The organism is Variovorax sp. 10N412 (assembly GCF_056394985.1).
On the sequence record NZ_JBFTIO010000025.1, the window covers coordinates 1 to 48,252 of the forward strand.

A 48,252-nucleotide genomic window follows, 5' to 3' on the forward strand; every position below is an offset into this window, starting at 1 on the left:
TCGCCCCAGCCCTCGAAGCCGCCGGCGGAGAACCACTGCAGCTGCACCGAGAACACGAGGATCAGAAGAATCGCGAACCAGAAATTGGGAATGGCGATGCCGACCTGGGCCATGCCCATGAGGCCGACGTCGCCCAGCTTGTTGTGGCGCGCGGCGGCGGTCACACCGACCAGCAGCGCGATCACGACCGTGAGCACCATCGCCATCATGGCGAGCGGCACGGTGAGCGCCAGGCGTTCGAGGATCAGGTCGAGCACGGGCGAGCTGTAGGCATAGCTGTCGCCGAGGTTGCCGGTGAGCAGGCCGGCGATCCAGTGCCAGTAGCGCGTCCACGCGGGCAGGTCGAGGCCGAGCTTGGTGGCCAGGGCCGCCACGGCCTCTGGCGAGGCATCGGGGCCCATGAGCATCTGCGCGGCGTTGCCGGGCAGGATCTCGAGGACGAGGAAAACGATGACCGAGGCGCCGATCAAGGTGCCGATCAGCGTGGCAAGGCGCTTTATTAAAAACAGACTCATGGGGCGGGGCGCAGCATAACTGACTCCTGCAACAAATGTGCCGTGAATGTGGCCTTTGTCATTCACCGTCAATTGCCGGCATCGACGCGCCGATAATCGGGGGATGGCCCTCATGATCACCGACGAATGCATCAACTGCGATGTCTGCGAGCCCGAGTGCCCGAATGACGCGATCTACATGGGCGAGGCGTTCTACGAAATCGACCCGCACAAGTGCACCGAATGCGTCGGCCACTTCGATGAGCCGCAGTGTGTGCAGATCTGCCCGGTGGCCTGCATTCCCCTGAACCCCGAGCATGTGGAAAGCCGCGAGACGCTGATGCAGAAGTACCAGCGCCTCACGGCGATCAAGGTGACGGCGGCTTCGGCCGGTGTCTAGCCCGCCTTCGTTCAGTCGGCGGACTTGCGCTTCTGCTTCTTTTTCTTCGGGGCGTCGCCGGCCTGCTTCTCGCCAGGCGGTCCCTTGAAGCTCATGCTTGACTTGTTCGGCTCGCTGAGCGCCTTGCGGGCACGGTCCCGCTCCCTTTGCTCGGACATGGCAAGCCGTCTTTCTGCCATGGACGCGCTTCTTGCTTCACGAGCGGCCCGCTGGTCGCGGTCATGGGCCGCCTTTTCCTGCGACAGCCGGGTGCGCTCCAGGTGGTCGGCCTGCATCTGTGCGTTGCGTGCGCCGGCGTCGGCCGCCCGGCGGTCCTGGTCGCTGCGGGGGTCTTCCACCTTGACCTGCCTGCCGCCTTCGCAGGGGCGGTCGGAATAGGTGTTGCCGCATCGCCAGGTTTGCGCGGCATCCTGGGCATTTACGCCCGTGGCTCCTGCGCATGCTGCTATCAGAAACAGAGCGACTGCTGCATGCCGCCCTGTCGTTCTTCTTTTTCTCTTCTGGCTCATTTTTATTTCTCTCCCTCCCTGCACTCCGGTGGCCGGCTAGGTGGCGGCAGGCGTGCCCCCGTCGCCGGGCTCCCGCCGCGGCGGTTTGGGCCGGGGCGGTTTGCTCGTGTGAATGAGCAAGGTCGCCTTCTCCATCTCGCCTGCCACCAGCGCGGGAACCGCGTGCAGGGTGCGGACGATGGCGTCCTCGATCGCTTCGCGTTGTTCCTTGAGCGGCTTTTTCAGCACCCAGTTGACGACCTCCGACTTCACGCCGGGGTGTCCGATGCCCAGGCGCAGCCGCCAGTAGTCGCCGGTGCCGAGCTGCGCGTGGATGTCGCGCAGGCCGTTGTGGCCGGCATGGCTTCCGCCGAACTTCAGCTTGGCCTGGCCCGGGACCACGTCGAGCTCGTCGTGCACCACGAGGATTTCCTCGGGCGCGATCTTGAAGAAGCGCGCCAGGGCGCCGACCGACTTGCCCGACAGGTTCATGAAGGTCTGGGGCTCCAGCAGCCAGATGCTCTGGCCTGCGATGGTGGTGCGCGCGGCGAAGCCGTGGTAGCTGCGCTCGGGCACGAGGTTGAGTTTCCAGTCGCGCGCGAGGGCGTCGATCCACCAGAAGCCCGCGTTGTGGCGCGTGGCTTCGTACTCAGGGCCCGGGTTTCCGAGGCCGACGAACAGCTTGATCATGGTTGTGGATTATCCCGTCCGCGGAAAAGCGAAAAGGCCCGCACAAGGCGGGCCTTCTGATGCAGCGGACGGCTGGAAGTGAATTACTTCTTGGCAGGCGTCTTGGCCGCGGGGGTCTTGGCAGCCGGAGCAGCCTTGCCGCCCTTGCCGGCCGGTGCGGGAGCTGCGTCGGCAGCCACGGCGCCTTCGACGGGAGCATCGACTTCTTCAGCGGCAGGCGCCACAGCCGAAGCCAGCACCGGGTTGACCTTGCCGTGGCTGACCCACTTCACGCCGCGGGGCAGCTTGATGTCCTTCAGCGTGACGGTGCCGTTCTTCTTCAGACCCGACAGGTCGACTTCGATGAACTCAGGCAGTTCGGACGGCAGGCAGTTCACTTCCAGTTCGGTCGTGACGTGGTTGACCAGGTTTTGCTCGAGCTTGACGGCATCGGACTCTTCCTCACCCTTGAAGTGCAGGGGCACCTTCAGGGTCATGCGGGTCTTGGCATCGACGCGCTGGAAGTCGATGTGTTGCACCAGCTGGCGGAAGGGGTGGTATTGCACGTCGCGCAGCAGAACCTTGCTGACGTTGCCGCCCATTTCCATTTCCAGCACGGTCGCATGGAAGGCTTCCTTCTTCAGGGCGTGCCACAGCGCGTTGTGATCGATTTCGATCAGTTGCGGCTCGGTGTCGCCACCGTAGACGATGCCGGGGGTCTTGCCCGATGTGCGGAGACGGCGGCTCGCACCCGTGCCCTGCTTGGCGCGCTCAAAAGCGACGAATTTCATAGTTAGCTCCTGTAGGAGTCCACCGCGACCAGTGCGACTCCGGTTCAACAAGGGCGCCTGTCCGAAAGTGGAGGGGCGCCCGCTTTTTGCTCAGATCAGAACAGGTTGTCCTGGTCCGAGAACAAACTCATCACCGACTCGCCCTTGGCAATGCGCTGGATCGTTTCGGCGATCAGCGGTGCCACGGAGAGCTGGCGAACCTTTCCGCAGGCCAGGGCCGCGTCGGAAAGGGGAATGGTGTTGGTCACGACCACTTCGTCGAGGGCCGATCCCTGCGTGATGCGCTCGATGGCCGGGCCCGAGAAGATCGGGTGCGTGCAGTAGGCGTAAACGCTCTTGGCGCCGCGCTCCTTCAGCACTTCGGCCGCTTTGACCAGCGTGCCCGCGGTGTCGATCATGTCGTCCATGATCACGCAGTTGCGCCCGTCGATCTCGCCGATCACGTTCATGACTTCGCTGACGTTGGCCTTCGGGCGGCGCTTGTCGATGATGGCGAGGTCGCAGTTCAGTTGCTTGGCCAGCGCGCGGGCGCGAACCACGCCGCCGACGTCGGGCGACACCACGATGAGGTCTTCGTAGTTCTTCGCGCGCAGGTCGCCCAGCAGCACCGGGGAGGCGTAGATGTTGTCGACGGGAATGTCGAAGAAGCCCTGGATCTGGTCGGCGTGCAGGTCCATCGTGAGCACGCGTTCCACACCGACGGTTTCCAGCAGGTTGGCCACGACCTTGGCCGAGATCGGCACGCGGCTCGAGCGCGGGCGGCGGTCCTGGCGGGCATAGCCGAAGTAGGGGATCACGGCGCTGATGCGTTCGGCCGAAGCGCGCTTGAGCGCGTCGACCATGATCAGCAGTTCCATCAGGTTTTCGTTGGTGGGTGCGCAGGTCGACTGCACCACGAACACGTCGCGTGCCCGCACGTTCTGGTTGATCTCGACGGTGACTTCACCGTCCGAGAAGCGACCGACGCGAGCGGCACCCAGCGTGGTGCCGAGGTTGTGCGCGATTTCTGCAGCAAGGCCTGGATTGGCGTTGCCGGTGAAAACCATGAAGTCAGGGTGATTAGCCTGCATGAGCGCGTCCCGGCTGAGCGAATTGGCTGAGGAAGCCGCCAAAAGGTTGGTGATGCGTGGCGGCCGGTGAGCCGCCGATTATTGCAGCGGGTGGGCTGCAAACGAAGACTGCGGCCGTTGGGCCGCAGTCTTTGAAGATTTGGCAGGGGAGAAAGGATTCGAACCTTTGCATGCTGGAATCAAAATCCAGTGCCTTAACCAGCTTGGCGACTCCCCTACACGGGTCGATGGTTTTCACCATCAACCGATATATGTCGCGTCGAACCGAATGAACGGATCGACTATCTTCAGGTTGCCCACCCGCACAGCGGATGAACCTCCAGGTTGCTGCATTGACGAACCTGCCAGCCCTTGGGGGCTTCCAGCAGTTCCGCTTTCTGCGGCGGTTGCGGCATTTTCGCGAACACCGAACTTCCGGAGCCGGTCATCCGTGCCTTCAGTCCCTGGGTTCCGAGCCATTCGATGGCGTCGGTGACCGCGGGGCAAAGTCGCTGGGCAACCGGCTGCAGGTCGTTGTGGCCGAAGTCGAAAACCGAGTCGCTCAAAACCGAGCTTTCCGGGTTCGTCGCTTCGAGCGATTCGCTCTCTGCAGCAAAGCCTGTGATTATAGCAACAGGAGAAGCACGTTCAAGATCTGTTGCTGAAAAAATTAATCGGGTATCGAGTCCTTCAGGAGGCTTGACCACCGCGAAACAGGCGGGAGGGAGTGTAACCGGTGTCAGTTGCTCGCCCACGCCTTCGACCCACGCGTTGCGTCCACCCAGAAAGAACGGCACGTCGGCGCCGAGCGTCAACCCGATCTGCGAGAGCCGCGACAGCGGCAGGTTCAGGCCCCACAGGCGATTGAGCGCGAGCAGGCAGGTCGCGGCATCCGAAGATCCTCCGCCCATGCCCGCCTGCGCCGGAACGCGCTTCGCCACGCCGATGTGTGCGCCTTGTCCTGGTGCGGCATGGGCTTGCAGCGCGCGCGCCGCGCGCAGGACCAGGTCGTCCGCGGGCAGCGCCGTCGTCAGGTCTTCGCGGCTCAGCTGTCCGTCGCGCCGCAGCTCGACGTGCAGCGTGTCGCACCAGTCGATCAGCATGAAGACCGATTGCAGCAGGTGGTAGCCGTCGTCGCGACGGCCGGTGATGTGCAGGAAGAGATTGAGCTTGGCCGGTGCGGGAAGGTCGTAGATCGCCTTCATGACCGTTCGAAAACGATGCGCAGGTCCGCGCGTGGACCTGGCGATTCGCGCAAGGCCTGCAGGCGGCCGTTGCCGAGCTGCGCCAGGTCGGGCTTCCAGCCGGGCACGGTGTCGTTGCGCCCCGCGAGCCATCCGAACAACGCGCCGACGGGAATGGCGGCGCCGGTGGCGGCCTCGATCAGTGCATCGACCGAGTCGAAGCGCCGCGTGTTGCTGCCGTCCTTCAACAGGGCTTCGCCGGGCGTCCAGTGCAGTTGAGCGAGCGTGCTGCCGATGGGGGTGGTCAGCGTGAGGTCGCCGGCTTCAGCCGAACCGCGCAGCTCGAACAGCGCGGCGAAGGTCTGCACCGGCTCGCTCTCGATGCGCAGCGACATGCGCCCGCTCCAGCTGTCCGAGGTCTTCGGTGTCGACGGGCCGCCCGACAGCTGGGCGCAGCCCGCCATCACGAGAAGCGCCGCGCCGCCTGCTGCCAGAAGAGCGCGGCGGCCGTGGTCGACTTGTGCGCTCGACAGTGCCGCTGTGCGCACCATGCTACGGCTTGACCCGCAGGCGCTTCAGCGTTTCCTGCAGGGTCTCGTTCTCGGCGTCGCTCAGCAACGCTTCCTTCCAGATCGTGACCGCGCGGTCTTTCTGGCCAATGGTCCACAGCACCTCGCCGAAGTGCGCGCCGATTTCCGGGTCGGGCCGCGTCTTGTAAGCGGCCTCCAAGACGCGGATCGCCTCGTCGGTGTTGCCGAGCCGGAACTCGACCCAGCCCAGGCTGTCGGCAATGAACGGATCGTTCGGCGCCAGCTGCACCGCCTTCTTGATCAGCGTGCGCGCCTCGTCGAGACGGATCTTGCGATCGGCGAACGAATAGCCCAGCGCGTTGTACGCGTTCTGGCTCTCGGGCTTCAGCTCGATCAGTCGGCGCAGCAGGCGCTCCATGTCGTCCAGGCGGTTGAGCTTCTCGGCCACCATGGCCTGGTCATAGACGAGGTCGCTGTCGTCCGGTGCAGCCGCGGAGGCCTGGGCCAGCATGTCGTAGGCGGCCTGGTATTGCTTCGCGTCGCGCAGCAGTTGCACTTCGGCAAGAAATTTCTGCTTCTTGTCTTCCGCGGTGCGCTCGGGCAGGGCGCGGATGACTTCGCGCGCCTGCGGCAGCTTGCCCTGGCGTGCCAGCAGCGAAGCACGGCGGGTTTGCGCGGCCACCACTTCCTCGGTGCCATCCACGCGCGAGAGCCAGCGCTCCGCGGCCGCATAGTCCTTGCGCCGCTCCGCCAGCTGCGAGAGTGCGAAATACGCCTGCGCCACGCCGCGCTTGCGGTCGGCATCGTCCGTATCCTTGGCGGCCTGGCTGCCCGACAGCTCGATGAAGCGCTTGATCGAGGCTTCGGCCGCTGCGTCCTGCTTGGACTGCATCTGCAGGCTGCCGAGCAGCAGCCAAGGCTCCGCGAGGTCGGGCCGCGAGGACGTGACGGCCTGCAGTTGCGTGGCGGCGTCGTTGAAGCGGCGGTTCTCGACCAGCACCCGCGCGTACGCCACGCGCAGGTCGGGCGAGGCCTTGGGGTTGTTGCTCAGGAAGCGCGTGACGATCGGCTCGGCCAGCGGTTGGCCGGGGTCGATCAGTTCGAGCGCCAGCGCGGCCGGTGCGTCGGAGGCGGGGTCGATGTCCTGGCCTTTGCGCGCGGCGTCCAGGGCGCCCGACACGTCGCCCGCATTGAGGCGCAGCCGCCCGACGGTGGCCCAAGCCAGTCCACCGGTGGCGGGGCTCTTGAGTTCGTCGACCAGCGCCTGTTCGACCACCGAGGCCGCCAGCTTCTTGTCCGATGCGCGCGAGTAGTTGCGCGCGATCACCGCCATCAGCAGCGGGCGTTCGATCTGCGAGGTGGCGGCCACCTCGGCGCGCAGCGGTTCGACCGTTTCGCCGATGCGGTTCAGCGCAATCAAAATCTGCAGCTCGATGCGCCGTGCGTCGCGAGAGGTCGGCAGCGTCTCCTGCCAGGCGCGCGCCGCGGCAAGGGCGGCGTCGCCGGAGCGCGATTGCAGGGCGATCTCGACGGCGCGCTGGAACAGCTTGCCGTCGCGCAGCCGGCGGGCGGCATCGAGCACCAGCGCGTAGCCCGACCCAGGGTCGCCGGACCGCGTCGTCATTTCGCCCATAAGGATTTCGTAGAACAGGTCGGCGGTAAGCGCCGAGGGCTGTGCTTCGGCCTCGCTCACCGGCTTGGCAGTGGCCACCCGCGGCTTGGCGGCCGGCTTCGGCGGTGCGGACCGCTCGATGACCGGCGCGGGGCTGGTGGGGGCTGCGGGATCTGATGTCTGTGCGTGAGCGGCACAAGCCAGCAAGGCGAGAGACGCGGCCGCCGCAAGGCGGTGTCGGCGGGGCGAAAGATTCATCTGACCATAATAATCCAGGCTTTTGAACGAGCGCCGCGCGGGGGCTTCGCCGCCGCGCGTTTGCCGGAGATTTACTTTTCATGCCCGAATTACCCGAAGTCGAAGTCACCCGGCGCGGTTTTGCCGACCGCATCGCCGGCGCGCGCATCGACGCGGTGCGCATCGGCAAGCCGCTGCGGTGGGCCCTCATGGTGTTGCCCGAGGCGCTGGTCGGGCGCCATGTGCTGCAGGTGCGCCGCCGCGGCAAGTACCTGCTGATCGACCTCGATCGCGGCATCCTGCTGCTGCACCTGGGCATGTCGGGCAGCCTGCGTTTCGACGTGGCATTGCCCCCGCCCGGCACGCACGACCACTTCGACCTGGTGACCGACCGCGGCACCCTGCGGCTGAACGATCCGCGCCGCTTCGGCGCCGTGGTCTATGTCGACCACGAAGACGCCCCCTGGGCCATCAAGCTGCTCGGCGGCCTGGGCATGGAGCCGCTGGGCGATGCCTTCGACCTCGATGCCTTTCATGCCGGGCTCAAGAAGCGCAAGAGCGCCGTCAAGCAGGTGCTGCTGGCGGGCGACGTGGTGGTGGGGGTGGGCAACATCTATGCGTCGGAGGCGCTGTTCCAGGCGGGTATCCGGCCGACGCTCTCGGCGGCGCGCATCAGCCGTCCGCGCGCCGCCAAGCTGCATGCGGCCGTGCGCGAGATCCTGGCGCGGGCGGTGGAGAAGGGCGGCAGCACGCTGCGCGACTTCTCGAACGTGGACGGCAAGAACGGCTATTTCCAGCTCGAAGCAACGGTCTACGGCCGTGCGGGCGAGCCCTGTCGGGTCTGCGCAACGCCGATCAAGCTGCTTCGCCAGGGGCAGCGCTCTACCTTCTATTGCCCCGTTTGCCAGAAGTAAGCGTGGGACGCCGCCAACACCGCCAACGGAATATCCGGGAAACGGTTGTTGAACGCCTGCCGATGCTATATTTGTAAGCTCTTTCTTACACATTTCCCTTGAGCCGCTCTTTCAACCAACAACTCGATCAGCACGGCGCGTGGCGAAGCAATTTCGCCCGCCGGCTGCAGTGGCTGTCCCGCTGGCTGACCGAGAACGAGCTGCTCGACCAGTCGGTGGCCGAACGGTTGCGCGGGCTCGAAACACAGATCCGCACCAGCAAGGTCATGGTCGCCTTCGTCGCCGAGTTTTCGCGCGGCAAGTCGGAACTGATCAACGCCATCTTCTTTGCGGGCTACGGGCGCCGCATCATGCCGGCGAGCGCGGGCCGCACCACGATGTGCCCGACCGAACTGGGCTACGACCCCGCGCTGGCGCCCAAGCTGCGCTTGCTGCCGATCGAGACCCGCCTGGAACCTCACTCGCTCGCCCACTGGCGCGAGAAGCCCACGCGCTGGACCGAGATTGCCATCGACGTCGCCAACGCGGAGCAGCTTGCGCAGGCCATGGGCAAGGTGGCCGAGGTGCGCTGGGTCGGCAAGGAAGAAGCGCGCGCGCTGGGCTTCTGGAACGACGACACACCCGACGACAACCCGGTGCAGGACGCCGAAGGCCGAGTCGAAATCCCGCGCTGGCGCCATGCGGTGCTGAACATGCCGCACCCCCTGCTGGAACAGGGGTTGGTGATTCTCGACACGCCCGGCCTGAACGCGATCGGCGCCGAGCCCGAACTCACGGTGAGCCTGATTCCGCAGGCGCATGCGGTGGTCTTCATCCTGGGCGCCGAAACCGGCGTCACGCGCTCCGACCTCTCGATCTGGCGCGAACACCTGATCACCGAGGACGAAGGCAACGACACGCGCTTCGTGGTGCTCAACAAGATCGACACGATGTGGGACACGCTGAGCACGCCCGAGCACATCGAGCAGCAGATCGAGCGCCAGCGCGACGGCGCGGCCCGTCTGCTCGAAGTGCCGCTGGCGCAGGTGCTGCCGGTGTCGGCGCAAAAGGGGCTGCAGGCCAAGATCCAGCACGACGCGCAACTGTTGCAGGCCAGCCGTCTGCCGGCGCTCGAATCGCTGCTGGGCGAAGGCGTGCTCGGCAAGCGCGAGACCATGCTGCGGCTGGCGGTCGATGCCGGCATGACCGCGTTGCGCGCCGAGGCCGAACGCATCCTGAAGGTGCGCCAGCGCGACCTGTCGGAGCAGGCGCTCGAACTGCAGGGCCTGCGCGGCAAGAACGTCTCGGTGATCCGCCACATGCGTGCGCGCATCGACCAGGAACACGCCGAGTTCGAGGGCAGCAACACGCGCATCCTGGCGTTGCGCTCGGTGCAGGGCAAGCTGCTGCGCGAGGTGTACGCCGTGCTCGGGCGTACCGCGCTCAAGGCCGACATGGTGCGGCTGTCGGCCGCGCTCAAGCGCCCGGGCGTCAAGTTCAACGTGCGCAAGGTGTACGCCGAGACCTTCGACTCGCTGCGCAACAACCTGCGTGAAGTGCAGGCGACCACGGCCGAGATCCAGTCGATGCTGCACGCCACCTTCCGCCAGCTCAACGCCGAGCAGGGCTTCACGCTGCAGGCGCCGGCCGAGCCCGATCTCACCGGCTTCGAGCAGGAGCTCAGCCAGATCGAGCGCAGCCACATCCATTACCTGGGCGTGGGCAACCTGCTGAAGCTGGCGCAGGCCGATTTCTGCGACAAGCTGGTGCGCGCGCTGGCCAGCCGTCTGCGCCTCGTCAACGAAGCCGCCATGACCGAGGTCGAGCGCTGGAGCAAGGGCGCAAGCGCGCAGATCGATGCGCAGCTCAAGGAGCGCCGGCGCAATTTCAGCAAGCGCATCGAGGCCATCGAGCGCATCCAGAGCGCGGCGGGCAATCTGGACGAGCGCTTGATCGAGCTGGCCGCGCAGGAGCGCGACCTGGCCGAGCTGCACGTTCGTCTGCGCGAGTTCACGTCGCTGATCGCGCAGCCGGGAAAGCCGCCGCCCCTGGCCACGGCCGGCGAATTGCGTGCGGCCTGAACGTTCCGCCGCCGAGGCGGTTGTCTCTTCGCCATTGCCCCCTGGTTTCGCCGCACAGATCGTGAGCTGGCAGCGCACCCACGGGCGCAGCCAGCTGCCGTGGCAGAACACCCGCGACCCCTACCGCGTGTGGCTGTCGGAGGTGATGCTCCAGCAGACGCAGGTCACGACGGTGCTGGGCTATTTCGCGCGTTTTCTCGAACGCTTTCCCGACGTGAAGGCCTTGGCCGCCGGCACGGAAGACGAGGTGTTCGGCCTGTGGAGCGGCCTGGGCTACTACAGCCGTGCGCGCAACATGCACCGCTGCGCGCAGGACGTGGTCGCGCGCTTCGGCGGCGAGTTTCCGCGCACTGCCGCCGAACTCGTCACGCTGCCGGGCATCGGCCGGTCGACCTCCGCGGCGATTGCCGCCTTCTGCTTCGGCGAGCGCGTCGCCATCCTTGACGGCAACGTGAAGCGCGTGCTGACGCGCGTGCTCGGTTTCGCGGGCGACATGTCTTCATCGGCGCAGGAGCGTGCGCTGTGGGACCTGGCGACCGAGTTGCTGCCGCCCGCCGAACAGCGCGAGGCGATTGCGCACTACACACAAGGGCTGATGGACCTGGGCGCCACCGTGTGCCTGCCGCGCAAGCCCAGTTGCATGATCTGCCCGGTCAACAAGACCTGCGCAGCCTTGCGTGAAGGGACGCCCGAGCGCTATCCGGTGAAGACCCGCAAGCTCAAGCGCAGCGCCCAGTCGCTCTGGGTGCTGCTCGCGCGCGATGCGCAGGGCCGAGTCTGGTTGGAGAAGCGCCCCGCCAAGGGCATCTGGGCCGGGCTCTATTGCCTGCCCGTGTTCGACAGCCGGGACGAGTTGCTCGCCGCATTGCCCGCCACCGCGCAGCGCGATGCGCAGGACCTGCCGGCCTTCGTGCATGTGCTGACCCACAAGGACCTGCATCTGCACCCCGTGCAACTGCACGGCGGCCAGCCGCAAGGCGACGGCGCGCGCTGGGTCGCTGCAGAGGAATGGAGCCGGCTGGGGCTGCCGGCGCCGATGCGCAAGCTGCTGGAGGGCAGCGAGGCCTAGAGGCGGGCGGCCTCAGGTCGCGTCGAGTTCGCGGTGCCGCTTGAGCGCACCCCAACGCGCGCCGAAAGACCGCGCCAACTGCTCGACCAGGAACACCGAGCGGTGCTGACCGCCGGTGCAGCCGATCGCCACCGTGACGTAGCTGCGGTGGTCGCGCGCCAGCGCATCGAGCCAGTGCGACAGGAACTGCTCGATGTCGTCGTACATGCGCGCCACGTCGTCGTGCTCGCGCAGCCACTCGATCACCGGCTCGTCGCGGCCCGTGAGCGGCCGCAGCGCGGGCACGTAGTGCGGGTTGGGCAGCATGCGCACATCGAACACGTAGTCGGCATCCAGCGGCACGCCGCGCTTGAAGGCGAACGACTCGAAGACCAGCGTCAACGCGTTCTGCGGCGCGGAGATCAGCGACTTGATGTAGCTCTGCAGCTGCGCCGGGCGGATCAGGCTGGTGTCGATCACGTCGGCGCCGTCGCGCAGGTCGGCCAGCAGTTCGCGCTCCAGCTCGATGGCCTGCACCAGCACCCGATGCTGTTCGGGCACGTCGGTGCGGCCTTCCTGGCGCGAGAGGGGGTGGCGGCGGCGGGTTTCCGAATAGCGGCGCAGCAGGGCATCGGTCGTCGCATCGAGGAACAGCGAGCGCAGCGAAATGCCGCCGTCGCGCCGCAGCGCTTCGAGCTGCTGCGGAACGATCGGCAGCGACACCCCGCTGCGCACGTCCATGGCAATGGCCACGCGCGGGGTTTCCTGTTCGTGTTGCAGGGCAATGAAGGGCGTCAGCAGCTCGGGCGGCAGGTTGTCGACGCAGTAGTAGCCGGCGTCTTCCATGGCATGCAGGGCCACCGACTTGCCGGAACCCGACATGCCCGTGATGAGCACGAGATCGAGGTTCATGGCGCGGTCACGGAGGTCTTGTGGCCCAGCATTTCGCGGGCGTGGGCCAGGGAGGTCTGCGAGACCTTTTCGCCGCCCAGCATGCGGGCGATTTCCTTGGCGCGGTTGTCGTCGTCGAGGCGGGACACGCCGCTCTCGGTGCGCGGGCCCTCCTTGCCGGCGGCCGCCGTCTGGCGCTTGGCGACCACGAGGTGGTGGTCGGCGCAGGCGGCCACCTGCGGCAGGTGGGTCACGGCGAGCACCTGGCGGTCGCGGCCGAGCTGCTTCATGAGCCGGCCGACCGTCTCGGCGACAGCGCCGCCGACGCCCGCGTCGACCTCGTCGAAGATCAGCGTCTGTGCTGCGCCAAGCTGGCTGGTCGTCACTGCGATGGCCAGCGCGATGCGCGACAGTTCGCCGCCGGAGGCCACCTTGCCGATGGCGCGCGGCGTGCTGCCGGTGTGGCCGGCCACGAGGAACGCCACTTCTTCCAGGCCCGCGCGGCCGGGCTGCGCCAGCGGCTGCAGCTCGACCTCGAAACGCCCGCCCTGCATGCCGAGGCCCTGCATGGCTTGCGTCACGGCCTGCGCGAGGCGCGGCGCAGCCTGCTTGCGCAACTTGCCGAGGGCCTTGGCTTCCTTCATGTAGACCTGCTGCGCGGCTTCTTCGGCGCGCTCGAGGCCTTCGAGATCGCTTTGTGCGTCGAGCGCCTGCAGCTCGGCCTGCCAGCCGGCCAGCAGCGTCGGCAGGTCGGCGGGCGTGCGCTTGTAGCGGCGCGCGAGCGACATCCACAGGCCCATGCGCTCGTCCAGTTCGGCCAGGCCTCTGGGGTCCGCGTCGGCGTCGCGCAGGTAGCCGTGCAGCGAATGCGCCGCATCGGAGGCCTGTGCCACGCAGGAAGCCAGCACTTCGCCCAGGTTGCGGAACTCGGGCTCGATGTGTTCGCAGTTCTGCAGCAGCGTGGCCGCGCGCGTGAGGGCGGCAAGGGCGCCACGGTCGTCGTCCTCCAGTGCCTGGCTGGCACCCTGGGCCGCGTCGATCAGTGCCTGCGCATTGGAGATGCGCGAATGGTTGGTCGACAGCTCTTCCCATTCGTCCGCGCCCGGTGCGAGCTTGGCGACTTCGGAAATCTGCCATTGAAGCCGCTCGCGTTCGCGCTGCAGCGAGTCTTGCGCCGAGCGCGCGTGTTCGAGCGACGAAAGCGCCTGCCGCCAGCCATGCCAGGCTGCGTCGAGCGCGTCGGTGCGCACGCCGGCGTACGCGTCCAGCAGGCCGCGCACGGCCTCGGGCCGCGTCAGGCTCTGCCAGGCGTGCTGGCCATGGATGTCGAGCAGGTGGTCGCCGAGTTCGCGCAGCTGCGTGGCAGTGGCCGGGCTGCCGTTGATCCAGCCGCGGCTGCGGCCCTGCAGGTCGACGGTACGGCGCAGCAGCAGGGCGTCGCCGGCTTCGAAGCCGCCTTCGTCGAGCCACGTGTCCAGGGCCGGGTCGGCGTCGAACTCCGCGCTCACGTCGAGCCGCTCGGCGCCTTCGCGCACCGCGCCCGCGTCGGCACGGTTGCCCAGCGCCAGCTGCAGCGCGTCGATCAGGATGGATTTGCCCGCGCCGGTTTCACCGGTCAAGACCGTGAAGCCGCCGGACAGGTCGAGTTCGAGTGATCGCACGATCACGAAGTCGCGCAGTGCGATGCGTCGCAGCGCCATGTCAGGAGCCCCCTTCGTTCCAGTGAAGTTTCTTGCGCAAGGTATCGAAATAGCTCCAGCCGCGCGGATGCAGGAAGCGCACGCGGAAGTCGGAGCGGCGCACCACCACGCGGTCGCCTATGGCGAGCGAGGCCAATGACTGCATGTCGAAATTGGCGCTGGCGTCGCGCCCGCCGACCAGCTCGATCACGATCTCGTCGGCATCGGGCAGCAGCACGGGGCGGTTCGACAGCGTGTGCGGCGCAATGGGCACCAGCACCCAGCCCGGCACCGCCGGATGCAGCAGCGGGCCGCCGGCCGACAGCGCGTAGGCCGTCGAGCCCGTGGGCGTGGCGATGATCAGCCCGTCGGCGCGCTGGTTGGCCACGAAGTGCCGCCCGACCGACACGCGCAACTCGACCATGCCGGAGGTGGCGCCGCGGTTGACCACGACGTCGTTCATGGCGAGCGCGTCGAACACCGAGACGCCGTCGCGCATGACGCGCGCGTGGATCAGGCTGCGGTGGTCTTCTTCGTATTCGCCGGCCAGCATGGGAATCAGCGTGGCCTGGTAGTTGTCCAGCGGAATGTCGGTGATGAAGCCGAGGCGGCCCCGGTTGATGCCGATCAAGGGAATGCCGTAGCTCGCGAGCTGCCGGCCGATGCCGAGCATGGTGCCGTCACCGCCTACCACCAGGCCGAGGTCGCAGCGCTGGCCGATTTCTTCGACCGACAGGGCTTCGTAGCGCGGATGGGCCGGGGCGCCTTCGTCTTCCTCTGCCTCTTCGCAGGTCGAGCGCTCGACGAAAACCGTGCAGCCCTGCGATTCGAGGAACGTGCCGATGTCTTCCATCACCCCGTCGCGTGCGTCCGCCTGCGCTCGGGCGCCGGAAGCCTGGTATTTGCCGATCAGGGCGACGTAACGGAAGCGAGAGGTCATATCTCACAAATTACAACACTAAAATCTTGCAATGCTGGACGACCGTGCCAAGTTGCTGCTCAAGACGCTCGTCGAGCGCTACATTGCCGACGGGCAACCCGTCGGGTCACGCACGTTGTCGCGTTCGGCGGGGCTGGACCTGTCGCCCGCGACCATCCGCAACGTCATGTCCGACCTCGAGGGGCTGGGGCTGATTGCCAGCCCGCACACCTCGTCGGGCCGCATCCCGACGCACCGCGGCTACCGCCTGTTCGTCGACACCATGCTGACCGCCCAGCGCGAGCACATGACCGCACCGAGTCTCGCGCCCGACCAGCCACAGAAGGTGATTGCCAACGCAGCCAACCTGCTGTCTAACATGTCGCAGTTCGTGGGCGTGGTGATGGCGCCGCGGCGCGCCTCGGTGTTCAAGCAGATCGAGTTCCTGCGCCTTTCCGAAAAGCGGCTGCTGGTGATCATCGTGTCGCCCGACGGCGACGTGCAGAACCGGGTGATCTTTCCGGAAGCCGACTATTCGCAGTCGCAACTGGTCGAAGCCTCGAACTACATCAACGCGCACTATGCGGGCCTGACCATCGAGCAGGTGCGCGACAAGCTTCAGTCCGAAATCGAAACGCTGCGCGGCGAGATTGCCACGTTGATGCAGGCGGCGGTGCAGGTGAGCTCCGAGGTGCTGACCGAAGCGCAGGAAGACGATGTCGTTATCTCGGGCGAGCGCAACCTGCTCGCGGTGAGCGACTTCTCCAGTGACATGGGCCAACTGCGCCGTGCCTTCGAGCTTTTCGAGCAGAAGGCCCAGCTCATGCGGCTGCTCGACGTGTCGAGCAAGGCCGAAGGCGTGCGTATCTTCATCGGCGGCGAGAGCCAGGTGGTGCCGTTCGAAGAACTGTCGATCGTGAGCGCCAATTACGAGGTCGACGGGCAGGTCGTGGGCACGCTGGGCGTGATCGGGCCGACGCGAATGCCTTACGAACGCATGATCCAGATCGTCGACATCACGTCGCGCCTGGTGACCAACGCGCTGAGTCATCGCAAGTAGGCTGCGCGCCGCGAATAGAATCGTGCCGCGTGGGCCGTTAGCTCAGTTGGTTAGAGCAGCGGACTCATAATCCGTTGGTCGATGGTTCAAGCCCATCACGGCCTACCACCGCATCTTTTTGCACAGGTTTTGCGACGTTTCCGCTTCGTTGCGGGAATGCTTTGCAAAACGGGATATAATCGAAGGCTCAGCGGCTGTAGCTCAGTTGGATAGAGTACTTGGCTACGAACCAAGGGGTCGTGGGTTCAATTCCTGCCAGCCGCACCAACTCTGAAAATGCCCGGAAGATTCGTCTTCCGGGCATTTTTCTTTTGTGAAACCTGTGTGTAGCCGGCCGAGCAGATTCCAAAAGGTCGAGAAAAGCGGGCTATAATTGCAAGCTGTGCGGCTGTAGCTCAGTTGGATAGAGTACTTGGCTACGAACCAAGGGGTCGTGGGTTCAATTCCTGCCAGCCGCACCACTACATGAAAAGCCCGGAAGATTCGTCTTCCGGGCTTTTTTCTTTTTGGAGGATTTTGCGTTGAGCAAGGCATTCACCAAGGAAACGGATTCCGACGGAGACGATGACGGCGCCGATGGCGCTTTGCCGCCGCTGCCCGCGGGCAGCAGGAACTACATCACCCCCGACGGCTACGCGCGACTGCGCGACGAGTTGCTGCACCTGATGGACGAGGAGCGCCCGAAGATCGTCGAGACGGTGCACTGGGCCGCCAAGAACGGCGACCGCTCCGAGAACGGCGACTATCTCTACGGGAAGAAGCGCCTGCGCGAAATCGACCGCCGCATCCGCTTTCTCACCAAGCGCCTCGAGATGGCCGAGATCACCGACCCGTCGGTGCACCATGGCCGCGATCAGGTCTTCTTCGGCGCCACGGTCCGCTATGTCGACGAGACGGGCGATGAACGCAGCGTCACCATCCTCGGAATCGACGAGGCGGAGAGCGCGAACGCCCAGGTCAGCTGGATTTCCCCGATCGCGCGGGCGCTGCTCAAGGCGCGCGAGGGCGATGTGGTCAAGCTCGTCACGCCGGGCGGCGCGCACGAGATCGAAATTCTTTCGGTGAGTTACCCCGCGCCGCGCCCGGCCGCAGCCTAGAGAACGCAGGCCTCAGGGCGCGGGAACCGTGCGGGACGCCGTCAGCACCGACGCGGTCCGGCGCGCAGCGCGCAGCACGGCGTCCAGGTGCGTGCGGTCACGCACGGCAATCACGAAGCGCAGGTCGGTCGAATCCTGCGGTGTTTCGTCGGCCATTTCCACGTGCGTGATGTCGGCCTCCGCATCGGCCAGCGTGGCCGCGACGCGAGCCAGCACGCCCTTGTCGTTGCGCACGGTGATGACCACGCCGGTTTCGAAGGGACGCGTGGGCTCGTCCGCCCACTCGACCGCGAAGAAGCGTTCGCTGTCCTTGTGGCGCAGACGCTGGCCGACGCCGCAGTCGTCGGTGTGCACCACCAGGCCTTCGCCATGCCCGAGATAGCCAACGATCTGGTCGCCCGGAATCGGGCGGCAGCACAGCGCAAAACGCACCGACGAGTTCTCGCTGCCGTCGAGCGTGACCGCGCCCTGGGACACGGTCTCGTGCGAGATGAAGCGCTCTCGGCTCAGCAGGACGGCGTCAGGCCGTTCGCCCAACTCGGAGAGCATGGAGACCAGCCGCTTCGCCACGATGCTCGCGATGCGTTTGCCCAGGCCGATGTCGGTCAGCAGTTCGGAGCGGGTGCGGTTGCCGGTGAAGCGCAGCAGCTTTTCCCACAATGGCTGGTGTTCGTCGTCGTTCTCCGGCAGCTTGCTCAACCCTTCGGCGCGCAGCGCCTGGGCCAGCAGCTTTTCACCCAGGCCTTCGGACTCGGTGTGCGCCAAGGTCTTCAGGTAGTGACGGATCTTGGAGCGCGCCCGCCCGGTTCGCACGAACCCGAGCCATGCCGGGTTGGGCGTCGACACGGGTGCCGTGATCACCTCGACCACGTCGCCGTTCTTGAGCTCGGTGCGCAGCGGCACCTGGTCGCCGTTGATGCGCGCGGCCGACGTGTGGTCGCCGATGTTGCTGTGAATGGCGTACGCGAAGTCGACCACCGTGGCACCGCGAGGCAGCGCCATGATCTGGCTCTTCGGCGTGAACACGTAGACCGCATCTGGAAAGAGGTCGACCTTGACGTGGTCCCAGAACTCCGCGGCGTCGCGCGTTTCGTCCTGGATGTCCAGCAGCGACTGCAGCCACTTGGTGCCCAGCCGGTCGTTGCTGGCCGCATTCGGTTCTGCCGCCTTGTACAGCCAGTGCGCCGCCACGCCGGATTCGGCCACCACGTGCATCGCCTCGGTTCGCAACTGGAACTCGACGCTCACGCCGGCCGGGCCCACCAGCGTGGTGTGCAGCGACTGGTAGCCGTTGAGCTTGGCGATCGCGATATGGTCCTTGAACTTGCCCGGCAGCGGCTTGTACATCTGGTGCAGGATGCCCAGACCGGTGTAGCAGGCGATCACGTTCGGCACGATCAGGCGAAAGCCGTAGATGTCGGTCACCTGGGCGAAGCTCAGGTGTTTCTCTTCCATCTTGCGGTAGATGGAATACAGCGTCTTTTCGCGGCCCGCGATCCGCAGCGTCATGCCGGCGCCGGCAAAGGCGGTCTCGACCTCGCGCTGCACCTTCTGGATCAGGTCGCGGCGGCGACCGCGTGCCTTGGCCACGGCCTTGGACAGCGTGGCATAGCGCCAGGGCTTCATGTGCCGGAACGACAGCTCCTGCAGTTCGCGGTAGGTCTGGTTCAGCCCGAGGCGATGGGCGATGGGCGCATAGATCTCGAGTGTTTCGCGCGAGATGCGCGCCCACTTTTCCCGCGGCGCGTCGGCCAGCGTGCGCATGTTGTGCGTGCGGTCGGCCAGCTTGACCAAGATGACGCGCACGTCGCGCGCCATGGCCAGCAGCATCTTGCGGAAAGATTCGGCCTGGTTTTCCTCGCGGGTGTTGAACTGCAGCTTGTCGAGCTTGGTGAGCCCGTCGACCAGTTCGGCCACCGGGGCGCCGAAGCGTTCGATGAGCTCAGGCTTGGTGACGCCGCAATCTTCGATGGCGTCGTGGAGCAGGGCGGCCATCAGCGCCTGCGCGTCGAGCTTCCATTCGGCGCATTGCGCCGCCACGGCGATCGGGTGGGTGATGTACGGCTCGCCGCTGTTGCGCAGCTGGCCGAGGTGGGCCTCGTCGGCGAAGCGGTACGCGCGCCGCACCAGGTCGGTGTCTTCGGGGCTCAGGTAGTCGAGGCGTGCCGTCAATGCGGCAAAGCTTGCGGCCGCCGCATTCAGCGCCGCCGGGCTCGGCTTCGGCGGGCCCTTGGGGGCTTGGGACTGATGTTTGGCAACCGCGCTCATGTCTATCACTTTAGCGTGACCGCTGTATGGACGCGTCCGGGCATAAAAAAAGCACCGCTTTGCGGTGCCTTTTCGTTGCAGGGCTGCGTCAGATCAGCCCGGCACCTTCTTGAGCATTTCGAGGCCGATCTTGCCTTCGGCGATTTCGCGCAGGGCGGTCACGGCGGGCTTGTTCTTGCTCTCGATCTTGGGTGCGTGACCCTGGCTCAGCATGCGCGCACGGTACGTCGCGGCCAGAACGAGCTGGAAGCGGTTCGGGATGTGGACGAGACAATCTTCGACGGTGATGCGGGCCATGATGAGAATCTTTCTGTCAGTGAGCGAGGGCTCGGATATCAGGGGATGTTCAGTGCGGCAAATGTGTCGGCACGCGCACGGCGCTGTGCGGAGTACCGAAGCCGCTGAGCGTGGACGATCGCCTTGAGATCGAAAAGCGCGCGCTCAAATAACTCGTTGATTATAACGAAGTCGAATTCCCCGGCCCGCGCCATCTCTTCAGCAGCGTTTTTCAGGCGCAGTTCGATCACCGAGGCACTGTCTTCGCCGCGCCGCTCGAGCCGCGATCGCAGTTCTTCCCAGCTCGGCGGCAGGATGAAGATCATCACCGCGTTGGAAAAGGTCTTGCGGATCTGCAGTGCACCCTGGAAGTCGATCTCGAGGATGACGTCCGCCCCCTGGGCGATCCGCTCCTCGATGGCCTTCTTCGACGTGCCGTACTTGTGCCCGTGCACATGGGCCCATTCCACGAAACCGTCCGCCACGATCATCGCGTCGAACTCCGACGGCGAGGCAAAGAAGTACTCGCGGCCGTGTTTTTCCTGGCCGCGTGGCGACCGGGTCGTGTGGGAAACCGACGGCTGGACGGCCGAATCGAGCTCCATGAGCGCCTTGACCAGGCTCGACTTGCCTGCCCCGCTGGGCGCCGCAACGACGAAGATATTGCCGGGGTAGTCCATTCTTTCGCTCGTCATTCGATGTTCTGCACCTGTTCGCGCATCTGCTCGATCAGGACCTTCATGTCCACGCCGATGCGCGTGAGTTCCAGCGCGGCCGACTTGGAGCCCAAGGTGTTGGCCTCGCGGTGCAGCTCCTGGATCAGGAAGTCCAGGCGCTTGCCGACCTCGCCGCCCTTCTTGAGCAGCCGCTCGATCTCGTCGAGGTGCGAGTTCAGCCGGGTGAGCTCCTCGGCCACGTCGATGCGGATCGCAAAGGCGGTGGCCTCGGTCAGCGCGCGGTCCTGGGCGGCCTCGGGCAGGGTGCCTCCGGTGCCGGCCGTCAGGCCCATGGCCTCCTGCCAGCGCTCCAGGAAGCGGGTGCGCTGCTGTTCGACCAGTTGCGGCACCAGCGGGCCGGCCAGCAGCACCAGGGTGCGCAACTGGCCGAGGTGGGCGTCGAGCATCTTGGCCAGCCGCGCGCCTTCACGCTGGCGGGCCGACATCAGGCCGTCGAGCGCCTTGCCGGCCACCTCGAGCAGGTCGGTGCCCCAGTCCCCGCGCGCGGCGCTGTCGCCGCCGGCCAGGCGCAGCACGTCGGCCACGCTCAGCTCGCGGGCACCGGGCAACCAGGCCTTGACGGTGTCCTGCACACCGTTGAGCCGCTGGAGCAGCTTGACGGAGGGCTCGACGACGCCGGCCTGGGCCGTGTTCTCGATGGCGGCGCGCACCTCGACCTTGCCTCGCTTGAGCTTGCCCGTGAGCAACTCGCGCAGCGCGGTTTCATGCTGTCGCAGTTCCTCCGGCAACTTGAAGGTGAGATCGAGAAAGCGGCTGTTGACCGAACGAATTTCTACCCCGAGCCGGCCTGCGGCGGGAGGCCGTGCTTCGGCTTCGGAGTGGCTGCCTGCGGACCCGTTCTGGCCGCTGGCGTAGCCGGTCATGCTGTAAACTGGCATTGCGCCTCACTGTGGTTTTGCTTGCATGCACCGAGGCGTCGGCACGGCGTTCGCTTGCCGCACCATCGCCTTCGGGCGAAACTCCCGGATTATGTCAAAGGTCAAGCCTACCCCCCTGTTGCCCGATACGGTCATTGGCGGATATCGCGTGATTCGCCGGCTTTCAGCGGGCGGTTTCGGCGTTGTCTACCTTGCCATCGACTCGAGCGGCCAGCAGGTGGCCATCAAGGAATACCTGCCTTCGTCGCTGGCCACCCGCGGGCCCGGTGAACTGAACCCGCAGGTGCCCCCCGAGAAGCTCTCGCTCTACCGGCTCGGCCTGAAGAGCTTTTTCGAGGAAGGCCGCTCGCTCGCCCAGATTTCGCATGCCTCGGTGGTCAGCGTGCTCAACTTCTTTCGCGAGAACGAAACCGTCTACATGGTCATGAACTACCTGGAGGGCGCGACCCTGCAGGATTTCGTGGTCACGGCACGCGACCTGAAAAAGCAGAAGGTGTTCCGCGAGTCGACCATCCGCTCGCTGTTCGACGAGATCCTGCGCGGCCTGCGCATCGTCCACCAGTACAAGATGCTGCACCTGGACATCAAGCCCGCCAACATCTTCGTCACCGACGACGACCGCGCCGTGCTCATCGACTTCGGCGCCGCGCGCGAAGTGCTCAGCAAGGAAGGCATCTTCATCCGCCCGATGTACACGCCCGGCTTCGCGGCCCCCGAGATGTACCGCCGCGATTCCTCGATGGGCCCGTGGACCGACATCTACGCCATCGGCGCCTGCATCTACGCCTGCATGCAGGGCTACCCGCCCAACGACGCGCCGCGGCGCATCGAGAAAGACCGCCTCAGCCTGTCGCTGTCGCGCCTGCGCGGCGTGTACTCCGACAACCTGATCGAAGTGGTCGAGTGGTGCATGTCGCTGGACCCGCTGTCGCGCCCGCAGTCCGTCTTTGCGCTGCAGAAGGAGCTCAGCCGCGAAGGCGAGCGCCGCTACACCAAGCTCACGGTGGGCGAGAAAGTGCGCCTGTCGATCGACAACATCCGCTCCTTCGACAAGAAGAGCCTGCCCAAGGCTGTAGCGCCCACCACGCGCCCCGCATGACATCATGAAATTTTCCGTCTTCCAGGTCAGCCGCAAGGGCGGCCGTGTCAAGAACGAAGACCGCATGGGCTATTGCTACACGCGGGAATCGGGCCTGTTCGTGCTGGCCGACGGCATGGGGGGCCATCCGGAAGGCGAAGTCGCGGCGCAGCTCGCGCTGCAGACCATTGCCGCGCTCTACCAGCGCGAGGCGCGCCCGACCGTGAAGGACGTGAAGGCGTTTCTCGCCGAATCGGCCATGGCCGCGCACCAGCAGATCATGCGGTACGCCAGCCACAAGGCCATGCTCGACACGCCGCGCACCACCGTCGTGGCCGCCGTGCTGCAGAACTCCACCGCGACCTGGATGCACTGCGGCGACTCGCGCTTGTACGTCGTGCGCGACGGCCGCCTGCTCATGCGCACGCGAGACCATTCGCACGCCGAGCGCCCCAAGCCGCACGGCTCCGACGCGCCCGTCAACCGCAACCTGCTGCTGACCTGCCTGGGCTCGCCGACCACGCCGCTGTTCGACATCTCGGCCCCGCTGCCCCTGCAGCGCGGCGACCGCATCATGCTGTGCTCCGACGGCGTCTGGGGGGTTCTGGACGATGCGCTCATCGTGCACACGCTGTCCTCGGGCAAGCCCGTGTCCGACGCCGCCCCCGACCTCGCCGAAATGGCGCTTCGCAAGGGCGGCGCGCACAGCGACAACGTCACGCTCATCGCGCTCGAATGGGAAATGCCCGACACCGTCGCCGGCGACGACCGCAGCGGCGTGTCCACCGAAACCATCGAAGACGGCGTGTTCGCCTCGACCATCCAGGCCGGCATGCCCTCCGACAGCGAGATCGACGACCTCGACGAAGACGCCATCGAGCGCTCCATCGCCGAGATCAACGAAGCCATCCGACGCTCCGCCGCACGCAAGACCTGAACACGCGGACGCGCGCGGCCTTTTTCTTTTTCCTTTCCGGTTTCAATCAATGACTGCTTTCACACGAAGCGGCGGCCGTGCCGCCGACCAGCTGCGCCCGGTGCGCATCACCCGCGGCTTCACCGTCCATGCCGAAGGCTCGGTGCTCATCGAGTTCGGCCAGACCCGCGTGCTGTGCACCGCCTCGGTCGAAGAGAAGGTGCCGCCGCACAAGAAGGGCAGCGGCGAAGGCTGGGTCACCGCCGAATACGGCATGCTGCCGCGCGCCACGCACACCCGCAGCGCCCGCGAAGCCGCCAAGGGCAAGCAGACCGGCCGCACGCAGGAAATCCAGCGCCTCATCGGCCGCTCGATGCGCGCCGTGTTCGACCTGGCCGCCCTGGGTGAACGCACCATCCACCTCGACTGCGACGTGCTGCAGGCCGACGGCGGCACGCGCACCGCGGCCATCACCGGCGCCTTCGTGGCCGCGCAGGACGCCGTCAACAAACTGCTGGCCGCCGGCAGCCTGAAGGCCTCGCCCATCAAGGGCCACGTGGCCGCCATCTCGGTGGGCATCGTCGACGGCACGCCGCTGCTCGACCTCGAATACACCGAAGACTCGACCTGCGACACCGACATGAACGTGGTCATGACCGGTGCCGGCCACTTCGTCGAAGTTCAGGGCACGGCCGAAGGCGCGGCCTTCACGCGCGACGAAATGAACCTCTTGCTCGGCCTGGCCGAAAAGGGCATCGGCGAACTGGTCGTCCTGCAACAGCAGGCGCTGCTATCGAATTAATAGCTACTGACGCACATTTGACGTGCGTTACAGCCACTTTTGACTTATGAAACTGGTTCTGGCTTCCAACAACGCGGGCAAGCTCGCCGAACTCCAGCAGCTGTTTGCCGAGCTGTCCGTCACCCTGGTGCCGCAGTCGGCGCTGGGCGTGGGCGAGGCTGAAGAACCCTTTCGCACCTTCGTGGAGAACGCGCTGACCAAGGCGCGCCACGCCAGCGCCGCGACCGGCCTGCCGGCCATGGCCGACGACGCGGGCCTGTGCGTCGATGCCTTCGGCGGTTTGCCGGGCGTCGACACCGCCTACTACGCGACGCAGTTCGGCTACGACAAGGGCGACGCCAACAACGTGAAGGCGCTGCTCGAACAGCTCGACGGCGTGGTCAATCGCCGCGCCGCACTCGTGAGCACGCTGGTCGCGCTGCGCAGCCACGACGACCCCGAGCCGCTCATTGCCGTCGGCCGCGTGGTCGGCGAGATCGCGCTGGCACCCGTGGGCGACAACGGCTTCGGCTTCGACCCCGTCATGCACCTGCCGAGCTTCGGCAAGACCTTTGCCCAGCTCTCGCCCGAGGTGAAGAACGCCCACAGCCACCGCGGCCGCGCCGCGCAGGCCATGCTCGCGTTGATGCGCGAGCGCTGGCTCTGAGGCGCCGATGGCCACCGTCTTCCCGATCCAGCCGGCGCAGCCCCCGGGCCAAGCCACCGCCGTGCAGGCCAACGACGTGCTGCACTGGATGCGGCCCGGCCCGCTGCAGCTGGCCGCGCTGCCGCCGCTGTCGTTGTACATCCACCTGCCGTGGTGCCTGCGCAAGTGCCCGTACTGCGACTTCAACTCGCACGAATGGCGCGCCACCAGCGAGGCCGACATCGACGGGCTTCCCGAAGCGGCCTACATCGACGCGCTGGTCGCCGACCTCGACGCGGCGCTGCCGCTCATCTGGGGCCGCACCGTGCACACCATCTTCATCGGCGGCGGCACGCCCAGCCTGTTCTCGCCGCAGGCCATCGACCGCCTGCTGGGCGATGTGCGCGCGCGCCTGAAACTCGCACCCGACTGCGAGATCACGCTCGAGGCCAACCCCGGCACCTTCGAGCGCAACCGCTTCCGCGCGTACCGCGCCGCGGGCGTCACGCGCCTGTCGGTGGGCGTGCAGAGCTTCAACGACGCGCACCTGAAGGCCCTGGGCCGCGTGCACGACCGCGCGCAGGCCATTGCCGCGCTGGAGGAGGCCGCGCAGGCGTTCGACACCTTCAACCTCGACCTGATGTACGCGCTGCCGGGCCAGACCATGGAAGACCTGGACGCCGACCTGACCCAGGCCCTGGCCTTGGCGCCGCCGCACCTTTCGATCTACCACCTGACCATCGAGCCCAACACCTGGTTCGCCAAGTTTCCGCCGACCCTGCCCGAGGACGACATCGCCTACGCCATGCTCGACCGCATCACCGAGCGCACCGGTGCGCAGGGCATGTCGCGCTACGAGGTGTCGGCCTATGCGCGCGACGGCCATGTGTGCCAGCACAACCTCAACTACTGGCAGTTCGGCGACTACCTGGGCATTGGCGCCGGCGCGCACAGCAAGCTGAGCTTTGCGCACCGCATCGTGCGGCAGGTGCGCTATCGCGAGCCGCGCCTGTACATGGAAAACGCGCGCGCGGGCGCCGCGGTGTCGCAGAGTGACGAAGTGGCGCTGGCCGACCTGCCGTTCGAATTCATGCTGAATGCGCTGCGCCTGAAGCAGGGCTTCACGCTGCCGCAGTTCAGCGAACGCACGGGGCTGGCGATGACATCGATCCAGCGCGGGCTGGAAGAAGCCGAACGCAAGGGACTGCTGGCGCGCGACCTGTTCCGCGTGTGGCCGACCGAACGCGGGCTGGACTTCCTGAGCGACCTGCAGACGATCTTCCTGCCCGAGGGCGATTGACGCTTTCGCCAGCGGCTTAGAATCGTCGGCTCCGGAGAGTTGGGTGAGTGGTTTAAACCAGCAGTCTTGAAAACTGCCGACGAGAAATCGTCCGTGAGTTCGAATCTCACACTCTCCGCCACGTCCCCCTAAATTTCCCCCCAAACCTGCCGATAGTCCTCTGTCTAGACAACAACAGAGAACTCACATGCTGACCGCCATCGGTGCTTCGAGCACAGCAGGAACAGGGAACGGCACCGCCGCCGAAGTCGCGAAGATCCAGCGCCAGATCGTCGCCACGCAAAAGCAGATCACCGCCACGCAGAAGACCTTGATCGAAACGCCCGAGGGCGATGCGCGCAAGGCGGTGCAGCAGCAGCTGCAGTCGCTCAACACCCAGCTCGCCATGCTGCAGGCGCAACTGAAGGCGATTCAGGCGGCGGCAATGCAGAAGAGCGCCGAGCAGCAGATGGACGCCGTGAAGAACGAAACGGGATCGAGCAGCAGCAACAGCAGCAGCGCGTTCCGCACCAACGCCAACGGCGTGCCCATCGGCGGCACGCTCAACGTCGAAGCCTGACAAAGCGAAGGAGCCTGCCGGGTCAGGGTCAAGGCCAGGCCTCAGCCGCGCTCCGGCCACCGGTGCCGCGTGCCGCCCGAGCGCCGGTCGGCCTTCTCCGCGACGGTGCCCTGCGCCACCAGTTCGCTGCCGCGCTGTTCCAGGTGCTGCAGGCAGCGCAGAAACACATCGAGGTCCGCGGGCGCGATGCCTTCGAGCAGGCCGGTGTTCAGCCCCGCGATGCGCGGAAACAACTGGCCGAAAAGCTGTTGGCCCGAGGCGCTCAGGCGCACGTGCACCTCTCGCCGGTCTTCCGAATCCTGCCGCCGTTCGACCAGCTTCTTCTCGACCAGGCTGCGCAGTCCGCGCGACGTGCGCACGCGGTCCAGGTGCAGGTTGGTGGCCAGCGTGGACGAAGTCATCTCGCCCTCCTGCGCGAGCGTGGCGATCATTCCCCATTCGCGCCGCGTGATGCCGAAACCGCCCTCGACCAGCCGCGTGGCCATGCCGCTGCCCGCGCGCATGGCACGCGCCAGGCGGTACAGCAGCAGGTCGTCCAGGGAGCGGGGCGCGCGTAAGGCGTCGGCGTCGGGAAAGGCTTGCATACGGATGGATTAACGGGCGGCAAGAGTGTGGTCCGCCCGCCTCGGCGAACAGGTGATGGATTAGATCAACTGTTTGTGCTTACGTATAACTCGGTAACAAATTTGCACGAACAGCAACACAACGTGGCGGGTGATTCTCGCTGTGAAGACGCTGCGCGCGTGCCCATCCCCGACCACCGACAAACTGCCCGCAGGACACTTCATGCCCGCATTCTTTTCCAGGCGACAACTCATGGCGTGGGGCCTTGCCCTGGCCGCTGGCGCCCCCGTCGCGCACACCGCCCATGCGCAGACGCCCGCGCTGGACGGCCCCGTTTCGCTCGTGGTCGGCTATGCGCCCGGCGGCAGCACCGACCGCATCGCGCGCCTGATCGCCGAGCGGCTCACGCTCAAGCTCGGCGTGAAAGTCACCGTGGAAAACCGTCCCGGCGAAGGCGGGCGGCTCGCGGCCAAGGAAGTGAAGCGCACCCCCGCGGGGCAGAACGTGCTCATGCTCGGCAACCCCGCCGTGATGGTGGTGGCGCCGCTGGTGTTCAAGGACGCGGGCTACGACCCCGACAAGGACTTCGTGCCCGTGTCCCAGGTCAGCAGCTACGACTTCGCGCTGGCGGTGGGCAACAAGCTGCAGCTCGACCGCGCGATGTTCCTGGTGGGCCGGCTCTGGGCGCACCCCGAAGAGGCCGTGTTCGGCGTGCCGGCCACCGGCAGCCTGCCTCACTTCTTCGGGCTGATGGTGGGCGACGCGCTGAGCGTGCAGCCGCAGATCAAGGGCTACGGCGGCTCGGCACCGCTGTCGGCCGATCTGATCGGCGGCAGCCTGCCCATTGCCATCGACACGCTCGACTCGCTCTATGCGCAGCACGTGGCCGGCAAGGTGCGCATCCTCGCCGTGTCGGGCAAGAAGCGCGCGAGCTTCGCGCCCAACATCCCGACCTTCCGCGAAGCCGGCATGAAGATCGACGCCGACGGCTGGAACACCTTTTTCGCGCCCAGCACGATGGCGCCCGCCAAGGTGCAGCTGCTGGCCGGTGCGATCCACGACGTCATGAAGGACCCGGGCCTGCAGAAGGCAGCCGACGCGCTCTACATCACGTCCGTGGCCAGCACGGCGGCCGAGACCGCGCAGATGCTGAAGACGTACCGCCAGCAGTGGGAGCCGGTGGTGCGCCGCTCCGGCTTCCAGCCCTGAGAGCCGCCAGGTTCAGCTTGCGAGGGCCCGCATCTCCGCGATGAGATCGGCCTTGCCCTCGAAGCCGATGCCCGGCAGCGGCGGCAGCGTGACGTAGCCGTTGTCCACCTTCACGCCGTCGGGAAAGCCGCCGTACGGCTGGAACAGGTCAGGGTAACTTTCGTTGCCGCCCAGGCCCAGGCCGGCCGCGATGGCCAGCGACATCTGGTGGCCGCCGTGCGGAATGCAGCGCGAGGGCGACCAGCCATAAGCCTTCAGCATGTCCAGCGTGCGCAGGTACTCCACCAGCCCGTAGCTCAGCGCGCAGTCGAACTGCAGCCAGTCGCGCTCGGGCCGCATGCCGCCGTGGCGAATCAGGTTGCGCGCGTCCTGCATCGAGAACAGGTTCTCGCCCGTGGCCATCGGGCCTGCATACACCTCGCCCAGCTTCGCCTGCAGTTCGTAGTCGAGCGGGTCGCCGGCTTCCTCGTACCAGAACAGCGGGTACTGCGACAGGGCGCGGCCGTAGTCGATGGCGGTCTGCAAATCGAAGCGGCCGTTGGCGTCCACGGCCAGCTGCTGGCCGGGGCCCAGGATCTTCAGCACTGACTCGATGCGCGCGCAGTCTTCGGCCAGCGTGGCGCCGCCGATCTTCATCTTCACGACCGAGTAGCCGCGCTCCAGGTAGCTGGTCATCTCGCGCTGCAGGCCTTCCACGCCCTTGCCGGGGTAGTAGTAGCCGCCCGCCGCGTAGACGAACACGCGTGGGTCCGGCGTGCCGGTGCCGTAGCGCTCGGCCAGCAGCTGGTAGAGCGGCTGGCCTGCGATCTTGGCGGTGGCGTCCCACACGGCCATGTCGATGGTGCCCACCGCCACCGAGCGCTCGCCGTGGCCACCGGGCTTCTCGTTGATCATCATGCGGGCCCAGATCCTGTGCGGGTCGAGGTTCTCGCCGGTCTCGTCGAGCAGCGAGGCGGGCTCGGCCTCCAGCAGGCGCGGCAAGAAGCGCTCGCGGATCAGCCCGCCCTGGCCGTAGCGCCCGTTGGAGTTGAAGCCGTACCCGATGACGGGCTTGCCGTCGCGGATCACGTCGGTGACCACGGCCACCAGGCTCAGGGTCATCTTCGAGAAGTCGATGTAGGCGTTGCGGATGTCCGACTTGATGGGGCGCGTGGACTCGAGGATGTTGACGATCTTCATGGTGTATGGCGGGTGAGGGTGGGCTCGCGATAATTCGGGCGGAGCGAAAGGCTGCCCGCATCTTCGGCCGGCAGGGCGGGCACCGTCCAATACCCGAATCGCATACAACTATTCAAAGCAAAGGCGCTGCGCATGGGCCCCGGCAACCGACCCCTCGACCTCGAATGGCTGGAAGACTTTCTTGCCCTGGCGCAGGCGGGCAACTTCTCGCGCGCCGCGCAGGCGCGCTCCATCGCGCAGCCCGCGTTCAGCCGCCACATCCGTTCGCTGGAAGAGTGGGTGGGCGTCGACCTGTTCGACCGCAGCGCGCACCCGACCACGCTCACCGCCGCGGGCCAGCGCTTCCAGCCGCTGCTGGAGGACGTGCTCTCGGGCCTGCAGCACGCCCGCACCCAGGCCCGCGCGGCGCACGACCTCGACGCGGCCAGCCTGAGCTTCGCCGCCACGCACGTGCTGTCGCTGACCTTCTTTCCGCGCTGGCTGGGCAGCGTGGAGGCCCGGCTCGACATGGGCCCGATCCAGACCATCTCCGACAGCTCGTTCGCCTGCGAAGACCTGATGCTGCAGCGCCGCGTGCAGTTCGTGCTGTGCCATGGCCACGCGGGTGCGCCGGGTCGGCTCGACGAGGGGCAGTACCCCGTGCAGCGCTTGAGCGAAGACGTGCTGGTGCCCGTGTCCGCGGCCGATGCGAACGGTGCGCCGCTGCATGCGCTGGGCACCGGCAAGGCACCCGCCGTGCTGGCCTACAGCGAGGCCTCGGGGCTCGGCCGGATCATGCGCGCCATGCACGACAGCGAATTCGGCAAGGACTTCGCCGCGTCGCGCTCCGTTGTCTTCACGGCGCACCACGCCGCGCTGCTGCGCACCATGGCGCTCGAAGGCCGCGGCCTGGCGTGGCTGCCGATGAGCCTGGTGGCGGACGACCTGCGCGGCGGCACGCTGGTCGATGCCGGCGCGGGCGGCTGGCGCGTGCCGGTGGACATCCGCCTGTACCGCCAGCAGGCGCACATGGCGCCGGTGGCGGAGGCGCTGTGGGCGCTGGTGAGCGAAGGCACCCCGGGCGCCTGAGGCGCGGGCTCAGTTCGCGCAGCGTGCTTCCAGCGCGTCCAGGAACGAACGGTCCCAACGGCCTTCCTTCATTGCCTGGATGGTGCGTGCCTCGGTCTCCAGGTGCGCACGCGCCTTCTCGATCAGCCACTCGGCATCGGCGGGCGAAAACGCCATCAGCCCGTCCTGGTCGCCCACCACGATGTCGCCCGGGTTCACCACCATGCCGCCCACCGACACCGGCACGTTGATCTCGCCGGGGCCGTCCTTGTAAGGGCCGCGGTGGTTCACGCCGCGCGCGTACACCGGGTAGTCGCGCTCTCGGATCTCGGCCACGTCGCGGATGGCGCCGTCGAGCACCACGCCCACGGTGCCGATGGTCGCGGCGTAGAACGACAGAATGCCGCCGATGACCGCGTTGGTCACGTCGCCGCCCGCGTCGATCACCAGCACGTCGCCGGGCCGGCAGAACTCGAAGGCCCGCATCATCGTGAAGTTGTCGCCGCCGCGCGTCTTCACGGTCACGGCCGTGCCCGCCATGGTCTTGTGCCCGGGGCGGTGGTACGGCTGCAGGCCGACGCTGCCGATGTTGCGGTGCATGTTGTCGCTGAGCGCGGCCACCGGAATGTCGTGCAGCGCGGCGATGACGGCGGGCGCCGCTTGCGGGGCGGAAGGGTTCTTCAGAATGGCCTTGTAGGGCATGGCGTTGTCCTTGTGTTCTTGGATGCGACTGGATCCGGCGCGCGCGTCAGCGCAGGGCGGCCACGGCCCGCGCGATGCGCGTGCAGCCTTCTTCCAGCGTCTTGATCGACGTGGCGATCGACAGCCGGAAGTAGGGCGACAGCCCGTACGCGGTGCCCGCGACCACGGCCACGCCTTCGCGTTCCAGCAGGTACATCACCACGTCGCCGTCCGCGTCCAGGCGCTTGCCCTCGGGCGTGGTCTTGCCGATCAGGCCGCCGCAGTTGATGTAGAGGTAGAAGGCGCCCGCCGGCGTGGCGCAGCTCAGGCCCGGAATGTCGTTGATGAGTTCGAGCGTGCGGTCGCGCCGCTGCCTGTAGACCGCCACGCTCTCGGCCACGAAGCCCTGGTCGCCGTTCAGCGCCGCGGCCGCCGCCGCCTGGCTCACCGAGCAGCAGTTGCCGGTGGACTGCGACAGCAGCGTGTCCAGCGCCTTGACGAGGTCCACCGGGCCGGCCGCGTAGCCGATGCGCCAGCCCGTCATCGCGTAGGTCTTGGACACGCCGTTCACCACCAGCGTGCGCTCGCGCAGCGCAGGCGCCACCGCCAGGATGTGCGGCGTGGGCTCGCCGTCGAAGCGGATGTGCTCGTAGATGTCGTCGGTCATCACCATCACGTGCGGATGGCGCTGCAGCACCTCGGCCAGCGCGCGGTATTCGGCGGCGGTGTAGCTCGCGCCTGTCGGGTTGCTCGGCGAGTTGATCAGCAGCCAGCGCGTGCGCGGCGTGATGGCGGCCTCGAGCTGCGCGGGCGCCAGCTTGAAGCCGTTGGCCTCGGGGCAGGCCACGGTGACGGGCGTGCCTTCGCAGGCCCGCACCATGTCGGGGTACGACACCCAGTAGGGCGCGGGAATGATCACCTCGTCGCCCGGCTCCAGCGTGATCGCGAAGGCGTTGTAGATCGCGCTCTTGGCGCCGCTGGTGGCGATGATCTCGTTCATCGCGTAGCGCAGGCCGTTCTCGCGCGCCAGCTTGGCCGCGATGGCTTCGCGCAACTCCACCGTGCCGGCCATCAGCGTGTAGCGCGTGGCGCCGCGCTCGATGGCGGCGGCCGCGGCCTGGCGGATGTGGGGCGGCGTGTCGAAGTCGGGCTCGCCCACCACGAGGTTCACGATCGACTTGCCCTGGCGGCGCAGTTCGTTGGCGCGGTCGGCGGCCGAGGTGCTGGGCGAGGGCTTGATGCGCCGCACGCGGGCGGCAATGCGGGTGGTGGTCACGCGGCTTTCCTGGGTTGGAGATGGCATGCACTGAACGGTACGCACATCGACCCCGCGAGGCCAAGACGAGATTGCACTGGTCGTATAGGCGCAGCTTATGACTATGGCGAGCCCTGATACCGGCTGCCCATGCGCGGTGCTAGGCTTGGCTTTTGCTTGGGGACAAGGCGTGAACCTTCGACGCCTCAAATATTTCGTGAAGATCGTGGACATCGGCAGCCTCACGCAGGCCGCCGAAGTCCTTTTCATCGCCCAGCCCGCGCTGAGCCAGCAACTGGCCACGCTGGAAGGCGAGGTGCGCCAGCAACTGCTCGTGCGCACCAAGCGCGGCGTGACGCCCACCGAGGCGGGCAAGGTGCTGTACCGCCACGCGCAGATCATCCTGCGCCAGTGCGAGCAGGCCCGTGTCGACATGGAAGCGGCCGGCGAGGGGCTCTCGGGCCAGGTGTCGGTGGGCCTGGCGCCCGGCACGGCCGCCTCGGCGCTGTCGTTGCCGCTGCTGCGCACCGTGCGCGCGCGCCACCCGGGCATCCTGCTCTACCTGAACGAGAACTACGGCACCACGCTGAGCGAGCTCATCATGAACGGCCGCATGGACCTGGCCGTGCTGTACGGCGACAAGGCCATCCACGGCCTGGCGTTCGTGCCGCTGCTCAAGGAGCCGCTGTACCTGGTCGGCCCGGCGTCGATGCCGGCGCCCTCGCAGCCGGTGAAGCTGGCCGACCTGCGCGACATCGAGCTCTTTCTGCCGCGCCCGTACAACGTGGTGCGCAAGCTGGTGGACGCTGCCTTCGTGCGCGCCGGCATGGTGCCGCGCGTGGTGGCCGAGATCGAATCGGCGTTCACGCTCACTGCGGCCATTGCCGACGGGCTGGGCGCCACCATCCTGCCCGCGTCGATGGCGCGCGAGGTGGTCGCGAGCTGTGGGGCCTGGCAGTTCCCCATCGTCGACCCGGTCATCGAGGCGCCGCTGGCGCTGTGCCAGTCCGACCACCTGCCGCTGTCGGAGCCCGCGCAGGCCGTCAAAGACATCCTGCTCGAGCTGGTGGTCGACCTGGCCGCCACCGTCGCGTCAACGCCCGAACCGGAGCTGTCGGCGCTGCCATAAGAAGCGCAGGGCGGCCGTCATAAGCCGCCCTTATCCCGGCACAGCCATTCCGTCTTGGGCTTTGTGCCTGCGGCCCGTTACCTTTCATGCATGCCGTCACGCGTTCGCGGAACGCGTCGGTCACCACAGCCCCGGGCATGAAGCAGGAACAGATCAAGACGCTCATCGACGCTTTGGCCGCATCGGACCTGGCGGAACTGGAGTTCAGCGAAAACGGCAGCACGCTGCGGCTGGTGAAGCTGTCGGCGCTGGGCGCCACGCCCGCCGCGCGAAGCCTGCCTGCTGCACGCAAGGCGCCGCGACGGGCGCTGGAAGAAACCACGACGGCATCGGCCGCGGCCGGCGCCGAATGCCTCGCCCCGCTGCACGGCGTGGTGCACCTGCAGCCCGCGCCCGGCGAGCCGCCTTTCGTTCAAGTGGGCCTGGCCGTGGAAGCCGGCCAGCTGCTGTGCGTGATCGAGGCCATGAAGATGTTCAACGAGGTCCGCGCCGAGCGCGCGGGCACCGTGCAGCAGGTGCTCGCCCATTCGGGCCAGGAAGTGGAAGCGGGCCAGCCCCTGTTCCGCTTCGACTGAGGAGGCACGCGCCATGTTCGACACCGTGCTCATTGCCAACCGCGGCGAGATCGCGCTGCGCATCCAGCGCGCCTGCCGGGGCCTGGGCCTGCGCACGGTGGTCGCGCACTCCGAGGCCGACCGCGACGCCATGTACGTCGCGCAGGCCGACCAGGCGCTGTGCATCGGCCCGGCCGCGCCGGGCCTGAGCTACCTGAACCAGTCCGCCATCCTGTTCGCCGCCGAGGTGAGCGGCGCGCAGGCCATCCACCCGGGCTACGGTTTCCTGTCGGAGAACGCGGGCTTCGCGGCGCGCATCGAGGAGGCCGGGCTGGTGTTCGTCGGCCCGAGCGCCCAGTGCATCCGCACCATGGGCGACAAGGTCTCGGCCAAGCGCGCGATGCGCAAGGCCGGCGTGCCCTGCGTGCCCGGCCCCGACGAGCCGCTGCCCGACGACCCGGCCGCCGTGCAGGCGCTGGCACGCGGCATCGGCTATCCGGTGATCGTGAAGGCCGCGGGCGGCGGCGGCGGGCGCGGCATGCGCGTGGTGCGCGAAGAGGCCGCGCTGCTCGACGCGATGGCCCTCACGCGCGAAGAGGCGCGCCAGGCCTTCGGCAACCCCGAGGTCTACATCGAGAAGTTCTTGCTGCACCCGCGCCATGTCGAGATCCAGGTGCTGGCCGACAGCCACGGCCATGCGGTGTGGCTGGGCAGCCGCGACTGCTCGCTGCAGCGGCGCCACCAGAAGGTGATCGAGGAGGCGCCCGCGCCCGGCATCGACGAGGCGCTGATGGCCGAGGTGGGCGAGCGCTGCGCCGCCGCCTGCCGCCAGATCGGCTACTGCGGCGTGGGCACCTTCGAGTTTCTCTACGAGCGCGGCGCCTTCTATTTCATCGAGATGAACACGCGCCTGCAGGTCGAGCACCCGGTGACAGAGATGACCACCGGCATCGACATCGTGCAGCAGCAGCTGCGCATGGCGCGCGGCGAGCGGCTGCTGCTCGCGCAGGCCGACGTGCGCTGCCAGGGCCATGCCATCGAGTGCCGCATCAACGCCGAGAACCCCGATACCTTCGCGCCCGCACCGGGCCGCATCACCGGCTGGCAGGTGCCCGGCGGCTTCGGCGTGCGGGTCGATTCGCACGCGGGCGCCGGCTACCGCGTGCCGCCGTACTACGACTCGATGATCGCCAAGCTCGTCGTGCACGGCGACAGCCGCGCCGACGCGCTGGAGCGCATGCGCCTGGCGCTGGCCGAGACCCGCGTGGAGGGCATTGCCACCAACGTGCCGCTGCACCGCGCGCTGCTGCGCGACGAGGGCTTTGCCGCCGGCGGCGTCGACATCCACCACCTCGAACGCTGGCTGCAGCAAAGGAGCGCGGCGTGAGCGCACAGGCATCCCGTACCGAACCGTCCATCAGCCTCCTGGGCACCACGGCGCTGCTGTTCGAAGCGCCCGGCGACATGAACCTGCCGTCGCAGCAGCGCATCTGGGCGCTGGCCCACGAAGCCGAGACCTGGCCCGAGGTGCGCGAAGCCGTGCCGGGCATGAACAACCTGATGCTCACCTTCACCCGGCCGCCGCGCCAGCTCGATGCGCTGCGTGCGCGCCTGCACGAGGCATGGGCCGCCGCCACCGCACTGCAGCGCGAAGGCCGCGTGGTCGAGCTCCCGGTGGTCTACGGCGGCGAGGGCGGCCCGCACATGGCCGACGTGGTGGCGCACACCGGCCTGAGCGTGGAGGCCATCGTCGAGCTGCACAGCGCGCCGCTCTACCCGGTGTATGCGCTGGGCAGCCATCCCGGCTATTGCTACCTGGGCGGCATGGACGCGCGCATCGCCACGCCGCGGCGCAAGGTGCCGGTGCTGAGCATCCCGGGCGGCGCGGTGTCCATCGGCGGCGCGCAGACCGGCGTGTCGGCCTCGGCCGGCCCCAGCGGCTGGAACACCATCGGCAGCACGTCGATGGTGTTCTTCGACCCGGCGCAAGACCCGCCCGCGATGCTGCAGCCGGGCGACCTGATCCGTTTTCGCGTGGAGGGCATCGTCCGATGATCGAGATCCTTTCGTCCGCGGCGCTCGCCACCGTGCAGGACCTGGGCCGCACCGGCAGCCTGCGCTGGGGCGTGGGCACCTCGGGTGCCATGGACAACCTGGCCCTGGCCGCGGGCAACCTGATGCTGGGCAACGAACTGGGCGTGGCGGCCATCGAGGTGCCGGTGTTCCCGTTCAAGGTGCGCTTCGACGAAGACTGCGCCTTCGCGCTCACCGGTGCCGACTGCGCGGCCCGCCTCGACGACCAGCCGCTCATGCCCTGGTGGGCGCACCAGGCCCGCGCGGGCCAGGTGCTGACGCTGGGCCTGCCGCAAGGCGGTGCGCAGCGCGGCAGCCGCGCCATGCTGTGCGTGGCCGGCGGCATCGACGTGCCCGAGGTGCTGGGCTCGCGCAGCACCCAGTTGCGCGGGGCTTTCGGCGGCCACGAGGGGCGGGCGCTGCGCCGGGGCGACGTGCTGCGCGCCGCGGGTGCCCCACAGCCGTGCCGCACAGGCTTCGGCCTCGTCCCACCCGCCCTCGCATTGCCATTGCAGCGCGACGGCGTGCCGGCGGTGCGTGTACTTCCCGCGGCCGAGTACCTGGCCTTCGAGGCGCCATCGCGCGAGGCCTTCTGGTCCGCCGACTGGAAGATCACCCCCCAGAGCGACCGCTACGGCTACCGCCTCGAAGGCGAGGCCTTGCGCCCCATCGCGCCGATGGAGTTGCGCTCGCACGGCATCGTGCCCGGCGTCATCCAGGTGCCCCACAGCGGCCAGCCGATCATCCAGATGCGCGACGCCCAGCCCTCGGGCGGCTACCCCAAGTTCGGCACCGTGATCGAGGCCGACATGTGGCGGCTCGGCCAGGCGCCCATCGGCAGCCGCGTGCGCTTCGTCGAGGCCACGTGGGACGAGGCGCTCGATGCGCTTGACGAAGTGCGCGCCTGGCTCGACAAGGTGGCGCGCGTGGTGGCGCTGCATCGGGGAGCGCCTCATGCTTGAGCGCGTCGCACAACTTTCAGCCTGGTTGGCGAACACGGACATAGGCCTGCTCGAACTGCGCACACCCCACGGAACCTTGCGCCTCGGGAGGCAGGGCGGCGACATGGTCGAGCTGCCGATGGAAGAGGAAGAAGAAGAGGGCGAAGCCGAACCCGTCACGGTCAAGGCCTCTTCGGTCGGGCTGTTCCTTCACACCCATCCAGTCGCCACCGAACCCCTCGCACGCATCGGCCAGCGCGTGGACGCGGGCCAGCTCATCGGCCTGCTGAACATCGGCCCGCTGCTGCTGCCCGTGAGCGCACCCCAGGCCGGCATCGTCGACGCGCTCCATGCGGAAAGCGGCATCGCCGTCGGCTACGGCGCACCCCTCATCGACCTGCACCCCCTCTGACCCAAGAGAGAGAAGGACTCCCCATGGACATCGACCTCAACGCAGACCTCGGCGAAGGCTTCGGACCCTGGCGCATGGGCGAGGACGAAGCCCTGCTGGACATCGTTTCTTCCGCCAACGTCGCCTGCGGCTTCCACGCGGGCGACCCGGTCATCATGGACCGCACCGTGCGCATGGCGCGGCAGCGCGGCGTTGACGTGGGGGCGCACGTGGGCTTTCCTGACCTTGTGGGCTTCGGGCGCCGCCCCATGCAGATCGAGACAAGGGAGCTCGTGGCGTACGTGCTCTACCAGCTCAGCGCGCTCGAAGGCATGGCTCGCACCGCCGGCCACCGCATGACGCACATGAGCTTTCACGGCGCGCTCGGCAACATGGCCGCGGCCGACGCCGCGCTGGCCGAGCCGCTGGTGCGCGCCGTGGCCGACTTCGACCCCTCGCTCACCGTCAGCACTTCCGTCAGCGCCGCCATCGAAGGCGCGGCCGAGCGCTATGGCCTGCGCGTGCGCACCGTGTTCCTGGCCGACCGCGCCTGCGGCGACGACGGCCTGCTGGTGCCGCGCAAGCTGCCCGACGCCGTCATCCACGACCGCAGCGCCGTGCTGGCGCGCGTGCGCCAGCTGCTCGAGGACGGCACCGTCACCAGCTACACCGGCAGGAAGATCCCGATGCGCGTGCATTCGATCCTGCTGCACGGCGACACGCCCGGCGCGGTCGACCTGGCGCGCGCCGTGCGTGGGGTGGTCGAGCAGGGGGGGCGCATCGTGCCCATCTCCCGGCAAACCACCTGAGGCAACGGGCGTGCAGGCACCCGCAGCGGGCACGAACATGGTGCTTACCCTTATGTCTATGCACAGATGCCGGGCGACATAAGGGCGGCTTATCGCTCCACAGCCAATCCGTCTTGGCGCCGCGCCAAGGTGCTCGATACAGTGAATTCCAGGCACTCATCCGCCCCCTCAAGAAAGAACCCAAGATGCCGTTTTCCGACTACAAGACCGCGCTGGTGACCGGCGCCTCCTCGGGCATCGGCGCCGCCGTCGTCGAGCGCCTCAGCAAGGAAGGCCTGAAGGTCCATGCGCTCGCGCGCAGCGCCGACAAGCTGGCCGACCTGGCCGCGCGCACCGGCTGCATTCCCCACGCCATCGACGTGAGCGACCTCGCCGCGGTGACCCGGCTCGCGCAGGAGGTCGAGTTCGACGTGCTGGTCAACAACGCCGGCGTGGACCGCCCCGGCTCCATCCTCAAGGCCGACGCCGAGGGTATCGACCTGCTGGTGGACGTGAACCTGCGCGCCGTGCTGCACCTGTGCCGGCTCGTGGTGCCCGGCATGGTGGCGCGAGACCGCGGCCATGTGGTGAACATCAGCTCCATTGCCGCGGCCTACAACTTCGGCGGCAACAGCACGTACCACGCCACCAAGGCGGCGGTGAGCATGCTGTCGCGCCAGCTGCGCATCGACGTGTTCGGCAAGCGCGTGCGCGTCACCGAGATCTGCCCGGGCCGCGTGGCCACCGACATCTTCGCGCACGTGCACGGCGACTCCGAGGACACCCGCCAGCGCTTCGTCGAAGGCTTCGAATTGCCGCAGGCCGAGGACATCGCCAACGCCATCGCCTTCTGCATTGCCGCGCCCATCGCGGTGAACGTGGGCCACATGGAAATCACGCCCACGCTGCAGGTGCCGGGCGGGTTGCAGACCACGCGGCCCGAAACGCCACGGGCCTGACGCCCGGCGCCATGAAAGCCACGCACGCCATGCAAAGGAACAGCGCATGAAGGACTTCGACCTGCTGGCGATCCTGCTGAAGCCCGAGTTCGGCGCCATGCTGCTGCACGGCCTGCTGCAGACGCTGAAGATCGCGGCCGGCTCGTGGCTGCTGGCCATGGCCGTGGCCGTGGTGCTGCTGGTAGTGCGGCTCACGCCGAACCGCATCGCCGAGCGCGTGGTGGCGGGCTACGTGTCCTACCACCGCAACGTGCCCACGCTGGTGCAGCTCATGTTCTGGTACTTCGGCATCTTCAGCCTGCTGCCCGACGCGCTGCAGGGCTGGCTGTCGGTGCACAACGCCGAAACCATTTTGTCGATCGTCGCGCTCGGCCTGTGCCAGGCCGCCTACTTCAGCGAAGACATGCGCTCGGGGCTGCGCGCCATTCCCCCGGGCCAGGCCGAGGCCGCGCGCGCGCTGGGGCACGGCTACATCGGTTCCATGCGCCACGTGATGCTGCCGCAGGCCATCCGCAACGCGGTGCCGGCGCTGGTGAACCACAGCGTGTCGCTGTTCAAGAACAGCAGCCTGGCCATGGCCATCGGCGTGGCCGAACTCACGCACGCGGTGAAGGAAATCGAGAGCCAGAGCTTTCGCACCTTCGAGGCCTACAGCGTGGCCACGGTGCTGTACCTGGTGTGCTCGCTGCTGATCATGGCGGTGGGCGGCTGGCTGGCGCGGCGCTACCGCATCGTCGGCGCCAGGTAAGCGGGGACCACGATGTACAGCGTCTACGAAATCCTGCGCGACAACTGGCTGCTGCTGCTGGTCGGCCAGTACCCGAGCGGCCCGCTCGGCGGCATCGTCGCCACGCTCATCCTCTCGGTGCTGGGCATCGTGCTGGCCTTTCCGCTGTCGGTGCTGCTGGCGCTCGCGCGCCTGTCGCCCTGGCGGTTGCTGTGCTGGCCTGCCACGGTGCTGGTGTACGTGGTGCGCGGCGTGCCGCTGCTCATGGTCATCCTGTGGGTGTACTTTCTGGTGCCCATCCTCATCGGGCGCGAGGTGTCGGGCTTCACCACCATGCTGTGCACGCTGGTGATCTACGAGGGCGCCTACCTGTCGGAGGTGGTGCGCGCGGGCATCCTGTCGCTGCCCAAGGGCCAGGGCGAGGCGGCGCGTGCGCTGGGCCACAGCCACCTGGGCACCATGTGGTTCGTCATTCTTCCGCAGGCGCTCTACAACATGCTGCCCAGCATGCTGAGCCAGTTCATCTCCACCATCAAGGAGACCACGCTGGGCTACGTGATCAACGTGCAGGAACTCACCTTCGCGGCCAACCAGATCAACAACCAGCTGCTGACCAAGCCGTTTCAGGTGTTCTTCATCCTGGCGCTGACGTACTACGTCGTGTGCTTCAGCCTCACGCAGCTGGCGCTGTGGCTGGAGCGTCGCATCGCGCACAAGCGGCTCGGCGCCGCGCCGGTGAAGACCGTCGAAGGCGACACCGCACCGGTCGCCCCCGCAGCCCCTGTTCCCCCCGTGGCGACCCTGCCATGACGCCCAAGGACGACCCCATGATCCTGTTCTCCGACATCAACAAGTGGTACGGCGACTACCAGGCGCTGGCCGACATCAACGCCGAGGTGAAGAAGGGCGAGGTGGTGGTGGTGTGCGGGCCTTCGGGCTCGGGCAAGTCCACGCTGATCCGCACCGTGAACCGGCTGGAAGAGGTGAAGTCGGGCCAGCTGCTGTTCGACGGCCACGACATCCACGCGCCCATGAGCAGCAAGGCGCTGAACCGGCTGCGCAGCCGCATCGGCTTCGTGTTCCAGAGCTTCAACCTGTTCCCGCACCTGTCGGTGCTGGAGAACATCATGCTGTCGCCGATGCGCGTGCTCGGCGTGAAGCGCGCCGACGCCAAGGCCAAGGCCGGCCAGCTGCTCGAACGGGTGGGCCTGTCGAACAAGGCCGGCGCCTACCCCGCGCAGCTGTCGGGCGGCCAGCAGCAGCGCGTGGCCATTGCGCGCGCGCTCGCCATGGAGCCGCCGGCCATGCTGTTCGACGAACCCACCAGCGCGCTCGACCCCGAGATGGTCGGCGAGGTGCTGTCGGTGATGCGCGGGCTGGCCCACGACGGCATGACCATGATGTGCGTCACCCACGAGATGAACTTCGCTCGCGAGGTGGCCGACCGCGTGTGGTTCATGGACGCGGGCCGCATCCTGGAGAAGGCCGACCCCGCCACCTTCTTCGGCAGTCCGCAGCATCCGCGCGCGCAGCGCTTCCTGTCGGACCTGCGCGCGCACTGAGTCCTTGCCAGTCTTTCGCCGTTCACTTTTTCCGCAATCTCCCAGGAGCTCCTCATGTCGAACAAGTCCGTCTTCCGCCTCGCCACCCTCGGCGCCTGTCTCGGCGCGGCGTCCCTGCTGGCGCATGCCGACCAGTGGAGCGACATCGCCCAGCGCAAGGAGCTCAAGTGCGGCACTTTCGCCGACGTGCCGCCCTTCGCCGCACCCGACCCGAAGACCCGCGAAATGGTGGGCCACGACGTCGACCTGTGCAACGCCATCGCCAAGGAACTCGGCCTCACCGCCAAGGTCACGCCGCTGTCGGTGGAGGCGCGCGTGCCCGAGGTGAAGCTCGGCCGCGTCGACGTGACCATCGCCAACCTGGCCTACACCAAGAGCCGCGGCGAGCAGATCCAGTTCAGCGACCCGTACTACGTGGCCAAGGAAATGCTGGCCGTGAAGGCCTCCGACCCCGGCACGGCCAAGGCCGACTTCAAGGGCAAGCGCCTGAGCTCGACCAAGGGCTCCACCTCGGAGATGTCCATCAAGATGAACGGTTCCGAGCCCGTGACCTTCCAGGACACGGGCTCGGCCTTCATGGCGGTGCAGCAGAACAAGTCGGTCGGCATGGTGGCCAACACCATGACCATCACCAAGCTCGTCAACCAGTCGAAGACCGACGGCGTGGCGCTCAAGATGATCAAGGACCCGATGGTGCTGCAGCCCATCGGCGTGGGCATGAAGAAGGACGAGCCCGCGCTGCTGGCCAAGGTGAACGGCGCGCTGTATGCGCTGGAGAAGTCGGGAGAGCTCGACCGCATCTGGGCCAAGTGGCTGGGCCCGAACACCGAATACAAGATGGTGCGCGAAGAAAAGGTCATGCCGCTGGCCGAGCTGAAGTTCGAACTGCTGCCCTGACACGCCCTCGGCCGGCTCAGTCGTAGTTGGTGAACCGGCTCGGCCCCTGCGTCGGCTGGTTCAGCGGCTGGTAGCCCTGGATGTTCTGCAGCAGCGTGCTCGTCGGGTTCGAGCCGATGTTGCCGAAGCCATTGAACTGGATCTGGAACATCAGCCGGGTGTCGGGCGTCGCGCGCCCCGACACCAGCCGCTCGAGCACGATGCGGCCCACCCAGCAGCAGGCGTTGTACTCCGCGCCGACCAGGCTGTCGGACATCGCGCGGTCGTGCAGGCTGTAGCTCAGCCGCCCCACCGCATACCAGCGCCCCGGCTCTGCGGCGGACTTGCCGCCCATCAGTCCGCCCGTGAGTTCGCTCAGCGGCCATTGCCAGTTGAAGTCCACCGTCTTCGTGCCGTCGTTCGCCGTCGCGGTGCTGTCCGCCTGGTAGCGGAAGGCGGCCGTGAGCGTGTGGTACTGCGCTGGCATGTAGCGCAGCGTGAGTGCGTCGCGCGTGGTCTTGCCGGTGTCCATGTTGTATTGCGCGAGGCCGTCGACACTCCACTTCGGGTTCCAGTGCACCTGCCCGCCGAAGATGAAGTCGCCCGCGCGGTCGGTCACCGCGGTGCCGCCGGGCAGCGTCACGTTCTGGTCGCTGAAGCGAAAGCGCTGCGCAATGCCGAAGCGCGCCGACTCCGCACCCGTCACGGGGTCGATCAGGCGCGTGGTCAGGCCCGTGGTTAGCGTGTTGGTGTCCGACACGCGGTCGTTGCCCGAGAACGCGTTCTCCGTGTAGAGCGTGGCAAAGCTCACGTCGTTGGCGGCCGTGTCGTACACCGGCAACTGGCTCTGGTCGCGGTAGGGCGTGTGCACGTAGAAGGCGCGCGGCTCCAGCGTCTGGCGCCAAGCGCGGCCGAACAGGTTGGCGTCGCGCTCGAACACCAGGCCGCTGTCCAGGCTCACGGTCGGCACCACGCTGGTGATGGCGCTGGCGCCGCTGGCCAGCGGCGAGTCGAGCTGATAGGAGGCCGTGTGCAGCAGCAGCTTCGGAATGATGAAGCCGCCCGGGGTGACCCAGGGCCGGCTGACCTGCAGGTTGCCGACCACGCGCTCGCCGTTCGGCTGCGCGACGCCGTTGAGCGCCGGTGCGTAGGTCGGGTCGACCTGGAAGCGCGTGTAGTCCAGCGTGCCCGACACGTCCAGGCCGTGCCAGTCGTAGGTGTTGTAGTTGGCCGTGACCTGCGGCACGCGGTTGTACGACGGCGTGATCGGCGAGGCCGCGTACTGCAGCGTCTGGTACGACAGGGTGCGCGCCTGCCCGCTCCAGTCGCCCTTGGTCCAGTTGAGGTCGGCCTCGTTCGTGAGCTGGCGCGAGGTCAGCGTGGGCGTGTGGGAGAAGTCGCGCCAGTAGTCGTCGTCGCTCACGCGGTTGATGTTGAACGCGGTGGTCAGCGAATCGAGCCCGAAGGGCTTGGGGTCGAGTTGCTGGCTGTGCTGCGCCCACAGGCCCCAGCGGTTGCGATCGCGCAGGCTGTCGCTGGGCATCTCGTCCACCCGGATCTGGCCGCTGTAGCCCTTCTCGAGGTAGCGGAACTCGGTACCCACGTTCACGCCGCGGTTGCTCATGATCTCCGGGTACAGCGTGGCGTCGCGGTTCGACGCGATGTTCCAGTAGTACGGCTGCAGGTACTCGAAGCCGTTGGTGCTGTCGAAGCCGATCACCGGCGGCAGCAGGCCGCTCTGGCGCGCGTTGTTCAGCGAAAAGCTCACCGAAGGAATGGCCGGCGTGGTCAGTCCCAGGAAGCTGATCTGCGCGTCGGTGGCGGTGGCCAGGTTGGTGTCGCCGTCGGTGGTCATCGTCACGGCGCTCAGCATCCACGCGGGCACCCAGCCCGCGTAGTTCTCGCGCAGGCAGGTGGTGTAGGTGACGTGCCGCGCCACCGACACCTTGGCATCGACGAAGTCGATGCGCTCGGCCTCGCCGTGCGCGCCGGTCTCCAGCAGCGTGTAGCGCACGTGGTCGAAGAAGCCCTCGAAGCTGTCGACCTTCAGGTGCAGCGCGGGCCCTTCATAGACGTTGCCGGCCTGGTTCAGCCGCACGTTGCCGGTGGCCGTGGCGAGGTCGCCCGGCGGCTGGTATTCGAGCCGGTCGGCCGTGATGTGGGTGTCGCCGCGCCGCAGCGAGGCGTCGCCTTCGACCACCACCTCGAGGTCGGGCCGGCCCGAGAGCCGGTCGCCGTCGACCAGGTTGGGCCTTGCGCCGCGCTCGGCCGGTGCAATGGTTTCGGGCAGCTGCGGCATGCGCCGCAGCGTGAGCGGGGCCTCGACCCAGGCTTCCTGCGCCGGGGTCGCCCGCGCGTGCAGCAGGAGCATCAGCGAAAGCGCCATCGACGGCAGCGGCAAACCGCGCCAGCGTAGTTTCATGAGGAGCGATGAAAAGAGGTTTCCGGGGAATCCGGCGCGGCTCAGGCGTCCTGCCGGCCCTGCGATTCCCAGGCAAAGCCCACGCCGTAGACCGAGCGGATCCAGTCGTGCGCCGCCGACACGGTGGCGAGCTTCTTGCGCAGGTTCTTGATGTGCGTGTCGACCACGCGCTCGTTCACGTCGAGCGCTTCGGGAAACGCCGCCTCCAGCAGCTTGGAGCGCGTGAGCACGCGCCCGGGCTCCTGCGACAGCGCGCGCAGCAGCAGCGACTCGCGCCGCGTCAGCGGCAGGTAGTGCCCGTCGAGAATCGCGCAGCCGCGCACCGCCCCGAAGGTGATCGGCACCTGCGGGCGCGTCACGCGCAGGCGCTGCGCATAGCGGCGCAGCACCACGTGGATGCGCACCGCCACTTCCTTGGGGGAGAAGGGTTTGCACACGTAGTCGTCCGCGCCCAGTTCGAAGCCGCGCAGCCGGTCGGACTCGCTGCTGCGCGCCGTCAGCATGATGACCGGATGGTCGCTGCGCGCGCGCACCTTCTCCAGGATCTGCAGGCCGCTGACATGCGGCAGCGCCACGTCGAGCAGGGTGAGGGCCGGCGGCGCGGTCAGCATGCGATGCAGCGCGAGCGCGCCGTCCTCGATGTGTTCGATCTCATGACCGGCCTGGTGCAGTTCTTCGTGCAGCACCGAGGCGGCTTCGTACCCCTCCTCCACCAACAGGATCCGGCTCATCGTGTCATTGCAGATTCAGCACGCCCGGGTGCGCGGGGCGGACCTGCACGCGCGCGCCGGGCGCGCTCTTCTCGCGGCTGTTGCGCATGTGGTCTTCGAGCGTCAGGTCGCCCTGCAGGTCGTCCAGCAGCTGCCGCGTGCGGTCGATGGCGGCGTCGTCCAGCAGCGCATAGCCTTGCTCGGCGCGTCCGTTGTTGCGCGCCACGCGTGCGATGTAGGGCAGGTCCTGCGGCGTGATCACGACGGTGGGCATCACGCCTTGAAGCTCGACGCCCTCGAACGGAAGCAGCACGAAGTACTGCACGCGCAGGTCGGGCGGCAGCAGGCTGCGCAGGTGCGTGGTCTTGCGTCCGCACTGCCAGGCGGGGTCTTTCACCTCGCGCGCCAGCGAATGGTCGTGCTGGCGCAGGAACCAGCGCGGCAGCGCCCGGCCCGAGGTCTTGCGGTACACCACCGCGTTGCGCCAGCCCTTCACTTCGAACAGGTACACGCCGGCCTCGCACACCAGCGCCACGTCGAAGCGCGCAGTGGGCACGGCGCTGCCTTCGTACATGGGAATGACAAGGTCCTGCAGCACGTGCATTCGCCCGAACGCGGGCTGGAACGCACCGGCAAGTTGCTGGATGCCCAGCCTGGTCGCGGTGGTGTCCGACGGCTCGCCGTCCAGCGAATGCACGCGGCGCGCGGGCGCGGCGGCGTTCGGCTTCGGGTGGGCGTGCGGCTGGCCGGGCAGCGTGAGCACGGTGCGGGCGGGGGCTTTGTGCAAGGCAGTGGTCATGGAGGGCTCCTTCGAACTTCAAGGATTGCGCAACTTTCGGGAGACTTTGTGCAGAAACGGCATTTGCATGGCTTGCGGGCGCGTCATGGCATCGATCGACGTGTCGTCGCCGATGCTTCCCATGAACACGACCCACGCCATGGCCAGTTCGCCGTTGGCGGCGGCCAGCACATGCAGGTCGAGCAGCAGGCTCTGAAAGTCCTCCATGAGCTGCACCTCGGAGATCTCGCCGCGGTCGCGGCGCGTCTTCGACGATTCGAAATCGGCCCGGGCGTCGGCAACGCGCGCGTAGGCGGTGTTTGCAATGTCGCTCTGCATCTGCAGTTGCTGCAGCGCAGTGGCGACCTGGTCGCGCGCCTGCATCACCGCGCGGGCATAGAGCGGCTTGCCGGGCACGTCGATGTCCGGCGCTTCGTCGGTCGCGTCGATGGTGCCGGCGGGCATCGCGCCGGGGTCCGTGCCGTAGAGCGCGGCGGCCAGGTGGATGTCGTTGCGGTGGGCCAGCACGGCCATCGGCAGCGCGCGCGGCACCTCGGCCGAGAAGCGGGGCAGCGACCTGTCCTGCAGCGCGTCGGCGAGCAGCGCGGCCAACGCGGCTTCCGACATGCGGCACTGCGCCGCCAGATAAGAGATGTAGCTCGTGCGTTGCGTCTTCAGCTTGCCGATGGTCGTGTCCGCGCCGGCCTGCCGCGCCGCGAGCTGCTTCGCAAAGTCGTCGTGCGGCAATGCGCGGCCCCGGATGAGCGCGGACTGCCGCACGACGGCCGCACGCGTGTTCTCCAGGTAGACGAGTTCGAGCGTCTTCACCTTGAGCGCGATGTAGGCCGCTGCCACACCCGATTCGTTGGTGCCGTGCGCTGCGGCCATCAGCCGGTTCAGCGTCTCGTCCTCGAAGCCGTTCCACCAAGGCTGCGCGACCGCTTGTGTCTTCGCGCGCACGGCGTGATCGACGAACAGGCCCGCCGCCAGCACCGAGGTGGTGTGAACCATCGCGATGCTCGTGCTGGCGCATGCGACGGCCATGGCACCGCACACCGCGGCCATGAGGGTTCGTGAGCGCTTCACCTGTCAGTTCCCAGCGTTGTCATGCATGGATCTTTTCAGGCGAATTGGGAGAAATTTGAAGGGCCGCGAAATGAGTGCGGCGCGTGCGCGCACCAGGTCATGACGCGCGCGCACAACACTCCAGGCCGCAGAAAACGTATCTACCAAATTCCTCCGGAATTGAACGAAACCATGCGTACAGCCGGTCGATACCGAGCGGCCGCATCAGACCTGAAACTGGAGAAACCTGAATGAAGAAAACCCTCACGGCATTCGCTGCCCTGGCCGTCTGTGGCCTGGCCTCTGCCCAATCGTCCGTCACGCTGTTCGGTGTCGTCGACGCCGGCGTGACCTACCAGTCGGCCACCGCGCGCGACGCGCTCACGGGCGCTTCGGTCAAGCAGAGCAAGACCAGCCTGGCCAACTCCGGCTACAACTCCAGCCGCATCGGCTTCCGGGGCACCGAAGACCTGGGCGGCGGGCTGGCTGCGAGCTTCTGGCTCGAAGCGCCCATCACCAACGACGACGGCGCCACCGGCATCTCCACCTTCGCGCGGCGCTCCACCGTGAGCCTGTCGGGTGGCTTCGGCGAGCTGCGCCTGGGCCGCGACTACACGCCCACGTTCTGGAATGACACCGTGTTCGACCCGTTCGGCACCAACGGCTCGGGCACCAACGTGATCAGCACCGTCAGCGGCAACAGCACCATCAACAACGCCAACTATGCGCGCGCAAGCAACTCGGTGGGCTACTTCCTGCCGCCGAACCTGGGCGGCTTCTA

General features: G+C 67.5%; 50 protein-coding genes and 5 tRNA genes. 31 read left to right on the forward strand and 24 right to left on the reverse strand.

Features of this window, described 5'->3' with window-relative positions; translation table 11 throughout:
- On the reverse strand, positions 1-515 hold a 515-nt coding region (locus AC1DJH_RS31405; RefSeq protein ID WP_478188386.1), incomplete at its 3' end, for an ABC transporter permease.
- Between the two features lie 103 nt (positions 516-618).
- On the opposite strand from AC1DJH_RS31405, the gene AC1DJH_RS31410 reads away from it, so the two are divergent.
- Positions 619-894 carry a YfhL family 4Fe-4S dicluster ferredoxin gene (locus AC1DJH_RS31410; protein WP_435437040.1) on the forward strand — a complete coding sequence of 92 codons (276 nt, stop codon included), beginning with the start codon at positions 619-621 and terminating at the stop codon, positions 892-894.
- A gap of 11 nt (positions 895-905) precedes the next feature.
- Here AC1DJH_RS31410 and AC1DJH_RS31415 read toward each other — a convergent pair whose 3' ends face one another.
- The 8 genes from AC1DJH_RS31415 to AC1DJH_RS31450 all read right to left on the reverse strand — a co-directional run bounded on the left by AC1DJH_RS31415 (position 906) and on the right by AC1DJH_RS31450 (position 7,475).
- Positions 906-1,403, reverse strand: coding sequence for a hypothetical protein (locus AC1DJH_RS31415; protein WP_478188387.1), 498 nt, complete (start codon positions 1,401-1,403; stop codon positions 906-908).
- A gap of 36 nt (positions 1,404-1,439) precedes the next feature.
- The gene (gene pth, locus AC1DJH_RS31420; protein WP_435447407.1) at positions 1,440-2,072 is read right to left on the reverse strand and encodes an aminoacyl-tRNA hydrolase; all 633 of its coding nucleotides are present in this window, start codon (positions 2,070-2,072) and stop codon (positions 1,440-1,442) included.
- 83 nt (positions 2,073-2,155) lie between these two features.
- Positions 2,156-2,842 (reverse strand): 50S ribosomal protein L25/general stress protein Ctc, encoded by a 687-nt coding sequence (locus tag AC1DJH_RS31425; protein ID WP_472124078.1) that lies wholly within the window; start codon positions 2,840-2,842, stop codon positions 2,156-2,158.
- A gap of 95 nt (positions 2,843-2,937) precedes the next feature.
- Entirely contained in the window at positions 2,938-3,912 is a 975-nt protein-coding gene (locus AC1DJH_RS31430) for a ribose-phosphate pyrophosphokinase (RefSeq protein ID WP_435437044.1), read from the reverse strand.
- 140 nt (positions 3,913-4,052) lie between these two features.
- Positions 4,053-4,129 (reverse strand) — tRNA-Gln (locus AC1DJH_RS31435).
- 70 nt (positions 4,130-4,199) lie between these two features.
- Complete coding sequence (gene ispE / locus AC1DJH_RS31440; protein ID WP_472124076.1) at positions 4,200-5,096, reverse strand: 4-(cytidine 5'-diphospho)-2-C-methyl-D-erythritol kinase; 897 nt, start codon at positions 5,094-5,096, stop codon at positions 4,200-4,202.
- Positions 5,093-5,626 carry a lipoprotein insertase outer membrane protein LolB gene (locus tag AC1DJH_RS31445; RefSeq protein WP_472124074.1) on the reverse strand — a complete coding sequence of 178 codons (534 nt, stop codon included), beginning with the start codon at positions 5,624-5,626 and terminating at the stop codon, positions 5,093-5,095. Before AC1DJH_RS31445 ends, ispE begins: the two co-directional genes overlap by 4 nt.
- 1 nt (position 5,627) lies before the next feature.
- Positions 5,628-7,475: a tetratricopeptide repeat protein gene (locus AC1DJH_RS31450; protein ID WP_478188388.1), complete on the reverse strand. Its 1,848-nt coding sequence runs from the start codon at positions 7,473-7,475 to the stop codon at positions 5,628-5,630.
- A gap of 80 nt (positions 7,476-7,555) precedes the next feature.
- Between AC1DJH_RS31450 and mutM the strand changes: the two genes are divergently transcribed.
- The 3 genes from mutM to mutY all read left to right on the forward strand — a co-directional run bounded on the left by mutM (position 7,556) and on the right by mutY (position 11,497).
- Positions 7,556-8,368, forward strand: coding sequence for a bifunctional DNA-formamidopyrimidine glycosylase/DNA-(apurinic or apyrimidinic site) lyase (gene mutM, locus AC1DJH_RS31455; RefSeq protein WP_478188389.1), 813 nt, complete (start codon positions 7,556-7,558; stop codon positions 8,366-8,368).
- A gap of 98 nt (positions 8,369-8,466) precedes the next feature.
- Complete coding sequence (locus AC1DJH_RS31460; protein ID WP_478188390.1) at positions 8,467-10,428, forward strand: dynamin family protein; 1,962 nt, start codon at positions 8,467-8,469, stop codon at positions 10,426-10,428.
- Positions 10,429-10,462: 34 nt separating this feature from the next.
- Positions 10,463-11,497, forward strand: coding sequence for an A/G-specific adenine glycosylase (gene mutY, locus AC1DJH_RS31465; RefSeq protein WP_478188391.1), 1,035 nt, complete (start codon positions 10,463-10,465; stop codon positions 11,495-11,497).
- A gap of 12 nt (positions 11,498-11,509) precedes the next feature.
- Here the strand turns inward: mutY and rapZ are convergent, their stop codons facing one another.
- Genes rapZ through AC1DJH_RS31480 form a run of 3 tightly spaced genes read right to left on the reverse strand, consistent with a single transcriptional unit; the run spans position 11,510 to position 14,986 of the window.
- Positions 11,510-12,388: an RNase adapter RapZ gene (gene rapZ, locus AC1DJH_RS31470; RefSeq protein WP_435437051.1), complete on the reverse strand. Its 879-nt coding sequence runs from the start codon at positions 12,386-12,388 to the stop codon at positions 11,510-11,512.
- Positions 12,385-14,067, reverse strand: coding sequence for a DNA repair protein RecN (gene recN / locus AC1DJH_RS31475; RefSeq protein ID WP_478188392.1), 1,683 nt, complete (start codon positions 14,065-14,067; stop codon positions 12,385-12,387). The genes rapZ and recN overlap by 4 nt, the downstream gene beginning before the upstream one ends.
- Before the next feature lies 1 nt (position 14,068).
- On the reverse strand, positions 14,069-14,986 hold the full coding sequence (locus tag AC1DJH_RS31480) for an NAD kinase (RefSeq protein WP_472124060.1): 918 nt from the start codon (positions 14,984-14,986) through the stop codon (positions 14,069-14,071).
- 31 nt (positions 14,987-15,017) lie between these two features.
- On the opposite strand from AC1DJH_RS31480, the gene hrcA reads away from it, so the two are divergent.
- The 5 genes from hrcA to greB all read left to right on the forward strand — a co-directional run bounded on the left by hrcA (position 15,018) and on the right by greB (position 17,122).
- Positions 15,018-16,025: a heat-inducible transcriptional repressor HrcA gene (gene hrcA, locus AC1DJH_RS31485; protein ID WP_435437054.1), complete on the forward strand. Its 1,008-nt coding sequence runs from the start codon at positions 15,018-15,020 to the stop codon at positions 16,023-16,025.
- Between the two features lie 31 nt (positions 16,026-16,056).
- A tRNA-Ile gene (locus tag AC1DJH_RS31490) sits at positions 16,057-16,133 on the forward strand.
- An 82-nt stretch (positions 16,134-16,215) separates the two neighbouring features.
- Positions 16,216-16,292: transfer RNA gene (locus AC1DJH_RS31495), tRNA-Arg, on the forward strand.
- 117 nt (positions 16,293-16,409) lie between these two features.
- Positions 16,410-16,486 (forward strand) — tRNA-Arg (locus tag AC1DJH_RS31500).
- Between the two features lie 60 nt (positions 16,487-16,546).
- Positions 16,547-17,122, forward strand: a complete 576-nt coding sequence (gene greB, locus AC1DJH_RS31505) for a transcription elongation factor GreB (RefSeq protein WP_478188393.1) — start codon at positions 16,547-16,549, stop codon at positions 17,120-17,122.
- Positions 17,123-17,134: 12 nt separating this feature from the next.
- On the opposite strand, the gene AC1DJH_RS31510 is transcribed toward greB, so the two are convergent.
- From AC1DJH_RS31510 to AC1DJH_RS31525, 4 genes are all read right to left on the reverse strand, one after another.
- On the reverse strand, positions 17,135-19,390 hold the full coding sequence (locus AC1DJH_RS31510; protein WP_435437077.1) for a RelA/SpoT family protein: 2,256 nt from the start codon (positions 19,388-19,390) through the stop codon (positions 17,135-17,137).
- Between the two features lie 93 nt (positions 19,391-19,483).
- Positions 19,484-19,687, reverse strand: a complete 204-nt coding sequence (rpoZ, locus tag AC1DJH_RS31515; RefSeq protein ID WP_019656435.1) for a DNA-directed RNA polymerase subunit omega — start codon at positions 19,685-19,687, stop codon at positions 19,484-19,486.
- 38 nt (positions 19,688-19,725) lie between these two features.
- Positions 19,726-20,346, reverse strand: coding sequence for a guanylate kinase (gene gmk / locus AC1DJH_RS31520; RefSeq protein WP_435437078.1), 621 nt, complete (start codon positions 20,344-20,346; stop codon positions 19,726-19,728).
- Between the two features lie 11 nt (positions 20,347-20,357).
- The gene (locus AC1DJH_RS31525; protein WP_435494788.1) at positions 20,358-21,281 is read right to left on the reverse strand and encodes a YicC/YloC family endoribonuclease; all 924 of its coding nucleotides are present in this window, start codon (positions 21,279-21,281) and stop codon (positions 20,358-20,360) included.
- Between the two features lie 91 nt (positions 21,282-21,372).
- Between AC1DJH_RS31525 and AC1DJH_RS31530 the strand changes: the two genes are divergently transcribed.
- From AC1DJH_RS31530 to AC1DJH_RS31560, 7 genes are all read left to right on the forward strand, one after another.
- Positions 21,373-22,380: a serine/threonine protein kinase gene (locus AC1DJH_RS31530; RefSeq protein WP_435485104.1), complete on the forward strand. Its 1,008-nt coding sequence runs from the start codon at positions 21,373-21,375 to the stop codon at positions 22,378-22,380.
- A 4-nt stretch (positions 22,381-22,384) separates the two neighbouring features.
- Complete coding sequence (locus tag AC1DJH_RS31535) at positions 22,385-23,296, forward strand: PP2C family protein-serine/threonine phosphatase (protein WP_435437081.1); 912 nt, start codon at positions 22,385-22,387, stop codon at positions 23,294-23,296.
- 49 nt (positions 23,297-23,345) lie between these two features.
- Positions 23,346-24,077: a ribonuclease PH gene (rph, locus tag AC1DJH_RS31540; RefSeq protein WP_435485106.1), complete on the forward strand. Its 732-nt coding sequence runs from the start codon at positions 23,346-23,348 to the stop codon at positions 24,075-24,077.
- A gap of 46 nt (positions 24,078-24,123) precedes the next feature.
- Positions 24,124-24,723, forward strand: a complete 600-nt coding sequence (locus tag AC1DJH_RS31545; RefSeq protein WP_478188394.1) for a non-canonical purine NTP pyrophosphatase — start codon at positions 24,124-24,126, stop codon at positions 24,721-24,723.
- A 7-nt stretch (positions 24,724-24,730) separates the two neighbouring features.
- On the forward strand, positions 24,731-26,002 hold the full coding sequence (gene hemW, locus AC1DJH_RS31550; RefSeq protein ID WP_478188395.1) for a radical SAM family heme chaperone HemW: 1,272 nt from the start codon (positions 24,731-24,733) through the stop codon (positions 26,000-26,002).
- Positions 26,003-26,035: 33 nt separating this feature from the next.
- Positions 26,036-26,123: transfer RNA gene (locus AC1DJH_RS31555), tRNA-Ser, on the forward strand.
- 66 nt (positions 26,124-26,189) lie between these two features.
- A complete protein-coding gene (locus AC1DJH_RS31560; RefSeq protein WP_478188396.1) occupies positions 26,190-26,561 on the forward strand; it encodes a FlxA-like family protein in 372 nt (123 codons plus the stop codon).
- Positions 26,562-26,602: 41 nt separating this feature from the next.
- Here the strand turns inward: AC1DJH_RS31560 and AC1DJH_RS31565 are convergent, their stop codons facing one another.
- Complete coding sequence (locus AC1DJH_RS31565; RefSeq protein ID WP_472123832.1) at positions 26,603-27,145, reverse strand: MarR family winged helix-turn-helix transcriptional regulator; 543 nt, start codon at positions 27,143-27,145, stop codon at positions 26,603-26,605.
- A gap of 202 nt (positions 27,146-27,347) precedes the next feature.
- On the opposite strand from AC1DJH_RS31565, the gene AC1DJH_RS31570 reads away from it, so the two are divergent.
- Complete coding sequence (locus AC1DJH_RS31570; RefSeq protein ID WP_478188397.1) at positions 27,348-28,334, forward strand: tripartite tricarboxylate transporter substrate-binding protein; 987 nt, start codon at positions 27,348-27,350, stop codon at positions 28,332-28,334.
- 12 nt (positions 28,335-28,346) lie between these two features.
- Here the strand turns inward: AC1DJH_RS31570 and AC1DJH_RS31575 are convergent, their stop codons facing one another.
- Entirely contained in the window at positions 28,347-29,513 is a 1,167-nt protein-coding gene (locus tag AC1DJH_RS31575; RefSeq protein ID WP_478188398.1) for a mandelate racemase/muconate lactonizing enzyme family protein, read from the reverse strand.
- 132 nt (positions 29,514-29,645) lie between these two features.
- On the opposite strand from AC1DJH_RS31575, the gene AC1DJH_RS31580 reads away from it, so the two are divergent.
- On the forward strand, positions 29,646-30,581 hold the full coding sequence (locus AC1DJH_RS31580) for a LysR family transcriptional regulator (protein ID WP_472123824.1): 936 nt from the start codon (positions 29,646-29,648) through the stop codon (positions 30,579-30,581).
- 9 nt (positions 30,582-30,590) lie between these two features.
- On the opposite strand, the gene AC1DJH_RS31585 is transcribed toward AC1DJH_RS31580, so the two are convergent.
- Both AC1DJH_RS31585 and AC1DJH_RS31590 read right to left on the reverse strand, forming a co-directional pair.
- The gene (locus AC1DJH_RS31585) at positions 30,591-31,262 is read right to left on the reverse strand and encodes an RraA family protein (RefSeq protein ID WP_478188399.1); all 672 of its coding nucleotides are present in this window, start codon (positions 31,260-31,262) and stop codon (positions 30,591-30,593) included.
- A gap of 46 nt (positions 31,263-31,308) precedes the next feature.
- Positions 31,309-32,517 carry an aspartate transaminase gene (locus AC1DJH_RS31590; protein ID WP_478188400.1) on the reverse strand — a complete coding sequence of 403 codons (1,209 nt, stop codon included), beginning with the start codon at positions 32,515-32,517 and terminating at the stop codon, positions 31,309-31,311.
- A 169-nt stretch (positions 32,518-32,686) separates the two neighbouring features.
- Here AC1DJH_RS31590 and nac point away from each other — a divergent pair, with 169 nt between their 5' ends.
- From nac to AC1DJH_RS31650, 12 genes are all read left to right on the forward strand, one after another.
- Positions 32,687-33,625, forward strand: a complete 939-nt coding sequence (gene nac / locus AC1DJH_RS31595; protein ID WP_478188401.1) for a nitrogen assimilation transcriptional regulator NAC — start codon at positions 32,687-32,689, stop codon at positions 33,623-33,625.
- Positions 33,626-33,762: 137 nt separating this feature from the next.
- Positions 33,763-34,200, forward strand: coding sequence for an acetyl-CoA carboxylase biotin carboxyl carrier protein (locus tag AC1DJH_RS31600; RefSeq protein ID WP_478188402.1), 438 nt, complete (start codon positions 33,763-33,765; stop codon positions 34,198-34,200).
- A 13-nt stretch (positions 34,201-34,213) separates the two neighbouring features.
- Positions 34,214-35,566, forward strand: a complete 1,353-nt coding sequence (gene accC / locus AC1DJH_RS31605; protein ID WP_478188403.1) for an acetyl-CoA carboxylase biotin carboxylase subunit — start codon at positions 34,214-34,216, stop codon at positions 35,564-35,566.
- Positions 35,563-36,234, forward strand: a complete 672-nt coding sequence (gene pxpB, locus AC1DJH_RS31610) for a 5-oxoprolinase subunit PxpB (RefSeq protein WP_472123810.1) — start codon at positions 35,563-35,565, stop codon at positions 36,232-36,234. Before accC ends, pxpB begins: the two co-directional genes overlap by 4 nt.
- Positions 36,231-37,214, forward strand: coding sequence for a 5-oxoprolinase subunit C family protein (locus AC1DJH_RS31615; RefSeq protein WP_478188404.1), 984 nt, complete (start codon positions 36,231-36,233; stop codon positions 37,212-37,214). Before pxpB ends, AC1DJH_RS31615 begins: the two co-directional genes overlap by 4 nt.
- Positions 37,207-37,605, forward strand: coding sequence for an acetyl-CoA carboxylase biotin carboxyl carrier protein (locus AC1DJH_RS31620; protein WP_478188405.1), 399 nt, complete (start codon positions 37,207-37,209; stop codon positions 37,603-37,605). Before AC1DJH_RS31615 ends, AC1DJH_RS31620 begins: the two co-directional genes overlap by 8 nt.
- A gap of 23 nt (positions 37,606-37,628) precedes the next feature.
- The gene (locus tag AC1DJH_RS31625; protein ID WP_478188406.1) at positions 37,629-38,393 is read left to right on the forward strand and encodes a LamB/YcsF family protein; all 765 of its coding nucleotides are present in this window, start codon (positions 37,629-37,631) and stop codon (positions 38,391-38,393) included.
- A 185-nt stretch (positions 38,394-38,578) separates the two neighbouring features.
- Complete coding sequence (locus tag AC1DJH_RS31630) at positions 38,579-39,331, forward strand: SDR family oxidoreductase (RefSeq protein ID WP_472123801.1); 753 nt, start codon at positions 38,579-38,581, stop codon at positions 39,329-39,331.
- A 46-nt stretch (positions 39,332-39,377) separates the two neighbouring features.
- Positions 39,378-40,079, forward strand: coding sequence for an amino acid ABC transporter permease (locus AC1DJH_RS31635; protein WP_472123798.1), 702 nt, complete (start codon positions 39,378-39,380; stop codon positions 40,077-40,079).
- Positions 40,080-40,091: 12 nt separating this feature from the next.
- Positions 40,092-40,868, forward strand: a complete 777-nt coding sequence (locus tag AC1DJH_RS31640) for an amino acid ABC transporter permease (RefSeq protein ID WP_435437153.1) — start codon at positions 40,092-40,094, stop codon at positions 40,866-40,868.
- A 17-nt stretch (positions 40,869-40,885) separates the two neighbouring features.
- The gene (locus AC1DJH_RS31645; protein WP_435437154.1) at positions 40,886-41,620 is read left to right on the forward strand and encodes an amino acid ABC transporter ATP-binding protein; all 735 of its coding nucleotides are present in this window, start codon (positions 40,886-40,888) and stop codon (positions 41,618-41,620) included.
- Between the two features lie 54 nt (positions 41,621-41,674).
- The gene (locus tag AC1DJH_RS31650) at positions 41,675-42,517 is read left to right on the forward strand and encodes an ABC transporter substrate-binding protein (RefSeq protein ID WP_478188407.1); all 843 of its coding nucleotides are present in this window, start codon (positions 41,675-41,677) and stop codon (positions 42,515-42,517) included.
- A gap of 16 nt (positions 42,518-42,533) precedes the next feature.
- On the opposite strand, the gene AC1DJH_RS31655 is transcribed toward AC1DJH_RS31650, so the two are convergent.
- The 4 genes from AC1DJH_RS31655 to AC1DJH_RS31670 are packed head-to-tail and all read right to left on the reverse strand — an operon-like array spanning position 42,534 to position 47,492.
- Positions 42,534-44,918: an LPS-assembly protein LptD gene (locus AC1DJH_RS31655; protein WP_478188408.1), complete on the reverse strand. Its 2,385-nt coding sequence runs from the start codon at positions 44,916-44,918 to the stop codon at positions 42,534-42,536.
- Between the two features lie 41 nt (positions 44,919-44,959).
- Positions 44,960-45,649, reverse strand: a complete 690-nt coding sequence (locus AC1DJH_RS31660) for a response regulator (protein WP_478188409.1) — start codon at positions 45,647-45,649, stop codon at positions 44,960-44,962.
- A 4-nt stretch (positions 45,650-45,653) separates the two neighbouring features.
- Positions 45,654-46,427: a nuclease-related domain-containing protein gene (locus AC1DJH_RS31665; RefSeq protein ID WP_478188410.1), complete on the reverse strand. Its 774-nt coding sequence runs from the start codon at positions 46,425-46,427 to the stop codon at positions 45,654-45,656.
- A gap of 18 nt (positions 46,428-46,445) precedes the next feature.
- A complete protein-coding gene (locus tag AC1DJH_RS31670; RefSeq protein WP_478188411.1) occupies positions 46,446-47,492 on the reverse strand; it encodes a hypothetical protein in 1,047 nt (348 codons plus the stop codon).
- Positions 47,493-47,722: 230 nt separating this feature from the next.
- Here AC1DJH_RS31670 and AC1DJH_RS31675 point away from each other — a divergent pair.
- Positions 47,723-48,252: porin (locus tag AC1DJH_RS31675; RefSeq protein ID WP_478188412.1), on the forward strand; the 530-nt coding region annotated here is incomplete at its 3' end.

Bases quoted from the DNA above. Each gene is read 5' to 3' on its own strand.
- AC1DJH_RS31665 (WP_478188410.1), bottom strand. From the start codon at position 46,427: ATGACCACTGCCTTGCACAAAGCCCCCGCCCGCACCGTGCTCACGCTG.
- AC1DJH_RS31525 (WP_435494788.1), bottom strand. From the start codon at position 21,281: ATGCCAGTTTACAGCATGACCGGCTACGCCAGCGGCCAGAACGGGTCC.
- AC1DJH_RS31600 (WP_478188402.1), top strand. From the start codon at position 33,763: ATGAAGCAGGAACAGATCAAGACGCTCATCGACGCTTTGGCCGCATCG.
- rapZ (WP_435437051.1), bottom strand. From the start codon at position 12,388: ATGAACCTCGATCTCGTGCTCATCACGGGCATGTCGGGTTCCGGCAAG.
- AC1DJH_RS31620 (WP_478188405.1), top strand. From the start codon at position 37,207: ATGCTTGAGCGCGTCGCACAACTTTCAGCCTGGTTGGCGAACACGGAC.
- AC1DJH_RS31445 (WP_472124074.1), bottom strand. From the start codon at position 5,626: ATGGTGCGCACAGCGGCACTGTCGAGCGCACAAGTCGACCACGGCCGC.
- AC1DJH_RS31655 (WP_478188408.1), bottom strand. From the start codon at position 44,918: ATGAAACTACGCTGGCGCGGTTTGCCGCTGCCGTCGATGGCGCTTTCG.
- AC1DJH_RS31410 (WP_435437040.1), top strand. From the start codon at position 619: ATGGCCCTCATGATCACCGACGAATGCATCAACTGCGATGTCTGCGAG.
- pth (WP_435447407.1), bottom strand. From the start codon at position 2,072: ATGATCAAGCTGTTCGTCGGCCTCGGAAACCCGGGCCCTGAGTACGAA.
- rpoZ (WP_019656435.1), bottom strand. From the start codon at position 19,687: ATGGCCCGCATCACCGTCGAAGATTGTCTCGTCCACATCCCGAACCGC.
- ispE (WP_472124076.1), bottom strand. From the start codon at position 5,096: ATGAAGGCGATCTACGACCTTCCCGCACCGGCCAAGCTCAATCTCTTC.
- AC1DJH_RS31635 (WP_472123798.1), top strand. From the start codon at position 39,378: ATGAAGGACTTCGACCTGCTGGCGATCCTGCTGAAGCCCGAGTTCGGC.
- hemW (WP_478188395.1), top strand. From the start codon at position 24,731: ATGGCCACCGTCTTCCCGATCCAGCCGGCGCAGCCCCCGGGCCAAGCC.
- AC1DJH_RS31650 (WP_478188407.1), top strand. From the start codon at position 41,675: ATGTCGAACAAGTCCGTCTTCCGCCTCGCCACCCTCGGCGCCTGTCTC.
- AC1DJH_RS31425 (WP_472124078.1), bottom strand. From the start codon at position 2,842: ATGAAATTCGTCGCTTTTGAGCGCGCCAAGCAGGGCACGGGTGCGAGC.
- AC1DJH_RS31640 (WP_435437153.1), top strand. From the start codon at position 40,092: ATGTACAGCGTCTACGAAATCCTGCGCGACAACTGGCTGCTGCTGCTG.
- AC1DJH_RS31535 (WP_435437081.1), top strand. From the start codon at position 22,385: ATGAAATTTTCCGTCTTCCAGGTCAGCCGCAAGGGCGGCCGTGTCAAG.
- gmk (WP_435437078.1), bottom strand. From the start codon at position 20,346: ATGGACTACCCCGGCAATATCTTCGTCGTTGCGGCGCCCAGCGGGGCA.
- AC1DJH_RS31630 (WP_472123801.1), top strand. From the start codon at position 38,579: ATGCCGTTTTCCGACTACAAGACCGCGCTGGTGACCGGCGCCTCCTCG.
- AC1DJH_RS31510 (WP_435437077.1), bottom strand. From the start codon at position 19,390: ATGAGCGCGGTTGCCAAACATCAGTCCCAAGCCCCCAAGGGCCCGCCG.
- accC (WP_478188403.1), top strand. From the start codon at position 34,214: ATGTTCGACACCGTGCTCATTGCCAACCGCGGCGAGATCGCGCTGCGC.
- AC1DJH_RS31480 (WP_472124060.1), bottom strand. From the start codon at position 14,986: ATGACCTCTCGCTTCCGTTACGTCGCCCTGATCGGCAAATACCAGGCT.
- AC1DJH_RS31580 (WP_472123824.1), top strand. From the start codon at position 29,646: ATGGGCCCCGGCAACCGACCCCTCGACCTCGAATGGCTGGAAGACTTT.
- AC1DJH_RS31450 (WP_478188388.1), bottom strand. From the start codon at position 7,475: ATGAATCTTTCGCCCCGCCGACACCGCCTTGCGGCGGCCGCGTCTCTC.
- recN (WP_478188392.1), bottom strand. From the start codon at position 14,067: ATGGCGCTGCGACGCATCGCACTGCGCGACTTCGTGATCGTGCGATCA.
- AC1DJH_RS31545 (WP_478188394.1), top strand. From the start codon at position 24,124: ATGAAACTGGTTCTGGCTTCCAACAACGCGGGCAAGCTCGCCGAACTC.
- rph (WP_435485106.1), top strand. From the start codon at position 23,346: ATGACTGCTTTCACACGAAGCGGCGGCCGTGCCGCCGACCAGCTGCGC.
- AC1DJH_RS31660 (WP_478188409.1), bottom strand. From the start codon at position 45,649: ATGAGCCGGATCCTGTTGGTGGAGGAGGGGTACGAAGCCGCCTCGGTG.
- AC1DJH_RS31615 (WP_478188404.1), top strand. From the start codon at position 36,231: ATGATCGAGATCCTTTCGTCCGCGGCGCTCGCCACCGTGCAGGACCTG.
- AC1DJH_RS31585 (WP_478188399.1), bottom strand. From the start codon at position 31,262: ATGCCCTACAAGGCCATTCTGAAGAACCCTTCCGCCCCGCAAGCGGCG.
- AC1DJH_RS31575 (WP_478188398.1), bottom strand. From the start codon at position 29,513: ATGAAGATCGTCAACATCCTCGAGTCCACGCGCCCCATCAAGTCGGAC.
- AC1DJH_RS31415 (WP_478188387.1), bottom strand. From the start codon at position 1,403: ATGAGCCAGAAGAGAAAAAGAAGAACGACAGGGCGGCATGCAGCAGTC.
- mutM (WP_478188389.1), top strand. From the start codon at position 7,556: ATGCCCGAATTACCCGAAGTCGAAGTCACCCGGCGCGGTTTTGCCGAC.
- AC1DJH_RS31560 (WP_478188396.1), top strand. From the start codon at position 26,190: ATGCTGACCGCCATCGGTGCTTCGAGCACAGCAGGAACAGGGAACGGC.
- AC1DJH_RS31565 (WP_472123832.1), bottom strand. From the start codon at position 27,145: ATGCAAGCCTTTCCCGACGCCGACGCCTTACGCGCGCCCCGCTCCCTG.
- AC1DJH_RS31570 (WP_478188397.1), top strand. From the start codon at position 27,348: ATGCCCGCATTCTTTTCCAGGCGACAACTCATGGCGTGGGGCCTTGCC.
- AC1DJH_RS31625 (WP_478188406.1), top strand. From the start codon at position 37,629: ATGGACATCGACCTCAACGCAGACCTCGGCGAAGGCTTCGGACCCTGG.
- hrcA (WP_435437054.1), top strand. From the start codon at position 15,018: ATGCTGGACGACCGTGCCAAGTTGCTGCTCAAGACGCTCGTCGAGCGC.
- AC1DJH_RS31645 (WP_435437154.1), top strand. From the start codon at position 40,886: ATGATCCTGTTCTCCGACATCAACAAGTGGTACGGCGACTACCAGGCG.
- AC1DJH_RS31530 (WP_435485104.1), top strand. From the start codon at position 21,373: ATGTCAAAGGTCAAGCCTACCCCCCTGTTGCCCGATACGGTCATTGGC.
- AC1DJH_RS31430 (WP_435437044.1), bottom strand. From the start codon at position 3,912: ATGCAGGCTAATCACCCTGACTTCATGGTTTTCACCGGCAACGCCAAT.